At 53.2% G+C, this 57,671-nt stretch carries 53 protein-coding genes and 2 pseudogenes (1 of these 55 cut by a window edge); 40 read left to right on the top strand and 15 right to left on the bottom strand.

From position 1 onward, the window contains the following. Together CZ345_RS10435 and CZ345_RS10430 are read left to right on the top strand one after the other, a co-directional pair. Positions 1-2,701, top strand: partial view of a hypothetical protein gene (locus CZ345_RS10435; protein ID WP_077073095.1) — the 3' portion only. It extends 278 nt beyond the left edge of the window; 2,701 of the gene's 2,979 nt are visible here — the last part of the coding sequence; the start codon falls outside the window, past its left edge; it ends in the stop codon at positions 2,699-2,701. After that, positions 2,698-3,798 (top strand): hypothetical protein, encoded by a 1,101-nt coding sequence (locus tag CZ345_RS10430; protein ID WP_077073094.1) that lies wholly within the window; start codon positions 2,698-2,700, stop codon positions 3,796-3,798. Before CZ345_RS10435 ends, CZ345_RS10430 begins: the two co-directional genes overlap by 4 nt. An 18-nt stretch (positions 3,799-3,816) precedes the next feature. Here the strand turns inward: CZ345_RS10430 and CZ345_RS10425 are convergent, their stop codons facing one another. Together CZ345_RS10425 and CZ345_RS10420 are read right to left on the bottom strand one after the other, a co-directional pair. Then, on the bottom strand, positions 3,817-4,089 hold the full coding sequence (locus tag CZ345_RS10425; protein WP_072337211.1) for a type II toxin-antitoxin system YafQ family toxin: 273 nt from the start codon (positions 4,087-4,089) through the stop codon (positions 3,817-3,819). Continuing rightward, a complete protein-coding gene (locus CZ345_RS10420) occupies positions 4,090-4,350 on the bottom strand; it encodes a type II toxin-antitoxin system RelB/DinJ family antitoxin (RefSeq protein WP_077073093.1) in 261 nt (86 codons plus the stop codon). An 82-nt stretch (positions 4,351-4,432) separates the two neighbouring features. Between CZ345_RS10420 and CZ345_RS10415 the strand changes: the two genes are divergently transcribed. The 15 genes from CZ345_RS10415 (at position 4,433) to CZ345_RS10335 (ending at position 19,168) form a co-directional block, all read left to right on the top strand. Next, on the top strand, positions 4,433-6,532 hold the full coding sequence (locus CZ345_RS10415) for a DotA/TraY family protein (RefSeq protein WP_077073092.1): 2,100 nt from the start codon (positions 4,433-4,435) through the stop codon (positions 6,530-6,532). 5 nt (positions 6,533-6,537) lie between these two features. Continuing rightward, positions 6,538-6,981, top strand: a complete 444-nt coding sequence (locus CZ345_RS10410) for a hypothetical protein (RefSeq protein WP_077073091.1) — start codon at positions 6,538-6,540, stop codon at positions 6,979-6,981. Positions 6,982-7,023: 42 nt separating this feature from the next. Next, positions 7,024-7,494, top strand: a complete 471-nt coding sequence (locus CZ345_RS10405; RefSeq protein WP_077073090.1) for a DotD/TraH family lipoprotein — start codon at positions 7,024-7,026, stop codon at positions 7,492-7,494. Then, positions 7,491-8,537 (top strand): type IV secretory system conjugative DNA transfer family protein, encoded by a 1,047-nt coding sequence (locus CZ345_RS10400; protein ID WP_077073089.1) that lies wholly within the window; start codon positions 7,491-7,493, stop codon positions 8,535-8,537. The genes CZ345_RS10405 and CZ345_RS10400 overlap by 4 nt, the downstream gene beginning before the upstream one ends. Continuing rightward, positions 8,534-9,709, top strand: a complete 1,176-nt coding sequence (locus tag CZ345_RS10395) for a type IV pilus twitching motility protein PilT (protein ID WP_077073088.1) — start codon at positions 8,534-8,536, stop codon at positions 9,707-9,709. Before CZ345_RS10400 ends, CZ345_RS10395 begins: the two co-directional genes overlap by 4 nt. Continuing rightward, complete coding sequence (gene icmT, locus CZ345_RS10390; protein WP_077073087.1) at positions 9,706-9,978, top strand: IcmT/TraK family protein; 273 nt, start codon at positions 9,706-9,708, stop codon at positions 9,976-9,978. The genes CZ345_RS10395 and icmT overlap by 4 nt, the downstream gene beginning before the upstream one ends. Positions 9,979-10,003: 25 nt before the next feature. Beyond that, positions 10,004-10,219, top strand: a complete 216-nt coding sequence (locus tag CZ345_RS10385; RefSeq protein ID WP_077073086.1) for a hypothetical protein — start codon at positions 10,004-10,006, stop codon at positions 10,217-10,219. Beyond that, entirely contained in the window at positions 10,216-11,640 is a 1,425-nt protein-coding gene (locus CZ345_RS10380; RefSeq protein ID WP_077073085.1) for a zincin-like metallopeptidase domain-containing protein, read from the top strand. The genes CZ345_RS10385 and CZ345_RS10380 overlap by 4 nt, the downstream gene beginning before the upstream one ends. Before the next feature lie 3 nt (positions 11,641-11,643). Then, positions 11,644-13,254: a DNA topoisomerase III gene (topB, locus tag CZ345_RS10375; RefSeq protein ID WP_077073084.1), complete on the top strand. Its 1,611-nt coding sequence runs from the start codon at positions 11,644-11,646 to the stop codon at positions 13,252-13,254. Positions 13,255-13,264: 10 nt separating this feature from the next. Further along, a protein-coding gene (locus CZ345_RS16280) for an IS5 family transposase (protein ID WP_239446673.1) occupies positions 13,265-14,019 on the top strand; the annotation gives its coding sequence in 2 pieces (ribosomal slippage) (positions 13,265-13,598 and positions 13,598-14,019; 756 coding nt in all). Between the two features lie 6 nt (positions 14,020-14,025). Beyond that, positions 14,026-15,147 carry a DNA topoisomerase gene (locus CZ345_RS10355; protein ID WP_338039513.1) on the top strand — a complete coding sequence of 374 codons (1,122 nt, stop codon included), beginning with the start codon at positions 14,026-14,028 and terminating at the stop codon, positions 15,145-15,147. Further along, the gene (locus tag CZ345_RS10350) at positions 15,144-15,560 is read left to right on the top strand and encodes a hypothetical protein (protein WP_072337191.1); all 417 of its coding nucleotides are present in this window, start codon (positions 15,144-15,146) and stop codon (positions 15,558-15,560) included. The genes CZ345_RS10355 and CZ345_RS10350 overlap by 4 nt, the downstream gene beginning before the upstream one ends. After that, positions 15,557-16,069, top strand: a complete 513-nt coding sequence (locus CZ345_RS10345; RefSeq protein WP_083717354.1) for a lytic transglycosylase domain-containing protein — start codon at positions 15,557-15,559, stop codon at positions 16,067-16,069. The genes CZ345_RS10350 and CZ345_RS10345 overlap by 4 nt, the downstream gene beginning before the upstream one ends. Further along, a complete protein-coding gene (locus CZ345_RS10340) occupies positions 16,066-17,385 on the top strand; it encodes a secretion/conjugation apparatus DotM-related subunit (protein ID WP_077073080.1) in 1,320 nt (439 codons plus the stop codon). The genes CZ345_RS10345 and CZ345_RS10340 overlap by 4 nt, the downstream gene beginning before the upstream one ends. Positions 17,386-17,392: 7 nt before the next feature. Next, on the top strand, positions 17,393-19,168 hold the full coding sequence (locus CZ345_RS10335; protein WP_077073079.1) for a type IV secretory system conjugative DNA transfer family protein: 1,776 nt from the start codon (positions 17,393-17,395) through the stop codon (positions 19,166-19,168). Between the two features lie 16 nt (positions 19,169-19,184). Here CZ345_RS10335 and CZ345_RS10330 read toward each other — a convergent pair whose 3' ends face one another. Further along, positions 19,185-19,517, bottom strand: coding sequence for a type II toxin-antitoxin system PemK/MazF family toxin (locus CZ345_RS10330; protein WP_077073078.1), 333 nt, complete (start codon positions 19,515-19,517; stop codon positions 19,185-19,187). Continuing rightward, positions 19,517-19,774 carry an AbrB/MazE/SpoVT family DNA-binding domain-containing protein gene (locus tag CZ345_RS10325; protein ID WP_077073077.1) on the bottom strand — a complete coding sequence of 86 codons (258 nt, stop codon included), beginning with the start codon at positions 19,772-19,774 and terminating at the stop codon, positions 19,517-19,519. The genes CZ345_RS10330 and CZ345_RS10325 overlap by 1 nt, the downstream gene beginning before the upstream one ends. 88 nt (positions 19,775-19,862) lie before the next feature. On the opposite strand from CZ345_RS10325, the gene CZ345_RS10320 reads away from it, so the two are divergent. From CZ345_RS10320 to CZ345_RS10260, 12 genes are all read left to right on the top strand, one after another. Then, positions 19,863-20,618: a DsbA family protein gene (locus CZ345_RS10320; RefSeq protein ID WP_144277326.1), complete on the top strand. Its 756-nt coding sequence runs from the start codon at positions 19,863-19,865 to the stop codon at positions 20,616-20,618. A gap of 95 nt (positions 20,619-20,713) precedes the next feature. Continuing rightward, a complete protein-coding gene (locus CZ345_RS16275; RefSeq protein ID WP_083575400.1) occupies positions 20,714-20,887 on the top strand; it encodes an AbrB/MazE/SpoVT family DNA-binding domain-containing protein in 174 nt (57 codons plus the stop codon). A 544-nt stretch (positions 20,888-21,431) separates the two neighbouring features. After that, positions 21,432-21,752, top strand: coding sequence for an alpha/beta hydrolase family protein (locus tag CZ345_RS17425; RefSeq protein WP_072337178.1), 321 nt, complete (start codon positions 21,432-21,434; stop codon positions 21,750-21,752). Further along, positions 21,653-25,207: an SNF2-related protein gene (locus CZ345_RS10300; RefSeq protein ID WP_239446671.1), complete on the top strand. Its 3,555-nt coding sequence runs from the start codon at positions 21,653-21,655 to the stop codon at positions 25,205-25,207. Before CZ345_RS17425 ends, CZ345_RS10300 begins: the two co-directional genes overlap by 100 nt. 93 nt (positions 25,208-25,300) lie before the next feature. Beyond that, positions 25,301-26,500 (top strand): tyrosine-type recombinase/integrase, encoded by a 1,200-nt coding sequence (locus tag CZ345_RS10295; protein WP_083717350.1) that lies wholly within the window; start codon positions 25,301-25,303, stop codon positions 26,498-26,500. Continuing rightward, positions 26,494-27,699 (top strand): tyrosine-type recombinase/integrase, encoded by a 1,206-nt coding sequence (locus tag CZ345_RS10290; RefSeq protein ID WP_077073073.1) that lies wholly within the window; start codon positions 26,494-26,496, stop codon positions 27,697-27,699. Before CZ345_RS10295 ends, CZ345_RS10290 begins: the two co-directional genes overlap by 7 nt. 276 nt (positions 27,700-27,975) lie before the next feature. Continuing rightward, positions 27,976-28,179 (top strand): helix-turn-helix transcriptional regulator, encoded by a 204-nt coding sequence (locus CZ345_RS10285; protein ID WP_029434615.1) that lies wholly within the window; start codon positions 27,976-27,978, stop codon positions 28,177-28,179. A 718-nt stretch (positions 28,180-28,897) separates the two neighbouring features. Further along, the gene (locus tag CZ345_RS10280) at positions 28,898-29,248 is read left to right on the top strand and encodes a plasmid mobilization protein (RefSeq protein WP_077073072.1); all 351 of its coding nucleotides are present in this window, start codon (positions 28,898-28,900) and stop codon (positions 29,246-29,248) included. Then, a complete protein-coding gene (locus CZ345_RS10275) occupies positions 29,242-30,456 on the top strand; it encodes a relaxase/mobilization nuclease domain-containing protein (protein ID WP_077073071.1) in 1,215 nt (404 codons plus the stop codon). Before CZ345_RS10280 ends, CZ345_RS10275 begins: the two co-directional genes overlap by 7 nt. Before the next feature lie 15 nt (positions 30,457-30,471). Beyond that, positions 30,472-30,843 (top strand): hypothetical protein, encoded by a 372-nt coding sequence (locus CZ345_RS10270; protein ID WP_077073070.1) that lies wholly within the window; start codon positions 30,472-30,474, stop codon positions 30,841-30,843. A 2-nt stretch (positions 30,844-30,845) separates the two neighbouring features. Then, positions 30,846-31,550, top strand: coding sequence for a nucleotide-binding protein (locus CZ345_RS10265; protein ID WP_077073069.1), 705 nt, complete (start codon positions 30,846-30,848; stop codon positions 31,548-31,550). After that, positions 31,547-32,155 (top strand): hypothetical protein, encoded by a 609-nt coding sequence (locus CZ345_RS10260; protein WP_077073068.1) that lies wholly within the window; start codon positions 31,547-31,549, stop codon positions 32,153-32,155. The genes CZ345_RS10265 and CZ345_RS10260 overlap by 4 nt, the downstream gene beginning before the upstream one ends. Positions 32,156-32,228: 73 nt before the next feature. Here CZ345_RS10260 and CZ345_RS10255 read toward each other — a convergent pair whose 3' ends face one another. The 3 genes from CZ345_RS10255 to CZ345_RS10240 all read right to left on the bottom strand — a co-directional run bounded on the left by CZ345_RS10255 (position 32,229) and on the right by CZ345_RS10240 (position 35,127). Beyond that, a complete protein-coding gene (locus CZ345_RS10255; RefSeq protein WP_077073067.1) occupies positions 32,229-33,158 on the bottom strand; it encodes a site-specific integrase in 930 nt (309 codons plus the stop codon). A gap of 11 nt (positions 33,159-33,169) precedes the next feature. Then, a complete protein-coding gene (locus tag CZ345_RS17200) occupies positions 33,170-34,285 on the bottom strand; it encodes a restriction endonuclease subunit S (RefSeq protein WP_204224283.1) in 1,116 nt (371 codons plus the stop codon). 131 nt (positions 34,286-34,416) lie between these two features. Continuing rightward, the gene (locus CZ345_RS10240) at positions 34,417-35,127 is read right to left on the bottom strand and encodes a type I restriction endonuclease subunit R, EcoR124 family (protein WP_144277325.1); all 711 of its coding nucleotides are present in this window, start codon (positions 35,125-35,127) and stop codon (positions 34,417-34,419) included. Positions 35,128-35,504: 377 nt separating this feature from the next. On the opposite strand from CZ345_RS10240, the gene tet reads away from it, so the two are divergent. From tet to CZ345_RS10205, 6 genes are all read left to right on the top strand, one after another. Beyond that, a complete protein-coding gene (gene tet, locus CZ345_RS10235; protein WP_070087585.1) occupies positions 35,505-37,424 on the top strand; it encodes a TetM/TetW/TetO/TetS family tetracycline resistance ribosomal protection protein in 1,920 nt (639 codons plus the stop codon). A 190-nt stretch (positions 37,425-37,614) separates the two neighbouring features. After that, positions 37,615-38,481 (top strand): AraC family transcriptional regulator, encoded by an 867-nt coding sequence (locus CZ345_RS10230; RefSeq protein ID WP_070087584.1) that lies wholly within the window; start codon positions 37,615-37,617, stop codon positions 38,479-38,481. A gap of 178 nt (positions 38,482-38,659) precedes the next feature. Beyond that, complete coding sequence (locus CZ345_RS10220) at positions 38,660-39,064, top strand: hypothetical protein (RefSeq protein WP_204224281.1); 405 nt, start codon at positions 38,660-38,662, stop codon at positions 39,062-39,064. After that, a complete protein-coding gene (locus CZ345_RS10215; protein ID WP_070087583.1) occupies positions 39,061-39,879 on the top strand; it encodes a TrmH family RNA methyltransferase in 819 nt (272 codons plus the stop codon). The genes CZ345_RS10220 and CZ345_RS10215 overlap by 4 nt, the downstream gene beginning before the upstream one ends. Before the next feature lie 252 nt (positions 39,880-40,131). Continuing rightward, the gene (locus CZ345_RS10210) at positions 40,132-40,554 is read left to right on the top strand and encodes an RNA polymerase sigma factor (protein WP_070087582.1); all 423 of its coding nucleotides are present in this window, start codon (positions 40,132-40,134) and stop codon (positions 40,552-40,554) included. Continuing rightward, on the top strand, positions 40,547-40,744 hold the full coding sequence (locus tag CZ345_RS10205; RefSeq protein WP_070087581.1) for a helix-turn-helix domain-containing protein: 198 nt from the start codon (positions 40,547-40,549) through the stop codon (positions 40,742-40,744). The genes CZ345_RS10210 and CZ345_RS10205 overlap by 8 nt, the downstream gene beginning before the upstream one ends. Positions 40,745-40,903: 159 nt before the next feature. Here CZ345_RS10205 and CZ345_RS10200 read toward each other — a convergent pair whose 3' ends face one another. Beyond that, complete coding sequence (locus CZ345_RS10200; protein WP_204224278.1) at positions 40,904-41,932, bottom strand: N-6 DNA methylase; 1,029 nt, start codon at positions 41,930-41,932, stop codon at positions 40,904-40,906. A gap of 377 nt (positions 41,933-42,309) precedes the next feature. Here CZ345_RS10200 and CZ345_RS10195 point away from each other — a divergent pair, with 377 nt between their 5' ends. After that, positions 42,310-44,841, top strand: a complete 2,532-nt coding sequence (locus CZ345_RS10195) for a helicase-related protein (RefSeq protein WP_077073065.1) — start codon at positions 42,310-42,312, stop codon at positions 44,839-44,841. A 626-nt stretch (positions 44,842-45,467) separates the two neighbouring features. Next, complete coding sequence (locus CZ345_RS10190) at positions 45,468-46,817, top strand: hypothetical protein (protein ID WP_144277324.1); 1,350 nt, start codon at positions 45,468-45,470, stop codon at positions 46,815-46,817. Positions 46,818-47,005: 188 nt separating this feature from the next. Here the strand turns inward: CZ345_RS10190 and cmk are convergent, their stop codons facing one another. The 7 genes and pseudogenes from cmk to CZ345_RS10150 all read right to left on the bottom strand — a co-directional run bounded on the left by cmk (position 47,006) and on the right by CZ345_RS10150 (position 55,167). After that, positions 47,006-48,013, bottom strand: a complete 1,008-nt coding sequence (gene cmk, locus CZ345_RS17570; RefSeq protein ID WP_077073063.1) for a (d)CMP kinase — start codon at positions 48,011-48,013, stop codon at positions 47,006-47,008. Positions 48,014-48,191: 178 nt separating this feature from the next. Next, on the bottom strand, positions 48,192-48,506 hold the full coding sequence (locus tag CZ345_RS10180; RefSeq protein ID WP_476738455.1) for a DUF4368 domain-containing protein: 315 nt from the start codon (positions 48,504-48,506) through the stop codon (positions 48,192-48,194). A gap of 148 nt (positions 48,507-48,654) precedes the next feature. Then, positions 48,655-50,274: pseudogene (locus tag CZ345_RS10175) on the bottom strand (GTP-binding protein); the annotation flags it as partial. Between the two features lie 7 nt (positions 50,275-50,281). Continuing rightward, positions 50,282-50,902 (bottom strand): annotated as a pseudogene (locus CZ345_RS10170) (GTP-binding protein); the annotation flags it as partial. Between the two features lie 767 nt (positions 50,903-51,669). After that, complete coding sequence (locus CZ345_RS17195; RefSeq protein WP_204224275.1) at positions 51,670-52,515, bottom strand: DUF1016 N-terminal domain-containing protein; 846 nt, start codon at positions 52,513-52,515, stop codon at positions 51,670-51,672. Positions 52,516-52,574: 59 nt separating this feature from the next. Then, the gene (locus CZ345_RS10155) at positions 52,575-54,827 is read right to left on the bottom strand and encodes a DNA-primase RepB domain-containing protein (RefSeq protein ID WP_077073060.1); all 2,253 of its coding nucleotides are present in this window, start codon (positions 54,825-54,827) and stop codon (positions 52,575-52,577) included. After that, positions 54,790-55,167, bottom strand: coding sequence for a plasmid mobilization protein (locus CZ345_RS10150; protein WP_077073059.1), 378 nt, complete (start codon positions 55,165-55,167; stop codon positions 54,790-54,792). The genes CZ345_RS10155 and CZ345_RS10150 overlap by 38 nt, the downstream gene beginning before the upstream one ends. Before the next feature lie 199 nt (positions 55,168-55,366). Between CZ345_RS10150 and CZ345_RS10145 the strand changes: the two genes are divergently transcribed. The 3 genes from CZ345_RS10145 to CZ345_RS10130 all read left to right on the top strand — a co-directional run. Beyond that, on the top strand, positions 55,367-55,684 hold the full coding sequence (locus tag CZ345_RS10145) for a hypothetical protein (RefSeq protein ID WP_077073058.1): 318 nt from the start codon (positions 55,367-55,369) through the stop codon (positions 55,682-55,684). 579 nt (positions 55,685-56,263) lie between these two features. After that, positions 56,264-56,590 carry a helix-turn-helix transcriptional regulator gene (locus tag CZ345_RS17725; RefSeq protein WP_083717548.1) on the top strand — a complete coding sequence of 109 codons (327 nt, stop codon included), beginning with the start codon at positions 56,264-56,266 and terminating at the stop codon, positions 56,588-56,590. Between the two features lie 218 nt (positions 56,591-56,808). Further along, positions 56,809-57,671, top strand: an 863-nt coding sequence (locus tag CZ345_RS10130) for a tyrosine-type recombinase/integrase (protein WP_077073057.1), incomplete at its 3' end; no start/stop codon positions are given.

The raw sequence follows: 57,671 nt of genomic DNA, 5'->3' as shown, positions 1-57,671 counted from the left end.
GGAAAGCAGCGCTTCCCGAATTACCGAACTTCTGCGTCCTTCCCGGCTGACGGCACAGAATCTGGGCCTTCATATCGGCCCGCTGCTGGATGACTGGGGAGCCACGCTGCAACGCTACTGCGCTCTGGAAACCTGCTGGCTCGTTCTTTGGACAAGGCCCGCCGTTCTGCCGGATTCCCTGCGGAAAACAGCCCTGAAGGAACGCCATGCCGCCATGTCCAAGGTGCCGACGATTCCGGGCTGTCAGCAGGTATCCCGCGCCGTAGCTGCGCTGCATGACGCCCATAACGGTTTTCTGACCGGCGTGATGGACGCTTTCCGTCAGGTTGACCTGCTGGTGCATCCCCTTTCGGCCCATGAGGCTCTGCGTGACATCCGCTTGTGCATTTCCCCGGAAATGACCGGTCGGGACTGGCGGCCTCTCATACCCGGCGATCCCTTGCCGTTGCGTCTGCCTGACCCCGACACAAGCAGGGCGGACAGGCTGCATAACATGCTGTACCCGGATTTCAAGACACAGCTCTGGCCCCGTGAGGGAGAACTGATTTCCCGTAACGCCATACGCATCGGCGACAGAATATTCGGGCCGCTCATCATGACGCTCATGCCCCAGACGCCGAAACCGTTTCAAGAACTTTTCAGGGTACTTGCCAAGCGTGATGAACGACTGCCGTACCGCATTTCCTTTCTGCTGGAAGACGGAGGCCTGAACATGGGTCTCCGGCCCCTGCTCGCGGCCATCCTGGCCTTCAGCTCTTCGGACAACAAAAAGTTCAATAAGGCCGTCGATGCCCTGAAAGAGCTGGACCTTGAAGGTATATGCTGCATCCGGTTCCGCATCTGCTTCTGCACCTGGGCCAGCGTAACGGATTCCGAGCAGGAAGCCCATCTGCTGCTCCGACGGCGCGTCGCGGAACTTTCCAAAACCGTTCAGGGATGGGGAACGGCGGATATTTCCGAAGCCACAGGCGACCCGCTTCTCGGTTTTACCGCGACGCTTCCCGCCATGATGCCCGCAAGTCCGGCTCCCGTCACCGCCGCGCCCTTGCAGGACGCTCTTGGCATGTTGCCGCTGCGTCCGGCGTCGCCGTGGCGGGAAGGAAGCCTGCTGTTCCGAACCCAGGACGGTAAAATCATGCCGTATGCGGCCAACTCTTCGGAACAGGCCGCCTGGATAGACCTCGGCGTTGCCCCGATGGGCGGCGGCAAGTCCGTTTTTCTCAATGCCTTCAACTTTGCATTCGTCACTCAGAGCGGGCTGTCCCGGCTGCCGTGGCTATCCATCGTGGATGTCGGTCCGTCCAGCTCCGGGCTGATAACGTTGCTGAAGGAAAATCTGCCTGAAGGCCGCAAACATCTCGCGGCCTATCACAGGCTCAGAATGACGCCGGACTATGCCATTAATCCCTTTGATACGCCGCTCGGCAACAGAAAACCTCTGCCGTCTCACAAGGCATTTCTGGTCAATCTGCTGTCTTTGCTGGCCACCCCTCTGGATGTCACGGCTCCGGCCGACGGTGTTCCCGGACTCATAGGCAGAGCGGTTGATCTCGCCTATGAGGAACTCTCCGACAACCATCACCCCCGGCTTTACCAGCCGAACGTGCTTCCGAAGCTGCACGCCCTCATCACGGAAGAAGGCATACGTCGGGACGCTTCCACGTCCTGGTGGGAAGTGGTCGATGCCCTTTTTGAACGGGGCTATGTCCATGAGGCGTTGCAGGCCCAGCGCTACGCCGTGCCTCTGCTGGCGGATGTCGGCTCGCAAATCAGGCAGAACAAAGGCATCCAGAACACCTATGACGAAAATCTCATCCTCAATGTCTGGCGTTCCCTTCTGGATGCCATCGACGCCTATGTCATCCTGAAGGAACCCACGCAATTCGACCTCGGCGACGCTCAGATCGTCAGCCTTGACCTTGATGAAGTGGCTCCGCGCGGCGGTTCCACGGCGGATCGTCAGTCCGCCGTCATGTATATGCTGGCCCGGCACGTCCTCGGTTCACGCTTCTTCCTGATGCCTGCGGATGTGCAGCTCATGCCCGAAGCCTACCGGGACTATCATGCCGGGCGAATCGAGGCGATTCGGGAGGACCCTAAAAGGCTTTGCTACGACGAAGCGCATCGCGTCACCAAAAACACCTCGGTTTCCGGCCAGTTGCAGGCGGATATGACCACCATGGCCCGTGAAAGCCGCAAATGGAACCTTTCCATCGGTCTCTATACGCAATCCATCGACGATATTCCCAAAATCATCACAGACGAACTGGCCACCACGGTCGTCATTCTGGGGTCCGGCACGGAAAAGAGCATTGAGAATCTAAGTCTCCGCTTCGGTCTGAACGGGGCCTGCCGTCATGCCCTTTCCCGTCTGGGAAAGCCCGGCAAGTCAGGCTCCAATCTCGTAGCCCTGTTCCGCACAGGTTCGGGCATGTCGCAGCTTGTCCTCAGCCTGACCATAGGCGGCCAGTCTCTCTGGGCCTTCAGCACCACCACGGAAGACGTGACTATCCGCAATCACCTTTATCAAAGGCTGGGACCATCCGAGGCCTTGCGCAGACTGGCTCGACGTTTTCCCGGAGGTTCGGCCAAGGCCGAAGTGGAACGACGCAGACGGCAGGTGGAGGACAGGAGCGATTCCGACGATGAAGTCGTCAACGTCATTTTGGAAATTGCCAATGAACTGGCGGAGGAACAATGAAAAAGCTCTTTTTTACCCTGGCGCTTGTTCTGTTTCCGGTCCAGGTCTGGGCCGCTGGCTGCGGCTGCGGTTCCATCAACGCCATGATTTCAGCGGCCAAATCTGAAACGATTCAGGCCGTCAACGCCTATACCGCTGCGGAAGCCCAGGCCATCCGTTCGGAAATTCTGCTGGCCGCACAGAATATCATCGGTACCATCAAAAGCGAAACGGCAACGGTCGTCCGGGCGCTGGTCGCGCTCAAGGAAAGCAATGTCGCCGCCATCAAGGGGCAGGCCGTCGCAGGCGAAGCCATGAAAACCGAAGATCTGTACGGCACTGCGGCCCAGCCTTCAGGGCTTTGCGGCGCAACCTCGCTGGGCGCGGGAATACAGCTCGGCGCACAGGCAGGGCAGGAAATTCATGCGACCATGAGGGAAAAACAGTTCGCCTATGCCAACACACCCGGCGCAAAGCCGGTGGAATTTCTGCACCGTATTCTGGCCGACGACCAGCCTTCCGAACCCGAAAGTCTGGATGCGCTCTTTCCGCTCCAAAGCACGCTTACGGAAGACCAGGTGGCGCAGGCGCATGAATCCATCAAGACACTGGCCAATCCCCGTCCGCTTCCCATGGTCACGGACGCACAGAAAGAAACTCCGGCGGGGCAGACCTACGCAGCGGCAAGGAAGGTTCATGAAGAACGTCTGGCCGCCGTTACCGAAGCGCTCAACCACCATGTCGTGCTGCACGCTCCCACATTGCCGGAAGACGTGACCGAATGGGCACAGAATCAGTGGTCGGAAGCGGGAGGAAGCGGCACTCCTCCCGGCATTGTGGACGGAAAACTTTCGGAAGCCGGGCTTTACAAACTGCTCTCACAGATGCGCGTGGGCAACCCCAACTGGTTTGCCCAGATAGCCACGGCCACGGATGCCGGACTGTTGCGGGAAATGGCGGTCATGCAGGCTTTTCAGATGGAGCTTGCCCGAAAAAACATGGAGCTTATGGACCGCCTGACCGTCATTGCGGCGCTGGACTTCCTTTCCCGCATGGAAGGAACCACCGGCAGGGACATGGACGACCTTTATGCCCGCATGGTCGGCGCACAGCAATAGGAGACCGCCATGCGCCTGTTACAGCGAAAAAAGATCGGCATGGGTGCCGGTACGATAAAAAACGCACTCATTCTCGCTTACTTTATACACAAGAAGCCAATCCGGTTCTATATGCAACTCCCGGTATGGTTTCCACTCTCCTTTGAGGGCATGGTCACGACAATGCTTAGGCAGTGGTTCCTCATTAAGCAAAAGCATGATTATCGTTTTCAGCTTTTGCATATCGTAGCCGCGATGTTCCACCTTTCTCAGATCACGGCGAAACTGAGCGGTAAAAGTGGAGTTACGCACTTATATCCCCAACTGTCTGAAAAGATCTTCCGCATCCTTGGCGTGAAATATTTCCTCTCCCCGTTCCGCCTTCTCTATAGTTTCACGGGTCAGTGCATTGGGAATATCGTCGCTGAAAGGCAGACGCTTTTCATGAGCCACTCTGGCCAGCGCCATGCGGCAGAGATCGGATACCGTCAGCCCCATGGTTGCCAGTACGGCGGCGGCCTCATGCTTGATGGCAGGGTCAATGCGGGCGCGAACATAATCGTTGGCAGGCATGATTGTCCTCCTGTTTTTAGAAAGTGTAGCTCAATTGGACACAAAGTCAACAACATCCTCAATGAAGAAAAGGGGAGATGCCATGGCCTCTGAACTCCCTGCCACCTCGGAAATTCTTCTGCCCACGGATGCCAGCAAGCAGATTCTCGACACCTTCCTCGGACAGGGATGGGATACCTGGGGAGCCGGTCTTGGAGGCTCGCAGGCTTCGGAGCTGATGCTCCAGATTTTCAGCGCCTTCAATCTGGTGGCGCTGGCCGTCATTTCCGCGCTGTTCCTGTGGGTCATGGCTCTGGCCGTGGCCGGAACGGCGCATGAAGGCGTACCCTTCGGCAAGCGTTTCAGCTCCCTGTGGATGCCCCTGCGTTTTGTGGGGGCCATGGGCGCTCTGGCTCCGATCTTCAAGGGGCTGAGTCTCTTCCAGGTGGCCATTCTGGCCTGCATCGGTTTTTCCATCAACCTCGGCAATTTCGTCTGGGAACTGGGGACCGACTACTTTGTGGAACACGCCGGTCAGATCACCGTACAGGCACCGGACCAGAACGTCACGCACTATGCGGCCATTACCAACGGCGCTCTGGAATCTTTGACGCTCCAGTATTACCTGAACGAGCGTCGAGGCATGAACATCTCGCCGGGCGGAGAATGGAATTACAAAAGCAACTGGTTCCGCTCCGGGGGAGAATACCAGTTCCTTTTCAACGGCAATGCGGGTTCCATTCAGGTTTCCTGTGTGGATGAAAGCGATGCCCTGTGCAGGGGTAAGGTCAATGCCGTAGGAACGGCCATCTCCGCTCTTTCTTCTGTGGCGCAGCAGCTTGCCGACCCGGAAACGCCGTCTTCCTCCATTGACCCCCGTGCGCTGCACAGTGCCGCCAATCAGGTCAATGCGGCCATTCTTTCCGAACTGCAAAGCTATGCCGGACAGGGACAGCTTCAAAGCAAGCTCGCAGACTTCCAGGAAAACTCCGCCCAGTACGGCTGGCTCATCGCCGGTTCTTCCTACTGGTCCATAGCATGGATCAATCAGGAAGTCCGCGAGGCCATGTACTCCGGCATCACCTACAGCCCGCACCAATATACCGTCTCCGAACTGTATGCCTGGACGCACGGCTTACAGGACTATGAAGCCGCGAAGGAACGTGTGGCAAACTATATCAAGACCGCCTATTCCAGCCGAAGGGGAATCACGGACATCACGGCCACGCCGTCCGTGACGGATGAAGGCCGGGCCTTTGACGAGCTGACCAACTGGCTGCGGGCCACGTTGAATCAACTGGTCGCCGCAAACATTCTGCCCATTGCCGTTGAAAAGCTCTCCAGCCAGGACCCCATCATGGCGATTTCCAATGTGGGGGACTACTTCATCGGTACGGCATGGGGGCTGGCCTCGGCGCTCGGCGTCGTGGATGTGGCGCACTCCATGGGCAAGGAGCTGCCTCTCATAGGCAAGGCCATTCCGAATCTGGACAAGTATATCTCCTTTGCCCTGTTCGCCGTTTTTCTTCCCCTTCTGCTGTACGGGCTGGCGCTGGCCTACTACCTGCCCGCCATTCCCTTCATCCGCTGGATTTCGGCCATGGTGGGCTGGATCATCCTCATTGTGGAAGCCCTGGTCGCGGCCCCGCTCTGGCTGTGCGCCCATGCGCTGCCCGACGGAGACGGCGCTGCCGGTCAGCACGGCAAAAGAGGCTATTTTCTTCTCCTTGCCATCATCATCCGTCCTCCTCTGATGGTGGCGGGATTCTTTGCCGCCGTCATTCTCATGAACGTCCTCGGCAGACTTCTCGGAGCCAGCTTTGAGATGTTCGTCGCCGGAACCGCACAAACCAAAATTCTCGGCATTACCGGCACGTTCTCCATGCTGGTCATCCTCGGCATCGTCGTCATCATGGCGGCCAACAAGTTCTTCTCTCTCATCCATTACCTGCCGGAGCATGTGACCAGCTGGATAGGTCAGCAAATCCACGGGCTGGGAGAAAAGGAAGACCAGGCCGGAGTCAAAAGCATCTTTATCGCCTCCACCAATACCGTCAGCTCCGGGGCGCAGGGCGCAAGGGAACTTCGCGGCGACATTTCGAGGCAATGGAACAGCCCCGGCTCCGGGCACGCGATGCCGACGCAATCACCGTCAGGAGTTTCCCAGACTTCACGAATATCACAGGATAACTTCAGAAGCTGACGCCTATGAAAAAGTATCTCTCGACCACGGCTTTTGTTACCGCTCTTTGCGAGTCCATGCGGCAATGTTCCCTTCTTCGGAACAGACTTTGTGCCCGTGTCGCTTTTTTCCGCAGTCATCGCTCTTCCCAGGAACAACACGCGGTTGCTCAGGACTTTTCTCTGCTGCTTGCCGCCTGGGGCATCGCCGACGACGCGGATATTCCCGGCGTCATCAGGGTGCTGCGTCTGCGCGTTCCGCTTTTTATCGCTCCCGTCGTCCTCTGCGCTCTGGCGGCGATATGGCAGCGAACCGTGCTGTCCGTCATCGCCCTCTGTCTCATCTCTCTGCCATGTCTTTTTGGAATCCTCACGACGCTCTGGCGCATTTCCCTTTTGCGTAACCGCCGTTTTCTGCCGTTCGGTCGCTGGCTGCTGCAAGGAGTCGGCGTCGTTTCCCATCGCCCGTAATTCGGGCGGGGTATGTCTTTTCATCCATAAAGGAGGTCCATCATGTTCCGCAACCTTGTGCTGTGTTTATGCTGTCTTTTTCTCGCCGCCTGCGTGGGAAGGGAGCAGTCTTCCGCTCCTCCGCCCGCCGATTTCGTATCAACCACCCTGGGACACGCGGCAGAACAGGCTCATGGGGAACTCGCCATGATCGCCAGACTACGCGGACAGGGGTTGCAGCCTCTGCTGCTGCCTTCCGCCCCTTCGCTGAATCTGCCTGTCTCCATTACCTGGACGGGACCCGTAGAAGGAGCGCTCAAGGAAATCTGCCTGCAACTCGGCTTTCGCTACAGGGAAGCGGGAACTCCCTCCGCACAGGTCATGACCGTGGTGGTGCATGGGCTGAACCGTCCCGCCCATGAACTTCTGGAAGACATCGCATGGCAGATACAGCCCCAGGCCGCCGTGCGTTTCGACCCCATCAACCGCGTTCTCACGCTGGCAAGAACCACCGGTAAGGAGCTTCATTCATGACGATGTTCGCCCGTCTCATCCCTGCGCTTCGGTTTCGTCTTTTCGGTCCCCGGAAGGCGGCTTCTCTTCTGCTGGCCTTCATCGCAGCCGTCTCTCTGACCGGGTGCGCGGGAATGAGCCCGCAAAATGCCCCCACGACTCCCGTGCCCGTTCCCCCCGGCACGGTCAATGCGCCGAAAGCAGCGGACAAAACAAACGACGACCAGGCCTTCACCCCCTACGACGCCTCCTATGCTGAAGACGGCAACGGGCAATACCTGGCCGTGCATGTTCCCGCCGACCCTGCTTCGGGGCCGCGCAAAGGCGATCCCGACGAGCTGGCGGAACTTCTGGAAATGAAAGGCGGCAGTGAAAAGGAGCATACCGCCGTCAAGCTCATGCGCCCCAGAGCCATCAAGGAGGCGGCCCGGCTTGTTACGTTTCAGACGGCCATAACCTGGCGCTACCGACAGCTTGCCGCCAGAACCGAAGAGTTCAGTACCATCATGGATGCCGCCTTCAACTTCACGCCGCTTGTTCTGACGCAGGGGGAAGCCCTCATCATGCCGCCGCTTCTGGCACGGGCCGGAGCCTCCATGCGGATTGAAGAGCCGGGAACCGCGACAGCAGCAAAAGCGACTTATGAAATGCTTGAACCGGCACAGTACATCGCGGTTGTTCCTCACTGGCGAACCTTTCTGATGATGGACGATTTTCCCGAACCGGAAAAGCCTAACCCCGCCGTTCTGCCCCAAAGCAGCGAAGAGCGGGCCATCTGGCGACGCGCCGTGCGCGATGCCTGGACGCAGGGGCTGAAAGAGGCGGATCAGCTTTACGCAGACAACGTGGCGCGGATGGTGCGGAGCTATCGCGGAGCCATGCTGTATCATCTGCTCACGGCCCAGCATCTTCTGAGCCGCATCAGCACCGCCTCTTCCGACCTGGGAATGCACACCACGGACAACGGAAACAAGCTGAACATCGGCCAGCGCGTTTATCGGATTACCGCGCCGTCATCCTTCACGGTCGCCCCGTCTCCTTCCGTAAAAAAGGGGAGAAAATGACCATGACGAATCCCGGCTGGTATCCTCGTGAACCGCGTATCCGCTGGGACTATGCGGGCATCAACGACCTGCTGCTCTGGGGAACCCGTTGCGGCATGTCCGACCTGTGCCTGCGTTCCGCGCTTCCGGCATGGATGCGCCTCAACGGAACATGGCGGATGGTCACGCAGCGGGCCATTACGACCGATGAACTTCTGTCCGCACTGGAACGCCTGACCCGGAACAATTCCGTGGCCGCGCTCATCAAGTCCGGCCAGTCGGACTATGACTTTGCCCATGAAATCGAGGAAAGCCGAGGTGTGCGCCGCCGCTATCGCGGCAATGCCACCCCGGTGGCCGACGGCTATTCCACCGGCGTCAAAATCGTGTTCCGTGCCATTCCTTCCATGCCCCCGGCCCTGGAAGACCTGCATGTGGAACAGAAAATTCTGGACCATGCCATGCCGTCAAACGGTCTGGTTCTGGTCACTGGCGTCATGGGAAGCGGAAAAAGTACGCTGCTCGCCGCCATTCTTCGACGCATCATTGAAAAGGGCGGGCGCAACGTCAGCACCTATGAATCCCCCATAGAATTCGACTTTGACGCCATACCGAACCCCGGAGGCCCGGTATCGCAAAGCACCATTCCCGAACATCTGAGGTCGTTTCTTACGGCCACGCGCAACTCAACGCGCACGGCGCCGGACGTGGTGCTCATCGGGGAAAGCCGTGATCCCGATACGCTCCGGGGCATGATCGAAAGCGCGGAAATAGGCGTTGCCGCCTATTCCACGGTGCATACGCGCTCCGTGCCGGAAACTCTTTCCCGCATCATCAACGTCTTTCCCATTGCGGAAAGGCTGCAAATCACGGCGACGCTCATTTCCAGTCTCAGGCTCATCATTTCCCAGCGTCTCGTTCCGTTGCCGGACAACAGCGGACGCACGGCGCTGCGCGAATATCTGGCCTTCACACCCGAAATCCGGGAAACCCTGCTGAACACGCCCCTGGAACGTCTGATTCCGCAGGCCGAAGAACTGCTTTTCTCCTCCGGCCAGCGCATACAGGATGCCGCCGAACGCGCCTATGCCGGAGGCCACATAGGCAGGGACATCTATCAGGCCATTCTGGCGGAGCGCAAGGCAAGGCAAAACAGTCCGTCCCACGCTCTCGCTCTGGAGGAAACCTCATGAACGGTGAAGTTCTCTGGCGGGATACCGGTCTCACGCCGAAAATTTTCATTCTGGATGCCCGTGCCATCTTTCCCCTGGCGCTGTGGCTGTTCCACTGGTCCTGGTGGACGGCAGCCATTGCCTGCCTGGGCATTGTGGCCCTGTTCTTTGTTCAACGCTCCGGCATGTCGCCTCTTGCCTGTCTCAGAGCGATACGCACGGCGTTCATGGGCAGACGCCGGGAGACCAGATACACCGAAACCCTCTGGCGCAAACGATGCCGCTGGTAATTCAACAACCCGAAAGGAGTTCGACATGAAAGACGTTCCGCGCAACAGTTTCGGCCTCTTTGATTCCCCTGTCCGTTGCCGGGAAAAGGAGCGCGTATCCCTTACGCCCCGGCATATTGAACGACAGCTCGACGCCGGGGCCTTCCTGATGAGCAGGGAGGACGCCGTTCTGGCGGGCTTTCTCAATCCGCACGACGAGCAGGATTCCGTCATCGTGGAACTAAGGGAGGAAAACGCATGAGTGAGCAGCCGCGCGAAAGAAAAAACCGCTTTCAGATAAGCCGCGAAGTCCAGGAAGAGTTCGTCAACGGCATCGCTGAAACCATGCTTTCCCTGGCGGAAAAAGCCGGGGACTGGCAACGGGGCTGGACCTCCGACACGCCTGTGGGAATGCCGTTCTGTCCCGTGACCGGCAGAGAGTACAGCGGGGCGAACCTGGTTCGGCTGCTGCTGACAACCATTGTCAGGGGATACGCCGATGACCGGTGGATGACCTTCAACCAGCTTCAGAGCTTTCAGAACGCCCACCCCGAACTGCAAATGAACATCCGCAAGGGCGAACGAGGCGTCAAGGTGCTGCGACCGGAGGAAGTCGCCTACATTGTGGAAGAAAACGGAGCCTGGAAATTCCTGACCAGGGAAGAACTCCGGCGCATCGAAGAAATGAAGGACCGGGGGCAGGACGTTCCCGACGTTCAGCGTAAAACGCTTTTCTATCCTTTCACGGTCTTCAATGCCGCCCAGATTGAAGGATTCCCCGCCAAGGAACGTCCCGCCCATGCCATGACGCAGATTGAACGGCATGAGATGGTGGAACGCTTCATCGCCAGCTCCGGCGTTCACGTCAGGCACTACGGCGGCGATCCCTGCTTCAACATGGAAAAAAACGAGGTAGCCCTGCCGTATCCCGAACGGTTCAGCGGTACGGATGAATATTACGCCGCCAAACTGCACGAGTTCTTCCATGCCACCGGGCACGAAACGCGGGAAAACCGTCAGCTGAAAAATACGCAGACCATAAAGAGCTACGCCTTTGAAGAAATGCGCGCGGAAATGTTTTCCATGCTGGCCGGCGCGCATCTTGCGCTGCCCATGCCGGAAACGAATTCCGCCGCCTATATCGCCAACTGGAATCAGAAATTTTCCGGCGGCGATGTCAAAGCCGTGTTTCAGGCGGCTTCGGAAGCGGCAAAGATACTGACGGTGCTGCATCAGTTTGAATCCGATGAACAGCCTGCGGCAAGGTGGTTTCCCAGACGGGAAGCATGGCCGGAACTGGTGGAACTTCAGAAGCAGCGCGACGCGGCCTGCGGCGTTTCCTTCCATGCCGAAGAAACTTCCGGCTCGCAGGTCTTCGAGCGCCTTTCCCGAAACAGCGCCTTCTCCGAACCGCTGTCTTTCACCGAGGCAGCCGTTGCCTTCAAGAACACGGACAACCCGGTCACAAAAACACGCCTCATCCTTCAGAACCCGGACTTCCTCAATCTGGCCCTCAAGCAGGACCCTGACTCCGTGATGGAGCTTGCCGTGCTTTTCGACAAGATGGCCCACGTTCTCCACATGGAAATGGACGACAAACTCCGCCCGGCTCCGGGCGCTCTGGAACATAACGCACCCTTACTGGAACAGCAGGCTGCCTCGGCGCAGCGCATGAGGATATAACGCATGAGACTTTTCATCGCTGAAAAACCGAATCTTGGAAAAGCCATTGCCAGAGGACTTGGCGGGGGACGCACGGAACAGGGCTGTATCCGGTGCGGAGACAACATCGTCACCTGGTGCTTCGGCCACCTTCTTGAACCCGCCTATCCTGAAGCCTACTGCCCTGAATATGCCCAATGGCGGCGCGAACATCTGCCCATCATCCCTTCCTCATGGAAATATGTGGTCAAGCGCACGTCGAAAGCACAGCTCGACACCATCGGCAAACTGCTGCGCGACGCCGCCTCCGTCGTCCATGCGGGCGACCCTGACCGGGAAGGCCAGCTTCTTGTTGATGAAGTGCTGGAACATTTCCGCTATCGCGGACCTGTCTTCCGTATCTGGTTGCCTTCCCTGGATGACCGCTCCGTCAGCATCGCCCTCGGCAACATCACGGACAACGCCGCCAATGCTCCTTTGCGGGACGCCGCCCGCGCCAGAATGATGGCCGACTGGCTGGTCGGCATAAACGCCACCCGCGCCCTGACCATCACAGGCAGAGAAAACGGACGCACGGAAGTGCTTTCCCTCGGCAGAGTCCAGACGCCCACGCTGGCGCTGGTTGTGGCCCGCGACAGGGAGATCGCCCATTTCAAGCCCTCGGATTATTTTGTGCTGCGGGCAAGCATCATCCACCCCCACGGAGAATGTTCCGTCACCTTCGTGCCTTCCGACTCGCAGGACGGACTGGACAGCTCCGGGCGTCTTGTGGACCTTGCTCAGGTTGCCGCTGTTCTGGAATCGGTCAACGGCAAGGAAGGAACGGTTCTGGAAGCGCTGCGGGAAAAGAAAACCAGACCCGCCCCCTTGCCTCATTGCCTCTCTTCCCTGCAAAAATCCGCTTCCGCCAGACTCGGCATGTCGGCCAAGCGCGTCCTGGATGTCGCCCAGAGCCTTTATGAAAAGAAACTCACCACCTACCCCAGGACAGACTGCCGCTATCTGCCGGAAGAGCAGCATGGCGAAGCCGCATCCATTCTAAGCCGCCTTGCCGGAGTCTCCGGCCTGGAGCAGCTTGCGGGCAAGGCGGATTCCCGCCTGAAAAGCACGGTCTGGAACACGAAAAAGATTACCGCCCACCACGCCATCATTCCCACCGGGGAACCTGCGGAAAGCCTTGCCGGGGAAGAACGCGCCCTTTTTCTGCTGATCGCCACGGCCTACTGTCTGCAATTTCATCCGCCCATGCGCTATGAAGCCCAGAAAATCGCCGTTGCTCTCGGAGATACCCGATGGGAAGCCTCAGGGCGGCGACTGCTGGAGGCCGGATGGACGGCGCTTTCCAGGGATGACGATGATTCCGATGAACAGGAGCAGGAACTTCTGCCGCTCATGGAACAGGGCGACGCCGTGCGCTGCCGTAACGCGGAAAGCGTGCGGAAAAAGACTTCTCCTCCCTCACGATTCAGCGAGGGGAGCCTGATTGACGCCATGGCCCACGTCCATCTTCTGGTCAAGGACGGTCAGGCGAAAGCCACGCTCAAGGAAAGCAAGGGCCTCGGAACCGAAGCCACCCGNCTAGGCTCAGGACTCATTAATTGCCAAAAGGGTAAAAAGTTCTTATTGTCGGCATAGGGAGGATGCCATGAAGGAACTTTTTTATCTTTCTCATGAACAGATTGCTCGTATCAAACGCTACTTTCCTCGTTCCCATGGCATTCCGAGAGTCGATGACAGGCGTGTCGTCAGCGGCATTATCTATGTCATCAAGCACGGCCTGCAATGGAAAGATGCTCCGCGCGAGTATGGACCATACAAAACTCTCTACAATCGTTTTATCCGCTGGAGCCGATTGGGTGTCTTTAACAGGATTTTTGCGGAGCTTGTTGAGCAAAACGGCTCCACAACACGCTTGATGATTGATGCCACACATCTCAAGGCACACAGGACAGCAGCAAGTTTGCTGAAAAAAGGGGCCTTTCCCGATGTATCGGACGCACAAAAGGCGGCCTGAATTCAAAACTCCACGCTGTCTGTAATGCCTTCGGTCAACCGTTGGCCTTCCATCTGTCCGGCGGTCAGGTGAGCGACTACAAAGGCGCTGCTGCCCTGCTTGATACTCTGCCGCAGGCCAGGGAGCTTCTGGCGGATAGAGGCTATGATGCCGACTGGTTTCGTCATGCCTTGTCCCGTAAAGGAATCACGCCGTGCATTCCCGGCAGACACAGCCGGAAAACTCCGGTGGTCTATGACAAGGAGGTTTACAAGCAGCGGCACAAGATAGAAATCATGTTCGGCCGACTCAAGGATTGGCGCAGAATAGCCATGCGTTATGACCGTTGTGCCCACACGTTCTTTTCGGCCATTTGTCTTGCTGCCATTGTCATCTTTTATATTTAATGAGTCCTGAACCTAAGCAGCCTTGCCGGAGTCTCCGGCCTGGAGCAGCTTGCGGGCAAGGCGGATTCCAGCCTGAAAAGCACGGTCTGGAACACGAAAAAGATTACCGCCCACCACGCCATCATTCCTACCGGGGAACCTGCGGAAAGCCTTGCCGGGGAAGAACGCGCCCTTTTTCTGCTGATCGCCACGGCCTACTGTCTGCAATTTCATCCGCCCATGCGCTATGAAGCCCAGAAAGTCGCAGTTGCTCTCGGAGATACCCGCTGGGAAGCCTCAGGGCGGCGATTGCTGGAAGCCGGATGGACGGCGCTTTCCAGGGATGACGATGATTCCGATGAACAGGAGCAGGAACTTCTGCCGCTCATGGAACAGGGCGACGCCGTGCGCTGCCGTAACGCGGAAAGCGTGCGGAAAAAGACTTCTCCTCCCTCACGATTCAGCGAGGGGAGCCTGATTGACGCCATGGCCCACGTCCATCTTCTGGTCAAGGACGGTCAGGCGAAAGCCACGCTCAAGGAAAGCAAGGGCCTCGGAACCGAAGCCACCCGCGCCAATATCATTGAGACGCTGAAAGAACGCGGCTATCTCGTCGCCGAGAAAAAATCCATCGTATCCACGCCGCTGGGGCAGGAAATCATCGACCTGACGCCGCCCGCTCTGAAAGACCCCATCACCACCGCCGCATGGGAAGACCAGCTTGAAGCCATCGCCCAGGGCAAGGGCAGTCTGGACGCTTTTCTCTCGGAACAAAAACGTCTTCTGCCGACGCTGCTGTCTCCGATTCTGGAACGCAAAGCCAGCCCCGCCCATGTCTGCCCCGACTGCGGGGCCGCTCTTCAGCGCCGTAAAAGAAAAAAGGACGGCTCATGGTTCTGGAGCTGCTCCGCCTATCCCGACTGCAAGACCATACTTCCCGATGACAACGGCAAACCGGGAAGTCCCAGACCGAAACCCACGCTTTCGGAACACGCCTGCAAAGTCTGCGGCAAGCCTCTCGTCCTGCGCAGCAGCGCCAAAGGGAAGTTCTACGGCTGTTCCGATTATCCCCGCTGCAAGCAGATATATCCGGTCGGAGAAAACGGGGCCCCCGTTTTTGAAGGCCGGAAAGGGAGGAAGGAACAATGAGGACTGCGCTTCTCCTTATCCTTTGTCTGGCACAGGCTTTTCCCTGTTTTGCGGCTTCCTGTCAGGATATGCGGGATGCCGTCGGCTCAGCCATGCAGCAGCGCAACGGACGGGTATCCGATACTCACAACACCATGATTCCCGACCCTGAATCCGAACGGGATGCGCTGTCCGGCTGTCTCGGCTCCATCAATGCTCTCGGCGACGCTTTCAGCCTTGGCGTGACGTTGCCGGGCATGGACCAGATCGTCGCGGGAATGTGCCATCAGGTTGACTCCCTCATTCAGCAGAAAATCAACGATGCTCACAATCAGGTCCTCAACTCCATAAACGGCATCGGCGGCAACAATCCGTTCAAGGTGTACGGCACGGGCGGAGACTATGTGGTGAAGCTCAAGGAGAAATTGAAATGAGAGCGCTCTGCCTGTTTCTGAGCATCCTTTGTCTGTCTCCCGGCATGGCCTTCTCCGCCGAACGGGCCAAAGTCGTCGTTTCGATGACACGACCTCTGACCACGGGCTGTGTTCTGAATGCCGCCCGTGCGAGCGGAATGCCTCCGGCTGCGCTTTTCGGTCTGCTCGCCACGGAGGGGGGAAGCATGGGCGAAGCTCTGAGCAACACCAACGGCACCTGGGACCTGGGCTGTTTTCAAATCAACACCGTTCACGTCAATGAACTGTCCGCCATGGGCATAGCCCCGGAAACCCTGCTTCGGGACGGCTGCGTCAACGCCTATGCCGCGGCATGGCTGCTTCGCAAGGAGTATGAACGGACCGGCGATCTCTGGCTGGCCATAGGCGCGTATCATTCCAGAACGCCCCATCGCAGGGATGCCTATATCAGAAAGGTCAGAACGAACCTGGAAGAACTGCGTCGCCGGGGTATCTCCAGCCTCTCTTCCCTTCAGGAGGCGCAGCCGTGAGTCAGCTCCGCGACGAAAGAGACGACATGCTTTTTCTGTGGTTTGCGCTTCTGGTGCTGATTTTTGTCGTCATCCCGGCTCTGTACGCAGCGCATAAGGGAAGCGTCAACGCGCCTCTGGTCTGGCTGGCAAGTATCCAGCTCAGAGTCTTTGCGCCTTTTTCAGAAGAAGTACGGACCATCCTTGAGCGTCTCACCGAGGTGGAACCCGCCGCGCTGACCTGGGAACAGGTGCGGGGATTGCTGCGCTATGCCGGGTCATGGATGCGATGGCCGCTCGCGCTGCTTCTGCTTTTGTGCGGCTGCACCGCCATTTTCATAGGACGGGTGGGAAGGCTCGTCCGCCATTTCAGCATGAAAAGCCTGCTGAAAAACAACGCGGAATCCTTCCCCTGTCTCAGACCGGTCGTTGGTCGCGGCAAGTACCTGCTTTCGCCCAAATCCTACGATTCCGGCTTATGGCGCATTGCCCGAACTCCCGTTCAATTCGCCCTGGAACAGGAACTTCTGCTCAATGAAAACGGTGAAGCCTTCACTCCGGAACAGGCTCTGCATAACGGGCTGGCGGATACGGAACTTCCCGCATGGGGCAATGCCAGGCTGGATGAAGACAAAGCTCTCGCCGCCTTTCAGGCCCAGCTCGGCAAACCATTCGAGAACTATACGGCCATGACTGCCTGCCGTCGTGCGCTGGCCGCCGCATTCCTGGCCTATGCGGACGGCGACAAAAAAGGCTGCGTTGCCGTACTGGATGCCGTCTCATCCTCCTATCGGGAAAAACGCGATCGGGCGACATGCCCCGTTCTGGAACAAAAAAACTTCCATCTGAATCTGAACCGCATCTGGGAAAGGCATCAGTCCGTTCTTTCCGAAAAATCCCTCCGTATCCACGCGGCATTCGAGCTTCCGTGGTTCATGGCTCTGCTGTGCCGGGCAAGGAAAAAAGGCGTTCTGGCCAGTTCCCAGTTCCTGTGGCTTCGCCCGTTGGACAGGCCGCTCTGGTACGCGCTCAACCAATGCGGGGGAAGAACCGCGTGGGTGGAAAGCCTGGCTCCCTGGGCGCACTACAAGGCAGAAGAACAGGCGGGGCAGGCCCTGACCGAGCCTCACGTTGCTCTCGCCGTCACGAGTCTCAAGGATTCCTTGTCCGCCCAGGGCTGGCTGACGGACATTTTCATTCCGCCCATGTTCGAGCAGTCCTTTACGCCTGCCGTGGAGCAGGCGGAACCTGTGTCGGATATGGTGTACGCTGCGGCAGAAAACGACCCGGAATACGATGCCAACGACGACCCTTCCCTGGCGGAAGAACACTATTGAGGTGCGTATGGAACGAAAAATCAGAGGTCTTGAAGACCACGAAACGCAGGAACGGAAACGGCTCTTCCGGGATGTGCGCTCCCCGCTGCAACGCCTGGGAGACACGCTCAGGCTCGGCCATGTGCAAACCGGCGGCATCTTTGCGGCGGGGGTGTGTCTTTTTCTTTTTCCCTCGCTCTCCATGCCGTTCTTTATCGCCGGGCTTGCTCTGTTTGCCGCCCGCTGCGTCTATGTCGAAGACGAAAGGCTGCCTTTCCGAATGCCGCTCGGTCTCTCCGGCACGGATAAAGGCGATCCTCTGCCCGGCAGACGCGGCTACGCCAGACCGGAGGGCATCTTCTTCCTGGGAAACAGGGTACAGGACCAGAAAGAACTCTGGCTGAAGGCCAAGGACATTCTTACCCACTGCCTGCTTTTCGGCACCACCGGTTCCGGCAAGACGGAAACACTCGTTTCCCTTTCATACAATGCTCTGGCTACGGGAAGCGGGCTGTTCTACATCGACCCGAAAGCAAGTCCGAAACTCGCCGTACAGATATGGCAGATGGCCCGCTTTCTGGGACGGGACGACGACTTCCGCGTGCTGAACTACGGCACTTCCGGCAAAGTCAAAGGAAAAACTCCGCGCCGTCTTTCCAACACCAACAATCCCTTCACCTTCGGCAGTGCGGAAGCCCTGACGCAGCTTCTTGTTTCCCTCATGCCCGCGTCCGACGGGGCGAACAGCATCTTTGCCGACAAGGCGCAGGCGTTGATTTCCGGCGTCATGTACGCCCTGGTGGACCTGCGCGACAAAGGGCTGCTCAAGCTCTCCACCAGCGTCATCCGTGAATCGCTGGCGCTTGAAAAATGTGTCGCCCTCGCGCTGCGGGCGGAGCTTGATGAAGAGTCCCGCGCCTCCATCCATGCGGCTCTCGGCACCTGCGGCTGGATTGCCGGACGGGAAATGAAAGACCAGCCCCAGTCCTTTGCGGAGCAGTTCGGCTATGCCCAGAGCTACTTCGGAAAGGCCCTTTCCAGCCTGACGGACACCTATTCCCACATCTACGGGGCTGAAGACGGAGAAGTCGATTTTGCAGACGCCATCATGCAGCGCCGCGTGCTGGTCGTTCTTCTGCCTTCGCTGGAAAAAGCCCCCGCAGAACTGGCCAGCCTCGGAAAAATCAGCCTCTCCGCCATACGCAACGCCTGTGCCGTTGGCCTCGGCGCACATATCGAAGGCGACGCCGCCGACGTGCTGGAAGCCCTGCCCACGGACACTGTGGGCATCGGCCCGTATCTGTGCATCGTGGATGAATATGCGGCCATCGTCACCCCCGGCTTTGAGGTCGTGCTGACACAGGGGCGCGGTCTCGGCATAGCCGCCATCGTCGCCTCCCAGGATTACGCCGGTATTCTGGAAGCGGACAAAAAAGGCGCGCAGCAGATGGTGGCCAACACCTCCATAAAAATCTTCATGAAAATGCAGGACGCGGAAAAAACCTGGGAACTCATACGGGGACAGGCCGGCCAAGGCACCGTCCTCCGCACCACCGGCTTCAACGTCAACGAAAAAATAAGCGCAGGTTACCGCGACGCCATGAACACCACCGTGGAACAGGAAGACCGCGTCGTCCTGCGCGACTTGCAGGAACAGATCGAAGGCGAAGCCCATTTCATCTTCAGCGGGCAAATCGTCCGGGGCACCATGTTCTTTGCCAACCCTTCCCTGAAAAAAGCGCAGCTGCGCGTCCCCCAGCTTGTGCAGCTCTCCCAGGAGAAACACTATGACCATGCGGCATAAAAGAGAAAAAGCCCGGCTAGCTGAAAATGGTCGCCAACCTTGCAAGAACTTCATCCATAATGACGGGCGGTACTTGTTCCAGCCGTCTGCCGGATCTCGCCCGCAAGTCCAGCGCCCTGGGCTGGTCACAACGAACTACTCCTGTAGTACGCGTGCCGCATCCGCTGAGCGACACGGCGAATCCTGCAGTACGGGCAAAATTCCCCCCGCTGGTAATCGGCAACACTACGGGAACCTGCGTCACTCTGTTGAACTCGTCGGGAGAAATCACCAACACCGGTCGCGTTCCCTGTTGCTCATGCCCTTCTGTAGGATCAAGCGTCACCAGATAAATATCACCACGCCGCATCAGATCAGCTCCCCGCCCGTGGCTCCAGCCCCGGTCCACACTCCATCCTCAGGGGAAAGCGGCGCGGAAGCATCACACTGGGCCAACAGTTCCTGCAGGCTGTACTTCTTCCTGACGTTCGGCTCAATAATCAGACGCCCGGATTCCACGGCCATGCTTACCGATGACCCCGATTCCATTCGCAGCATTTCCAAAATGGCGGGAGGAACGGCCAGCATCACTGAACCGCCGACTTTTCTCAAATTAGCTGTGTACATCGTCATCCTCCATAAGTTATATTTTTATATAACTCGCAATCGCCAATATGGCAAGTCCCCTTCGACAATACCGCACCGGAGAACAGTCATGACGCGACTCGTACAACTTATTACTCTTTTCATCTGTCTTTTGTCGGGATCGGTTCCTTCTGCCCATGCCGGAACGCCCGTGTCCGACCGGATAGCCGTGGAAGCTGGCGTAAAGGCGGAACTTTCAAAAGACCTGGCGCTGCCTTACGCGCCCGATGCGGCCCTTTCCGGCAGAACCTGTCTGGACGGCAGGCCGACAAAAGAATTTCAGGGCGACCTCGTGGAATACTGGGTCAACCTGGAATGTCCTTACTGCGGCATTGAGGAACCGCTCCGGGCACAGCGGGAAAATCCCGGCATGTGCATTGTCGTGCGTCACAGCCCTTCGGACAACTACGGAGAGTCGTTGAAAAAAGCCCTGAGCTTTGAAGCACTCCTGCGCTTTTCTCCGAACGCCGCGCACAGCTTCTGGAATGCCGTGGTGCCCCGGACACCTCTCGGCGTTCCGAAACCCTATGAGGCTGCGCTGCAAACGGCGCTTCAGGATGCGGCCATTGTGCCGGAAGACTTTGCCGACTCTCTGCAACAGGTCGCTCCTGTCGTAGGCGCGGATATTATCGCCTCGCAATCCAGAATCACCTCAACTCCCACCTGGATTCTGGACGGCATTCGTTTTCCCGCCTGTGATTTCACGGCCTCACAAGTGCCGCTGGCTCTCGAACTCGCCCATAAGGCCCGCGCCGACGACGCCGATGCCAAAGAGCGCATCGTCCAGATGATTACGCGCGGCCTTTTGAATGAGTCCGTTTTATGACGCCTTCTTTCCCTGACCCGTCTTGACGAACGCTTCCCTTCTCACTAATCTTATAAGTAAGATTTATCTTGTAAGTAAGATTTCAGGGAGAACTCATGGAACTTGCCAAGGTCACTTCGCGCGGTCAGATCACGCTGCCCCTCGCCATTCGCAGAAAGCTCGACGTGAAGGAAGGGGATAAGGTTGTTTTTTATGAAGAAAACGGGCGCATTGTCGTTGAAAACGCCGCAAAGCTGACAATCGCCCAGGAAAAAAAGCCCGGCGAGTAGGAACAGGCTGTCTTCATTTCGACGCGCCGCCTTTCCTCCGCCCAGCGGCAAGGAAAGGACAGTATGGCCAGACGGCGCAAGCAGACCAGTGATTCCCGTCAGTTGTCGCTGTTCGACATCATGGTCAGCCATATCGAACAGATCAGGAAAGAAAACATTCAGGATGACATAAGGGAAGAATCCGGAACACGGACACTCCGGGAGCCGACGCACGAACAGCCCCCGTCCGCTACGCCTCCGGTCAGCCCCGCCTCACACGAAGAACTTCCGAAAGAACCGGAACATCCCGGACAAACGGAACCGCTGCTTCCGCCCGATGACAGCATCCCCCCGAAAAGGCTCGGCGTGAACGGACGCGGTTTCTCTGTTTATGAAACGTCGGATGGGGGACGCATGTACAGTCCTTCCCTGGACATCGTGCGCTTCATCGACGGCGACAGGGACACGCCGGAAGAGCTGTTCCGGAAAGGAAACGAAGACTACCTGACCGTGCAGGAAGTCGCGGCCTTCAGACAACAACATTCCTCAACTCAGGAGGTTTCCCATGCTGGACAGACAGACAAACCCGCTGGACATCGCCAGAACCGTTCTCAAGCCAGAAACCATTCACGACCTCAAGGTCAGAGGGTTCACCAATTCAGCCTACTTGATTCTCGACCGCTGGGCACTGAACAGTCCCGACGAACTGAAGCGCCTGGAAGAGGAAGGGAATCTGGCCTTGCAGATACGACTGGATCAGCAGCAGGCCATAGAGAAGAGGACGCTGTGCAGCGAATCCGCCCGGCAGGCGAGCCTGCGGGGGATGTCGGACTGGGAGATTTTGGAAAGCTGCGGGGTGGAGATGAACCTGAAAATTACCGGATAAGCCCGGAAGATCAGCTTGGCGTCGGCGGCGCAAAGAAAAAATATGCGGATAACCTCGCCGCCATACGTCTGCTGAAGCAGCTTCAGGCCAACGGCGCAAAACTGGCCACCCCGGAAGAAAAAAGCACGCTGGTGCGTTTTGTCGGATGGGGTGGTCTTCCGCAGGTCTTTGACCCCCAAAACGACAAATGGGCGGCGGAATACCGGGAACTTCAAGGCGTACTCTCCCCCGATGAATACGCGGCCGCCCGGCGCTCCACACAGGACGCTCACTATACCTCGGAAACCGTCATCAGGGGCATCTATCAGGGGCTTTCCAGACTCGGCGTTGAAACGGGAAAGGAACTCCACATTCTCGAACCTTCGGCGGGTATCGGCAATTTTATCGGACTTTGCCCGGAAAGTTTCCAGGCCCGGTTCCTGGCCGTGGAACTGGAACCGACAACAGCGGCCATTGCCGCATACCTGTACCCCAAAGCCCGCCACATCAATAACGGCTTTCAGAACATCCCCCTCAACACGCCGAGTTTCGACCTTGCAGTGGGCAATCCTCCTTTCGGGAATCAGTCTCTCTACGACCCCGAATTTCCCGAACTGAAAAAATTTTCCATCCACAACTATTTTCTCGCCAAGTCCATGCGCCTGCTGCGCGAGGGCGGCATAGCCGCCTTTGTGGTCAGCCGCTACTTCATGGACGCCGTCGATTCCTCCGCCCGCGAACATATCGCGGAATATGCCGACTTCCTGGGCGCGGTGCGCCTGCCTGAAACCGCTTTCCGGCAAAATGCCCTGACGGATGTCACCACCGACATCGTTTTCTTTCAAAAGCACAACGGCGAAAACAAGCGGAGTCTGGAGTGGCTCCACACGTCCAGCATGGAAGTGGACGACCTCAAGCACGGCGGCAGGCGCTCCGCCGTGGTCAACAGCTACTTTGCTTCCCGGCCGGAACAGATCATCGGAAGGATGGCGTATTCCGGGGGCATGTTCGAGGACAGCCTGAACTGCGTGTCCGATGCGTCTCAGACAGACCTCGGCGAAGAAATAGCCAGGCGTCTGGACGCGCTGCCCGCCGTACAGTTCAGCCCCTTACCCTCTGCCGAAGTCCGTGGAGCCGAATCCGGCCTCAATCATGACTTCCTGGCTTCCGACTACTTCCAGTCCCTGAAAATGGGCGCACTCTGCGTTGAACCTCAAAGCAGAAAAATCGTCTTCAAGACTTCCGGGGAGTTCGGCGACGGAGGTTATGAACCCGTCACCGTAAAAAATGAAACCGCCCGACTGCGCCTGTCTTCCATGATTCAGCTCAGGGATACCCTGCGTGAGCTGCTCAATGAGGAAAAAGGCGAAGGAAGTGAAAGTCGTATGGCGAACCTGCGCCAGCGGCTCAACACGCAGTACGACGCCTTTGTCAAAAAATACGGGCACCTCAACTCACAAACCAACCGCAGTCTCATGCGGGAAGACCCTGAACACGCCCTGCTGGAATCCCTGGAAGCGGACTACGACAAGGGTATTTCGCCGGATGTGGCCCGCAAGACCGGCAGACAGGCCAGACCCGCTTCCGCCAGAAAAGCTGCCGTATTCCGACAGCGCGTGCTTAAACCGGCAACGCTCGCGCAACAGGCGGAAAGCCCCAAGGATGCCCTTGTCATAGCGCTTCGGGAAAGCGGCAAGGTGGACTTCGCCCGCATGGAGCAGCTTCTCGGACGCTCCACCGATGTCATTCAGCGGGACTTGCAGGAACAGGGTCTTATTTTTCTCAACCCCGCCACGGAACTCTGGGAAATCAGGGATAAGTATCTCACGGGCAATGTCCGGGCAAAACTGCGTCAGGCACGGGACGCCGCAAGCTCCGACCCTCGCTTTCTGCCCAATGTGGAAGCGCTTACGGAGGCTCTGCCGCCCGACATAGAAGCCGTGGACATCGGCGTCAAGTTCGGCTCCGCCTGGCTTCCTCCTTCCGTCATATCGGACTTCATTGAACATCTGCATGGCGGAAAAGGCTCTCAGCAGGTGGATTACCTGCCCACGCTCGGTCGATGGAGCGTCCGTGTCTATCTGTACGATGCCGCGCTGAACACCACCGTCTGGGGCATCCCGGAATACCCTGCGGAAAAAATCATTGAAGCCCTTCTGATGAACAAGCCCATCAAGGTGGAAAAGGAAACCGGCCAGCGCGACGAACAGGGCAGACCCATCACGGTTCTGGACCAGGAGCTGACCGCCGCAGCCATGCAGAAGGCCGACGAAATAAAACAGGCCTTCACGGACTGGATATGGACGGATGACGACAGAAGAGCCAGCCTGTCCAGGCTCTACAACGACCGCTTCAACACGAACGTGCCTCCCAGGTATGACGGCTCCCATCTTGAGCTGGTCGGCGCTTCTTCAGAAGTAAAACTTCGGCCTCACCAGAAGGATGCCGTCTGGCGGGCCATTCAGGAAGGCACGGCCCTGTTCGATCACGTCGTCGGCGCGGGAAAGACCATGGCCTGCATAGCGACCATCATGGAATCCAAGCGCATGGGCTTTGTTTCCAAACCGATGGTGGTCGTCCCCAACCACCTTCTCCACCAGTGGCGGGATGAGTTCTACAAGCTCTATCCCAATGCCCATATTCTGGTGGCGGACAAGACCGACTTCACCAAACAGAACCGGGAACGGCTTTTTTCCCGTATTGCGACCGGAGACTGGGATGCCGTTATCGTCGCGCACAGCTCCTTCCGTAAAATCGACATGCCTCACGACATTCAGCGGGAGATTCTGAAGGAGCAGATTGATGCGGTGCTGGAAGCCATTGAGGCCGTGAAGGAGGCGGAAGGCGGCCGGGCCACGGTCAAGCAGCTTGAAAAGCAGCGGGAAAACATGGAAGCTCGCTATGAACTTCTGCTCGCGGGCACGGGGAAAAAGGATACCTCCGTTGATTTCGCCGACCTGGGCGTGGATGCGCTCTTTGTGGACGAAAGCCACGAGTTCAAGAACCTTGCCTATCAGACCACCATGAACGTCTCAGGTCTGGGCAATATCACAGGTTCGGCCAAAGCGCTCGATCTCTTCATCAAGTGCCGCTACCTGCAACGGAAAAACGAAGGCCGGGGCGTGTACTTTCTGACCGGCACCCCCATATCGAATACCATTGCCGAAGTGTACACGCTCCAGCGCTACATGCAGTATGAGGAATTGCAGGCCAAGGGCATCGACCATTTTGACTCCTGGGCCTCCACCTTCGGCCAGGTCACAAGCGGCTGGGAACTTGACGCCACAGGGGTGAACTACAAACTCTCATTTCATGTCCAAATAGACTTATTTAAGTTTATAATATTTTATATTTCAATATGTTATCTTAAATCTGTCATCCAAAGAAGTCCCAAAAACGCTCCTTGCATCCCACTGTTTTCCGGGTATTATTCAGGGTATCCATACAAACTGGCATTTCAAGATGTTATCATATAATCATTTGAAAATGCTACAAATATTTTTATTTGTGGGTATTAGATGCCATTGGATTCATGAGGATTTACGGGCACCCCTGACACGGAAAAAATTATGCTGGATGACCACATTATTCAAGGCTTGAAAGCCGCCGACAAACCGAAAAAGTATGCGGACGGCGGCGGGCTGTTCCTGTTCATTCCGACCAGCGGCAAGAAACTCTGGCGGCTGGCGTACCGTTTTGAGCGAAAGGCCAAGCTCCTTTCCTTCGGTGAATATCCTCAGGTGTCACTCCGCGCCGCACGGCAAAGCCGGGATGAAGCCAAGGCTCTGCTCAAGGACGGCATTGACCCGGCGGAACACAGGAAGGCCGCGCGGACATCTACCTCCAATGCTACGTTCCAATCCGTGGCTATGGAATGGTACGAGCGGGAAACCCTTCACTGTAAAAACCGCTATCGCTTCTTCATGATGCGGGGGATGACGGAATATTTCTTTCCCGTCTTCGGCGGCAAGGCCATGACAGACGTTACCGCCGAGGACATTATGAGTGCCATCGAACCGTTGCGGCAATCCGGGAAATTGCGCGGAGGCCGCAGGCTGACGGATGTGTGCGGCCAGATATGCCGCTATGCCGTCGCCACCGGCAAGGCCGCGCGGGACGCCACGGAAGAACTGCCCGCGTCGTTACGTTCCAGACAGACAGGGCACAGAGCCGCCGCGCTTGACGCCGGGAAACTCGGCCAGATTATGCTGAACCTTGAGCGGCATGACGGCTATTTCCCTGTGCGGTGCGCCCTGCGACTGGTTCCCCTGCTGTTCGTCCGTTCCGGTGAATTGCGCTGTGCCGAATGGAACGAATTTGATTTCTCCCGCAGACTCTGGGTTATCCCCGCGCAACGCATGGCGACGAAATATGAGCATATTGTACCTCTCGCGCCGCAGGCAGTAAAAATTCTTAGGGAACTGAAGGAATACTCTGGTCATGGAACCCTGCTGTTCCCCGGCGTCCGTTCTCCTGAACGCCCCATCGACATATCCACCATCACCGTTTCCCTGCGCAGGCGCGGATATGACGGCGTAAAACTGTCCTTTGACGGAATCCGTTCTCTTGTCGCCAAATTGCTGCTCGTCCTTGGGTACGAACAGAACATCATCGACATGCAGTTGGCGCGCTCCGGGCGCACACGTTTTGACCCGTGGCAACATCTGCCGGAAAGAAAAATCATGATGCGGGAATGGGCCAGGTATCTTTTTCTCCTGCGGGACAAGGCGTTGCGGGATACATCCAGCCAGAGAGGTACGTCATGCTGACCGACACACAAATCAGAAATCTGAAGCCCGCTGAAAAAGCGAAAAAATACGCGGACGGCGGCGGCCTGTACCTTTATGTCGCCAAGACAGGCTCAAAACTCTGGCGCATGGCATACCGCTTCAACGACAAAGAAAAGCTGCTCAGTTTCGGGGAATATCCGATTGTCTCCCTGAAGGATGCCCGGACAAAACGGAATGAGGCAAAAAAGCTGCTTGCCGACGGCATTGATCCGGGCAAACGCAAGAAGGAGATGAAAAACGCCGCCCTCCTCGCGGAAGCCAATACCTTCGAGCATGTTGTCCGTGAATGGCATGAAACGCAGACAATCCACAATTCCCCAAAAGACAGAAAGCGGAAACTGTCCACGTTCGAACTCCATCTTTTCCCCACTTTGAAACGGAAGCCCATTTCCGAGGTCACGGCGCAAGACCTGCTGCTGATACTCAAGCCGCTTGAAAGAAAGGGAAAGGAGCTTATCGCCCACAGAATCATCCAGTATTGCGGCATGGTTTTCCGCTACGCCGTTGCCACAGGCAGAGTGACGCGCAACATTGCCGCCGATCTTCGCGGAGCCATACGTCCGCATCAGGGAAGGCACAGGGCCACCATCGTTTCCGCTGAAAAAATCGGTGTGCTTCTGAACAGGCTGGACAACTATCACGGACACTTTCAGGTCAGGTGCGCGCTGCGCCTTTTTCCTCTGCTCTTTGTCCGTTCCGCCGAACTTGTCCGCGCCGAATGGAGCGAGTTCAATCTGGACACGCGGGAATGGCACATACCGGCCGAACGCATGAAAATGCGAAAGCCGCACATCGTCCCGCTGTCATCGCAGGCTGTTGCCATTCTCAAGGAGCTTCATGCCGTCACCGGGGGTGGAACATACCTTTTTCCCTCAAGAAACAGTGTGAGGAAGCCTATCCACTACTCCACTCCCCTACAGGCATTACGCGCTATGGGGTACGGCAAGGAGGAAATGTGCATTCATGGCTTTCGGTCTATGGCCTCAACCCTGCTCAATGAACAGGGCTTTGACCCCGACTGGATAGAACGCCAACTGGCCCACAAGGAAAAGGACACTTCCCGTATCGCCTACAACCATGCCCAATATCTTCCCCACCGACACCGCATGATGCAGGCATGGGCCGACTATCTGGACAGCTTACGCAAAGAGACACAGAAGGACAGTGAAATGCGGTAGTGGTTTCTTGGCCTGCAAAAGACAAATACGTCTAATATAGCCCAGTGAAAACATTAATTTTATATGCTATTAGAGTTATGCAATTTCAACAAGTTACAGGAATACATCTTTAAACACAAAAACATGTCAAGTGGTATTTTGAATTTTTTTTGAACACAAGCGGCATCTCACAGGACAATATTGGATTTATCCTGTTGTATGCGGGAACCTCAAAATAAAAAGAGCAGGAAAAGCCATGATATACTGTGCCGAACATAACCAGACAGGAGGAACTCCATGCAAAATATATCCAGTAACGCTCTGCTTCGTCTGCCCCAGGTACTCGCGCTCATTCCCGTCAGCCGCAGCGCATGGTGGGCGGGCTGCAAAAGCGGCCGCTATCCGAAACCCGTCAAACTCGGCCCGCGTACAACGGCGTGGCGAGCGGCAGATATTGCCGCGCTTCTGGAAAAGCTCACCGCCGAACCGGAGGAAAAATGAACCTCGTTTCTTCCCCGGCTCTTCGTCCGTCACACCTGCACGGGTGCCGGAAGCGGTCATTCGGTCAAGGCCATGCCCTGTCGGGCCGCTTCGCGGGCCTTGACCGGATGACCTTGCTTTCCGGCTATGGATGCTTGCGGGCGACGGACGAGGAAGCCTCCGGCGGGGGCTCGGTCAAAGGAAGTCCGCAGTTCAAAAACACAAAGGCAACAACACAAAAAAGCGTTTTTCGCCTCCCGCAGTTTTCCCACATACCGACATGCGGCGAATACGATACATGCAAATCTGCCCCGGCGTACGCTCCGCAGAGTTTTACCGATACATGTGGCGTTGCCTTCCGCCCGGCCTTCAGATGTCCGCGCCGTCATGTGTGTTATGCCGATCTTGCCTTGCGTCGGATACTGCCTACACGGCTTGCGCATAGCGTTCAGGCATTCGCCGCATACCGTTTTCCCATGAGCCGGATACTTACCCGGCACCGTCGTCATACCCACCAGCGACACGCCGGATACAGCTCCGCTCCACGCCCGATACGCATCCGCCATATTCTTGATGCCCGCATCATGCGTCCTCGTTTTTGCGCGGATGCCTGTTCATTCGTCCGGCATTGTCTCCGAGGGCCAGCCTACGTTTCGTCTATACGCTGCGCGTATAGCCTCACGGCTGGCAAGGGGCACTGCCCCTTTGAACCCCGGAAAGGCAAAAGGCAGGAAAGGCAATGAAGCGCGTCAAGCCTGTTCGCACCGCAGCCGTGGTCGTGCGCGTGTTCCCGGAGGAACGCGACATCCTCCGCTTCAACGCGGGACTGCACGGCATGAGCATGTCGGACTACATCCGCCAGACCTGCCTTGGCATCCGTCTGCGGAAAACGCCGGAAGAGAAACGGCGGTTGCGGGAACTGGCACGCATCGGCGCGAACATCAATCAACTTGCGAGATGGGCCAACACCTATAAACGCGCGGCGGAAGCCGTGGAGGTATTGACGGCGCTGGCGGGCATCGAACAGCGCATTATCGAGTTCGCATCATGCGCCTCAACGGAAGATGAACCGGAGGCGGAACCATGCTGATGAAGGTCTTTCCGCACGGCACCGGAGAAGGCGACAAGCCCAGCCGCTATCTTATACGCCCGGATTATCCGGGGAGAGACACAGCCCCGCCCCAGGTGCTGCGCGGCGATCCAGTCATGACCCGCGCGCTTATCGACAGCATAGAGCGGCGATGGAAATTCACTTCCGGCGTTCTGTCATGGCACCCGGATGAGAAGATCAGCGAGGCACAGGAAGAGGAAGTCATGGACGCATTTGAGCGCGTGGCCTTCGCCGGATTGGAACCTGACCAGAGAAATATTTTGTGGGTACGGCATACCCATGCCGGGCATCATGAGCTGCATTTCCTCATTCCACGACTGGAGCTTTCCAGCGGCAAGGATTTCAACGCCTGTCCTCCCGGCTGGCAAAAAGACTTTGACGTGTTCCGCGACCTGTTCAACTGGCGCGAAGGCTGGGCGCGGCCCGACGATCCGGCACGGGCACGAGATGAGCTTCCGAAAAAGGCCGACCTGTTCAAGGCGCGGATGGCGAGATGGGGCAGGGAAATCAGGGAAAGCGACCGCGATCGGGCCAAAGAGGTCATTCACGCCTTTCTCAAGGAAAAAGTGACGCGGGGACTTGTCCGGAACCGGGAAGATGTTCTGAGCACCCTGAAGGAACAGGGGCTGAGCATCAACCGCGAAGGCAGGGACTATATCAGCGTCATTGCCCCGAACAGCGGCATGAAGATGCGCTTCCGGGGAGGCTTTTACGCCAGAGGCTGGACGCCCAAAGTCGCTCAGGACGAAGAATCCGAAGAAAAGAAAAAGGAAACGGCGCGGCGCATGGTCGCCCGCCTGCAACCGGCTTTTGAGCGCGTCATTGAAAAACGCGCCGCCTGCAACATCAAACGCTATCCAGCAAAATGGAAACAGCTCCCTGACGAGGAAGCCCTCCTTTTGCCCCGGATTCTGGAGGATACCCTTCATGACCGAAACAGAACGGATGCTGATGCAAAGCCTGAAACGGATGGAGGAGAACTGCAACGCCCGGCTGACGGCCCTCAGTACGAGACTGGATATACAGGAAGACAAGCAGATGCTGATGCAGACGGAACTTCGCACCTTGAAGCGATTGTTCAACGATGTCAGCGAAGTGTACAGCAGCTTGCAGACCTTGTTGACGACCTTGAAAAACGGCGCATAGAGCGGGAGCGCCAGAGCCGACCGCGTATGCGGATGCGATAGGCGGGAGTAGCACATATGGGAAAGTTCAAACGCATTCCGGTGAAAGACATCACTGCCATGCGGAAAATCCTCGATGATTTGCCGGACAAAAATCTCGGCAAGACACGGGAGGAAGCCGTCGAACTGCTCAACGCCAATATCCTGAAAGCGATAGAGAAAGGGTACACGGTGAAGGAACTGGCGGACATCATGGCCCAAGGCAATGTGGTCATTCCCGCGCCCGTCATCCGGGCAAAGGTGCTTCCCCAAAAGGCGGTTCCGCGAAAACGTGAGCCGAAGCCCCGGCCTGAAGCAGTGAAACCCGTCGCGGCTCCTCCCGCAGCGCCTCAATCGCAGGAGGAAATCCCGGACTTCTACACGCCGGACAAACCCGATTCGGAGCTTTGATCATGAACATTCAGAACAGCGTTTTCTATGTCGGCGGCAGCAAGGGCGGCGTCGGCAAGAGCCTCTTTTCCTTCGCCCTTGTGGACTATCTTCTCAACAGAAACGCAAACGTCTTGCTTGTGGATACCGATACCGACAACCCGGACATGTTCAAGGCGCATAAAGACCTTGCCCTGCCAAATCTGCTCTGCCGTCTGAACAGTCTGGACGACGCCGACGGCTGGGCGGATTTGCTGGACACTGTACAGAACTACCCGGATTATGCCGTTGTCATCAATGCCGCCGCCCGCACCAAGACCAGCACGGCCAGCTACGGCGACATCATGAAGGAAGCCCTGCGGGAGATGCGGCGGGAACTGGTTGTTTTCTGGATAATCAACCGGCACCGCGATTCCATCGAGCTTCTGCACTCCTTTCAGGAAGTGTTCACAGACGTGCCCATCCACGTTTGTCGGAACCTGTATTTCGGTGAAGCGCGGCGTTTTGATTTGTATAACACTTCCAAAGCGCGGGAAGCGGTGGAGAAGAACAGCAGGACGCTGGATTTTCCGGCTGTCGGCAACCGCGTGGCCGACTGGCTGTATTCCAGACGCATGTCCATCCGTGCAGCCCATCCTGAAATGCCCTTCGGCACACGGGCGGAACTGCAACGCTGGCGGGGAGTGTGCGCGAAAATGTTTGATTCCGTCATGGGAGAAGCGTCATGAGCATGGATACTGTGATTGATCTCGGCAAGGCGTGTGGCAGGGAATTATCCGAAGCGGAAGCGGCCCGTTTGCGGGAGGCCGGCAGCAGGTTGAATCTTCGGGAGGATGACGCGCTCTGGCCGTTGCTGGCCGCGATGGAATATCAACGCATCTACTATGAGGCTTTGCCGGAAAAAATCGCCGAAGCGTCCAGAGCCATCATGGACGGCATGGCCGCTGCCGCAGAAAAGGAAACTGCCGCCGCACAAGCCAGGCTCACCGTCAGCGTGGTACAGGAGGCCCAGAGCCTTGCTTCAAAGATTCAATACGGCAAGTTGGTGCCGATGTGGCTGCTGGCCCTGATTTGCCTGCTGGCCTATGGGAGCCTGATGCTCTGGGCGGGCTTCCGTATCGACACCGGCAGGGACATTCCTCTTGCGGCGCTCCTGCACATGCCCTCCGGCTGGCTTATCAGCGGGCTGTGTCTCGCGACGGGTGTGTTTTGTGGTACTTTGAGCGCAATGAGCTTTGCCGAAGCGGAGAAAGTGTGGCACAAAAAAGGATTGATAGCGCTCTTTTTTCTAATGTTAGGGGGAATCATATTTAATCACATGATAACATACTGAATTAACTATATGCTCCGCTTCGGCAAAGCTTAACTCCCTTCATCCGCATCACCGTACAATATCTATAAACTTTTCAACTAAGACTTGATATGGAACGCATCACCAAATCAATATCTTGATTTTCAAGTTCATGGATAATATGAAGATAAGTTTTTTGTGTTGTTGTCATGCTGGAATGCCCAAGCCTGCGTGCCACGCTGGCAATTGATACTCCAGCAAACAATAATAATGAGGCATGAGTATGTCGTAACCCATGAATAGAAATTACAGGAATTCCAGCATTTTTACAATGCCTTGCCAGTATTGCATTTGCTGTTGAGTTGTACATCTGTTCTTTTACAACAAAGATGGGATCTGCTGGCGGCATATTTTTGACAAGTTCTGAAAATTGAATAACTGTCTGCCAGTCAATCTGAATTTTTCGTACAGATGATATATTTTTTGTTGGGAGAAAACCTCCTTTTCCTTTGTAGTCCCATGTTTTGCTGATGGATAAAGTTTGATGCGCAAAATCAAAATCTTTGGGTGTGATAGCTAACGCTTCTGAAAAACGTATTCCAGTTTTTGCTACAAGAAGAATCAGCCAGTCCCAGCATATTCCCCTATGAAGATTCAAATTAGATAAAAGTTTATGCAGTTCAAATTGATTTAAGTATTTTATTTTCTTTTCACGAGGACTTTTCCCTTTTATAATTGCCTTGCGTGTTGGATCTTTTGCGATTAATCCTTCATCAACAGCATCAAGAATAGCTCCTTTTAACTGATGATGAAAATCCATAGTCGTCTGGCGCTCATGAAAAACTGCATAATCATTGAGAAGCTGTTGGTATGCTACTCGTGTAACATCACACACACGAAGCTCAGGAGCCAATTTTGTTATCCATGACTGTGTCATAAGATATTTTTTCATCGTGACATTTCTGACAGCTCCATCTTTATATACCCTTATCCAGTGCGCATAATATTGGCAAAAAAGATCTGTCGCTTTTACCTTGCTCAACATAATTCTACCTCCTAGGTCAATAAAATATGCTTACGCTGATGAAGGGTGATAAGGCGGTCGAGGTGACGGAAGAAGGTGCCGATGCGGGCTTGTTCTTTCTTTGTCCGAGGGAAGGTAATTAGTGTATCTTGCAAAGATGATTTTGATAAAGATAACACTTTGATGCCTTGCATTAATGGGACAAGCTGGCTATGGTATGAATTTGAGTTCATATAATAACCGAGAAATCCTTGTGCAAAATCAATATTTGGCCTACATGGAATTGTATGTAAGCCACTAATAATTTGTTCGTTTTGCGATATATTGAAAATTTCAGTACATTTACCTACAGCTTCATCTTCAGCGGCATCAGCAATTACTACATCTCCATTTTTCAAAATAGCATTTTTTATTTTTTCAAAGTTCATCTCCCTACTGATAAAGGGTATTTTTTTATCACAACTATCTAATATTTCATTAAATTTTATTAAAATATCACCATAGTGAAGATTTTTGACAATCCCCTTCTCAAAACTCAACTCTGCTCTCGATAGAGTATTATTGGGTAAAATTTTAAACAGATTCTTAAATTCACGCTGTTCCCAAGCGATTGCTCTAAGCCCAGAACTCCATTCGTATGGCCTTGTAGCCATATTACAATTACACTGATGAAGGGTGATAAGGCGGTCGAGGTGACGGAAGAAGGTGCCGATGCGGGCTTGTTCTTTCTTTGTCCGAGGGAAGGTAATTAGTGTATCTTGCAAAGATGATTTTGATAAAGATAACACTTTGATGCCTTGCATTAATGGGACAAGCTGGCTATGGTATGAATTTGAGTTCATATAATAACCGAGAAATCCTTGTGCAAAATCAATATTTGGCCTACATGGAATTGTATGTAAGCCACTAATAATTTGTTCGTTTTGCGATATATTGAAAATTTCAGTACATTTACCTACAGCTTCATCTTCAGCGGCATCAGCAATTACTACATCTCCATTTTTCAAAATAGCATTTTTTATTTTTTCAAAGTTCATCTCCCTACTGATAAAGGGTATTTTTTTATCACAACTATCTAATATTTCATTAAATTTTATTAAAATATCACCATAGTGAAGATTTTTGACAATCCCCTTCTCAAAACTCAACTCTGCTCTCGATAGAGTATTATTGGGTAAAATTTTAAACAGATTCTTAAATTCACGCTGTTCCCAAACATGCGAAAGGGCCGGAGCAGAAGCTCCGGCCCTTTGGATGCAAAATTAGCATTCCACTTTGGTTAATCGTAAGTTTCCGGCTTTTGAATATCAAAACCTCCGCTGATGATAAACTCTCGAAGAAGATTATCAGCTTTTACCGACACTTTGGGAGGGATAAGTCTCTTTCCTTCCAGTGATTCAAAATATAATTTGGCTTTTTGTTTGTCTATGGTGTTTTTCAATGCGTCATATCGACCGAATTCATTGATATTTTGTGTAGTCAGATGCAAGTTCATCATACTGTGCAGCATTTTTTCATCAAGGCCAAAAACGGAGGCGAGGATGTGAATGCGTGCATCATGCTTTCTGAACAGATAATCTGAAATATACTCTCGAAAGGTCTTGCCCTCTTCATACACAAAATCTTCTCGCTGCATCTCGTGAAGCAAAATATTTGCTACCTTCTGCTCTTCCTGAGAAAGATTTGCAAATGTTTTATGCAGCTCATTCCGGGCTTGCTGTTTTTCTTCTTCACTTATATTTTCTTGGCGCGATGTTTTGATATACTTTACAAAACGACTGTTCATATAATCTGAGTCAATTTTATCCGTATCAATCGTTGTAATATATCCATCAAGATCATACGGGGCATCGTCTTCATTATTACCAGCGCCTGTATCAGAATGTAACTCCTGATACCGCTTTACAAGAGTATTATATGTATATTCATCAATTATAACTTTTACACTGCATGGTCTGTTTGTTTCCCTATCTATATGCTCATGTGTCATAAAGAAACACACAAGAGATTGATAGACAGCAGCCTACTATTCCGTAAATTTTGTTTCAGGACTTTCTTTTTCAATGCCGATATGCTATAATATTTCTATTCCAAGTAAGGAGTTAAAAATATGCGGCAAGGTATTCTTAATTAACTATAATCAAATAGTGGGAACAAAGAATTGTAACCGTCCCTTGCAAGGGGCTTAGTTTTTTGTACCCTTTTTAAGAATACTTTTGCCTTATATATTTGACATATCAAAAGAGCGACCGCTGCTTGCAGTGCGTTGTATGTATGTGTATGTCTATTCGCTATATCCCCAGCGGTAAAAGTATTTTGCTGCTGGGGATTTTTATGCCCTTTGGGGGCTGAATGGAGGACAAACACATGAAAATAATCAATATCGGCATTCTTGCTCATGTAGACGCAGGAAAAACGACTTTGACAGAAAGCCTGCTCTATACCAGCGGAGCCGTTCCGGAATTAGGGAGTGTAGATAAGGGAACAACGCGGACAGACACCATGCTGTTGGAACGCCAGCGTGGGATTACCATTCAAACGGCCGTCACTTCTTTCGGCTGGAAGAATTATAAGATCAATATTGTCGATACCCCCGGCCATATGGACTTTTTGGCGGAAGTATATCGCTCACTTGCTGTTCTTGACGGAGCAATTTTAGTAGTTTCCGCAAAGGACGGCGTGCAGGCACAAACACGGGTACTGTTCCATGCGCTCCAGAAAATGAAAATCCCAACGATTATTTTTGTAAATAAGATAGACCAGGAGGGCATTGACTTACAGAGCGTTTATCAAAATATCAGAGAAAAACTTTCTGATGATGTCATGGTTATGCAAGATGTTTCGCTCACTCCGGAAGTGTCTCTGACAGACATTGAGGATATAGAAAAATGGGATTCTATTATTGCTGGAAATGATGAACTTTTGGAAAAATATATTGCGGGGGAACCTTTGAAAATACAAGATTTACAGAGGGAGAAATGCAGAAGAATGCAAAACGGTTCCCTGTTTCCTATTTATCATGGGAGTGCAAAGAACAATATCGGAACTGAAAAGCTGATTGAAGTGATTGCAGAAACATTTACTTCTGGTGCGGACAACGATCAATCCGAGCTATGCGGAAGCGTTTTTAAAATCGAGTACACAGACCAGAAAAAGCGGCTCGTTTATTTGCGGTTATACAGCGGGACACTTCATTTACGGGATACGATTCTCCTGCCCCAAAATCAAAAACTAAAAATCACAGAAATGAGGATTCCGTCAAACGGAGAGATTATACCGGCGGACACAGCCTGTTGCGGAGAAATTGTTATTTTGACCAATGACACTCTGAAGCTGAATGATACTCTCGGAAATGTAGAACTTTTGCCGCGCAAGGCATGGGAAAAAAATCCGATTCCTTTGCTTCGGACGACGGTGGAGCCGCAAAATCAGGAACAAAGAGACCTCCTGCTGAATGCCCTGACGGAAATTGCAGATACAGATCCGCTGTTGCATTACTATGTGGATACGATAACGCATGAAATCATCATTTCTTTTTTAGGAAAAGTCCAGTTAGAGGTTGTATGCTCTCTGTTAGTAGAGCGATACCATGTGAACATAAATGTGAAAGAACCTACGGTCATTTATCTGGAAAGGCCATTAAAAACAGCCAGTTACACGATTCATATTGAAGTGCCGCCGAATCCGTTTTGGGCATCCATTGGCTTAACTGTAACGCCACTTCCTGCCGGAAGTGGAACCCGGTTTAAAAGCAAAGTATCTCTCGGCTATTTAAACCAAAGTTTTCAAAATGCCGTTATGGAAGGGGTGCGTTATGGAATGGAGCAAGGCTTATACGGTTGGGAAGTGACAGATTGTGAAATTTGTTTTGACTATGGAGTTTATTACAGTCCAGTTAGTACCCCCGCAGATTTTCGTTCCCTTGCTCCTATCGTGTTAGAACAGGCATTGAAAAGAGCAGGAACACAATTATTGGAACCATACCTTTCCTTTACCCTTTTTGCACCGCAGGAATATATTTCACGGGCTTATAATGACGCACCGAAGTATTGTGCAGTGATTGAATCAACCTTGCTTAAAAATGATGAAGTTATTTTTACGGGAGAAATCCCCGCCCGCTGCATCGGCGAATATAGGAATGATTTAAATTTTTATACAAATGGGAGAAGCGTCTGCCTTACCGAATTAAAAGGGTACCAAGAAATTTCCGGGGAGCCTGTATTGCAGCCACGCCGTCCTAACAGCCGTTTAGATAAGGTTCGGCATATGTTTCAGAAAATAACGTAATATTTTGTGCGTTATCACGGATAAAAATCTTTGAATATAAGGAGAGTCTATGTTAGTTTTGTTTTCAAGTCGGTTTTGTGTAAACTTATATTGAGCAAACGGCCTTTATTTATAACCCGACTAATTTTGTATGCTAATGTCGAGCATATCTTTCTAAATTGTGATATTCGTATTCGGAAGGAGGGGCAATGTGTTAAAGAAATTGAATGACGCGATGGACTATATTGAAGCGCACCTGGAGGACGAGTTTTTACTTGAGAAGATTTCTGAGCATATAAATGTTTCAGATTATCATTTTAGAAAAATATTTTTTGCGCTTACCAATATGACGCTGAATGAGTATGTAAAAAACAGACGACTTTCAGAAGCTAACAAAGAATTGTTGCAGGGGGCGCAGGTAACAGATGTCGCTTATCAATATGGGTATCAATCCGTAGACGGATTTACACGTGCCTTTAAAAAATGGAGCGGTATCTTACCGTCACAAGTCGCAAAGTTGAAACAATGTAAATCATGCCAAAAGTTACAATTTGTTGTAACTATGAAGGGAGGAACTTTAATGGAATATAAAATTGTTGAAAAACCTGCTTTTACGTTTGCAGGTGTAAGTAAACGAGTGCCGTTACAATATGAGGGAGTAAACAACGCTATTTTGGAACTGGCACAAAGCATAACACAGGAACAGAAAGAAGAAATGCACCGGTTGCAAAACATTGAGCCATATGAAACTGTAAATGTTTCCTATGAATCAGATACGAACTTTCTTGAAGAAGCTGGTGAATTAACGCATTTAATTGGAGTTTTAACAACTAAAAATGACATTAGCAGTAATCTGGACACATTTCCTGTTAAAGCTCATACGTGGGCAGTTTTTCCAAATGAAGGAATCTTCCCGTTTACTTTGCAGGATACAATGGCAAGAATCTACTCCGAATGGTTTATGACGGCAGATTATGAACTGGCAGAGCCGTTTTCTTTCTCTTTTACAAAAATGGACGACAAAAAGCCCAACTACGCATACAGTGAAATTTGGATTCCAGTAACAAAAAAAGAATAAGCAATTACACTCAAATAGGAAAGCCAGCCGAGCCAGCGGGCAGTCAAGATAAACGGCGCATATGCGCCGCTGTTGACAGCCCCGCCCGCCTTTGCTGGTAGGCAATCAAGGGGCGACAGCAAGGGGTGCTGCCGCCCTCTGATATTATAAATGAAACCCGTCAACCATACAACGCCCTATGTGGGAGAAAGGGGGAATCATCTATGCCTTGCACAGAAGCATACAAAGAACACATCATGTACACGTTCAATGGCTTTGCAAGACCGTCATACACTATGCGGCTATCAACGCATGGCGTGACAGGAGCAGACGGCGGCAAAAAGAAATATCCCTTGAATACCTCACAGAAGAAAAGTTTTACCCTTTAGGCACAACAGACGAATATTTTGAAGCACCCCATGAAGAACACCCTATAACGATATGCGGTCAGGCAGTTATCCTCACCAATGGAAAACTTGCCGCCGTCCTGTTATCCCTGCCACAGAAAAACCGGGAAATCATTTTCCCTTATTTTTTCAAAAATGGGCTTACAATGGGTGAAAAATTCGAAAACCAAAGTATGATGAGGCAGGTATTGAAATGAAAGTTGTTTCTATATTAAATAAAAATAATGATTACCAGAGATTTGAAGTATTGAAGCATAATCGAAATAAAAGATATAAATATAATCAATTTATTGTTGAAGGCGTAAGAAGTTTAAATGAAGCGGTTAAAAATAACTGGAAGATTATTTCTTTTATTTATGACAAGAATAATCTGTCAGGCTGGGCAAAACATATGATAGAAACAGTAAAAACAGAAGTCAATTATACTCTTACGGCACAGTTGCTAAAGGAATTAAGTGGAAAAGAAGAAACTTCTGAATTATTGGCTATTATTGAAATGAGGGAAGACAGGTTAGAAAATGTTGCGTTATCTTCCAATCCATTTATTGTGTTATTTGACAGGCCCTCTAATAAAGGAAATTTAGGTACGATGATACGTTCATGTGATGCGTTGGGAGTAGATATGTTGATAATTACTGGACATGCGGTTGATTTGTATGAGCCTGATGTAATTGTTTCGGCGATGGGTTCTTTTTTCAATCTTCCGGTGATTCGAATCATTCACAATGAGGATTTATATAAATTCGTTGAAAGCCTTAGAATAAAATACCCTGGCTTTAAGATCATAGGCACAACAGCCCACCACGAAAAGCCTATCTATCATGAGGACTTGAAAACCCCGGTTATGTTAATGATGGGAAATGAAACCATGGGATTAAATAAGGCATTTAAGGAATATTGTGATGTTTTATGTACGATTCCTATGGCTGAAGATTCCTATGCCAGTTCTTTCAATGTCAGTTGTGCTGCATCTATAATGATGTATGAAATAGTAAGACAACGAATGAATTAGACAGCATAACCCTTTTGAGAGTGAGCCAGAGAAAAGGGAGGAGCAGGCGTTCTACCTCAAAAGTCTGCAAATAAAAAAAGAATAAGCAATTACACTCAAATGGCAAAGCCAGCCGAGCCAGTCAACAGTCAAGATGAACGGCGCATATGCGCCGCCGTTGACAGCCCCGCCCGCCTTTGCAGATAGGCAATCAAGGGGCGACAGCAAGGAGTGCTGCCGCCCCGCACTATTATTCAGAGAGGGGGAATTTCCATGACCGAAGATGAAGCCTACAAAGTGCATATCCAGTACACATTCAATGCCTTTTGCAAGATTGTCATTCGTCACGCAGCCATAGATATAATCTTAAAGCTGCGCCGGAGGTGGGAACGGGAAGTTTCTCTTGACTATCTGATGAATGAGAAGTTTGTCCAGCTTGCCGAACCGGAGCAGCTTGAAGAATATCTTTTTACCGCCTGCGGCCAGACCGCCGTTCTGTACCATGCGGAACTTGCCGCCGCCCTTGCCCTCTTGCCGGAGCAGACACAGGAAGAGATTTTCCGTTACTATTTCCTGCGCCAGCCGCAGCGAGTGATCGGCGTACATATTGGCCGGACACGCAGCACAGCGGGGCGGCATATCCAGCTTGCCTTGCAGCGGCTACGGCGGCTCATGGAGGGAAAAGACCATGAGTAAACTTCTCCCCTATGAAACAATCGTCAAAGCCCATGAGGGCGACCCGGACGCAATCGACACCGTCCTTTCCCACTATGCCGGATATATCCGCTACTTTTCCAAAGTACACGGTCAGGTTAACGCCGAGGTTGAGGAATATGTGAAGCAGCAGCTAATCTCCGCACTATTCAAGTTTCGCTTTGACCGATAAGCCCCAAAACTGAATACCAGCCGCCCACCAGCGGCCAGTGAAAGCAGTAAGTCTGAAAAAGATTTGCTGCTTTTTTTGTTGTCCATTTGGCAAAATCGCAAAGTCACCCGTAGTAGGTAGGTGAAGCCAGAAAAAGCTGCCTGCTCCGTTTGGCAAATTTCAAAACGCAGTGTTGTAGGGAGTGAAAGGAAAAATTCTCTGCCCCGTAGGTTGCCAAAATCCTGTTTCCCGGATTACTAAGGCAAAAGAAAATTTGAAAAATCCCCGGACAGCGGGTAGCTGGCGGCCTTTTGAATGTATCTTTGGCGAAAGAAAAAAAAGACCGCGCACAGCGGGCTGAAAGCCCCGCCCCGTTCGCTCTATGTACGGAAAAGCCCGGACAGGGGCAGTCTGCGGCTTACTAAGAGCAAGATTCATGCGTGTCAGGTTGTAGGTGTTTTCTTTCAACTCCTGTGCATAGTATTGAATGTGATCTTCACTCCCCACATAGCGGGCCGTGCTTTTTCCGATATTGATCAGCAGAGAGCCGGAACCGCTTGTCGGATCGTAAATTTTTATCGCACTTCTTCCCTTCAGATGATACGCCACAATTTCTGACATGAGCAGCGAGACTTCATGCGGCGTGTAGAACTCCCCCGCTTTTTTGCCCGCATTGGCCGCAAAATTGCTGATCAGATATTCATAGATGAAGCCGAGAACATCATAATCCTGTCGGCCATCCATGGGAATGTCTTTTATCAGATAAATCAGATCGCGGATGGCTTTGGTTCGCGCGCCGGAAGTTTCCCCCAGTTTGGACAGACCGGTTTCCAACGTTTTGAAAATACCCTCAAATACTTTTTTATGATGAGGATTGATGTTCCGGTTAAAAGCGGAAATGGCATCCGTTACGTCCGAAGCGGCAAAATCCATACCCTTGGCTATCCATGTGGAAAAAAGGCCGTCATAAGATATGAAGTAGCCAATATTTTGTCGAACCATCTGCACGGATTCAGTATCATCCTCATTCAGCTCAACAAGATACTCATCCGTCCAATCGTTTTTTTTCAAAAACCGCACTTCTTTATCAGAAAGGAATTTATAAAATATAAAACCAAGAATATAGTCCTTATATTCATTAGCCTCAATTTTGGAACGCATCTTATTCGCTGATTCCCAAATCTTGGCCGCAAGCTGCTGTTTGTTCATACAGTCGTTTCCTAAAATTTCAGTTCGGACAAATTCAGAAGTACAGGATTGCAACATTTGTCACAGACGGGACATCCTCATCTCATCGGATGCCCTCTGTTTGCCACTATAGTCCAAAATGTCCAAAAGATAAACAGGCCGAACAACAGGAAAACTGCTGGGTATCCAGTGGATAATATCTGAGTAGAACAGCTTATCCCATACAATCCGGGAAGACCCATTTTTATCCCCTTTTTTGTCGGGTAATTTTCAGGGTATCAAAAATATTTTTAAAAATTTTATTCTATTATTTCACATAAATATATTACAAAACAAACGTCAACTACAAGCTCAAAAGCCGCTTCGCCAAATTCCAGAACATCCCGGAACTGCTTGCCATGTACCGGACCTTTGCCGATGTCGTCACCAAAAACGATCTGGATGAACAGGCAAAGCAGGCAGGGCTGCGCCCCCTGACGCCTCCCGTCACTGATGGAAAGCCGTATAACGATGTGGCCGAACGCTCCGGGGAACAGGCGGCCTACATGGAAAAAATCATCCACCGCATGGAAAACCTTCCTCCCGACCCGCGTCGGGACAATCCGCTCAAAATCACCAACGACGCCCGCAAGGCCGGTCTGGACTATCGCCTGATAGAACCGCACGCGGATGATTTCGCAGGTTCCAAGGTCAACGCCGCCGTTGAACGCATCTATCAAATTTGGAGCACCACGGCGGCGGACAGAGGCACGCAGCTTGTCTTCTGCGATCTATCCACCCCCAAGGGCGGCAGCACTCCGACTTCCGCACCGGCCAACCGTAACGACCTGGAATTGGAAACGCTGCTGGACGTGGGCGGCACGCTTCTACCTGAACAGAAAGATGAGGAATCTCGCGGGACAACACAGGCGGAAACGGATGACAGCGGTGAAGACACCTCCGTAGCTTCCGACATGGATGCCGTCATTGCGCTGTCGTCAAAGTTTTCCGTCTATGACGACATACGAAGCAAACTTGTCGCGCGGGGGATTCCGCCGGAAGAAATCGCCTTCATCCATGAGGCCAACACCGACATCCGCAAGGCAAAACTCTTTTCCGACATGAATGCCGGCCATGTTCGTATCCTGCTCGGCTCCACCAGCAAGATGGGCGCTGGCATGAATGTCCAGAAACGTCTGGTGGCCGCACATCATCTTGATGCCCCCTGGCGGCCTTCCGACCTGGAACAGCGCAACGGGCGCATTATCCGCCAGGGCAACCTGTTCTATGAGCGCGACCCGGAACACTTCTCCGTGGGCATTTACAACTATGCCACCAAACAGACGTATGACGCCCGGATGTGGCAGACCATAGAGTACAAGGCGGCTGCCATCGAGCAGTTCCGCAAGGGCGATCTGCTCCAGCGCGTTATCGACGACGTGCAAAGCGAGGCCGCCAACGCCGCCGAAATGAAGGCCGCAGCTTCAGGCAATCCGCTGATTCTCATGCAGGTTCAGCTTGCCGCAGACCTTCGCAAGCTGGAAGCCCTGTATTCCCAGCATCAGCGGGGACAGCATCGTCTGCGCGACAGGCTGAAGTGGCTCAACGGAACCGATGAGCGTCTTGCCAAGGCGGAAAGCGCCTACGCCGCCAACATCCGGCACCGGGACAGCCACACCCATATCATCAAGGAAAAAGACAAGGAAAAAATCCGTATAGAACTCTTTGCGGGAGACAAGATGCTGACGGACAGAGACGGCGAAAAAATAAAGGATATTCTGCTCGGCTGCGTGAAGGAGATCACGCGCAATGCCGGAGCCAGGGTACTGTTCGGCTCCTATCGGGGCTTCGCCATGCACCTTGAACGCCATGCCCAGTCCTTCGGCGGCAAGGAGGGGTTCAGAATCGTTGTGACAGGTACGGATGGACAGGAGTTCAAGCCGGACAATCTCGTCTATCTCTTTGACGACAAACTCAGTCTTTCCGGTCTGTTCCAGCGCATGGACAACTTCCTGGCCAAAGGTTTCGATGAAGCCATAGAAAAATTCCGGGAAACCTGCCGTCATGAAAAGGCGGAACTGGAAACAACCAGAGAAGCGCTCGGCAGGGAGTTTCCCCAGAAGGAGGAACTGACCCTGGCGCGAGAAAATCATAGTGCCATCATCCGAGAGTTGCAGCGTATGCAGGATGACGCGAGCTATGTTTCCCACTGGACACCAAAGACTTCCGACACCGGGGCCGACACGACTCCGGCAGAAGAGACCAGGCAGGAAACTCCCGACACCCCCTTCTCCATGGCAGACGCGGCCCCGAAAGACCACCGTGTCTGTACGCTTACCTTTGGTGAGCAGGGGAACCAGACGGAATACGCCGTTACGCACAGTCCGGTCGGGTATCTTCTGAACCGTTCCCAGGTGCGTGAAACTACGAGGTGGCCCATCCATTGCCTGTACGACGACAATCTCTGGCACTCCCTTGTGAAAGGCCCGCCCGGTGTCCGCTTCAAGCAGTTTGAGAGCAGAGAAGACGCCCTGAATTTCGCCCGTCAGGATGCCGCCCTGCTCGGTTTTGCCGATGCCATGACGCATCCTGAAAAGGATCTCTCCGCAGCTTCGGCAACGGAGAGTGACTCCTATCGTCAAGCCATGGAAAAAGCCGGATTCCGGCCTTCCAGCATGGATTTTTATGGCAAACAGGAACACGAGTTGAAGGTTGAAACGGGTGACGGCGGAACATTTGAACTGAGAATATTCCAGACGAAAGAGGGGAAAGTCGGCCTGCGTGTTCAGTATGAAAAAGACCATATCATCAACGGTGCGCGAACCGTCCACGCATCTTTTGATACGCTCAAGGAAACTCTGGACTATGTCAGTTCCTATAAGAATATGGCGGAGACGCAAAACATCACCGCCACTCCTGTGCAGGAGACTTTCTCCATGCGAATGAGATAAAGCATCAACATGACAGAAGCGCCTTTTGAACTACCAATTCAAAAGGCGCTTCTTACTGCGAATGTTTTGCTCAAGCCACGGGTCCCCGTCCTGCCGGTCGGAAAAATAACCTGTACAAAAAATTTTTTCCGTTATACGGTTCTCCCAAAAGGGGATGCCCGACGGAAAACCGGACGGCATCCCCTGCCCGGCACAAGGTGGGAATATCATAGCATGGAGGAGAATGTCTTATGCCAAGAGAGAGAGAGAGAGAGAGAGAGAGAGAGAGAGAATCCAGGCTGACGCCGTTGGCGGGCAGTGCGCGAAAAGCCCTGCCGTTCCTGCTTGCTGCCGCGCTGCTGGCCGCACCCGGTGTGGCGGGGGCCACCAATTCGGGCGGGAAGTGGGATAATCTGGACGGCGATCCTTGGTATGTTGGAAACGGGGGCGGCAGTAACGGCAATATTACCATCGATGAAGCGATGACCTCGTATGCCTCCGGAGGGCTTATCTACGAGACTTCCGCAACAGATGTAACCCTGGACAAAAACGCCGTCACCGTGAAGGACGGAGCCGACGGGGATGGTGTCTATGGCGCAACCATAACCTGCGACGTACCAGGAACTGTGACCATGAAAGGCAACCAGGTGACCGTCTATGGCGGCCACTACTACTCGGTGTTTGGAGCCCACATAAACTCATTCGACTTCTACAATACTTCCAAAAATACTGTCACCATGACCAATAACCACGTGGTCATCAATGGCGGCAGACTCGCTCTTAAGGATAATACGATAGCCGGGGCAGGCGGCGCGACAGATGCCCAGTCGGATACACCATCGATGGTCACGGGGAACAGCCTGACCATCAACGACGGTACGTTTGGAAGAAAGAGTAAATTTTACGGAGCCTGGCTGACAAATTCAAGGGGCACTTCTGTCAACGACAATTCCGTGTTCATCAAGGGCGGTACCTTTAATGACCACAGTGCCTATTTCAACACTATCGCAGGCGGCAGAGCCGTCCGATCAGGTAGCGGAGGTGAAACCGATACGTTTACGGCCAGCAACAACGTGGTGGATTTGGACAACGTTACCCTGGTCAGCCCCCGTATCTATGGCGGGTACATCGGCAACCTAACCTCCACCAACTCGGGCAGCGCCACGAACAACACGGTTATCCTGCGGGAAAACCTTAAGCTGACAGACTATGGTTATCTGTACGGCGGCTACAGTGATAGTACAGGCAACCCCAACCTGGATGTACGCACGGGCAACACGCTGGAAGTGCGGACCTTCGGCCTCACCGCAACCAATGTGTATAATTTTGAGAAGTATCACTTCATTCTGCCCGGCAGCATCAAGGCCGGCAATACCGTACTGACCCTGACGGATACGGACGGCACAGACATTTCCGGCGCCAAGGTGGGCGTGGCCGTGGCCGGCGGAAGCGCGCCTCTTGCGGTGGGCGACAGCGTCACCCTGCTCAAAAACGACAACGGCCTGATAAGTGAAGGCTACACGCAGACCACCCTCACCGGCACGCAGGGTGTGTCGCTGGCATACGACTTTACGCTTACCGACACGCCCACAGAGCTCATCGCCACCGTAGGGACCATATCTGAAGAGCCCGGCGGCGGCGATGAACCCGGCGGCGGCGACGAGCCCGGCGGGGACAGCCCGGTGCACGTTCTGCCCCAGACCAAGGCCCTTGCGGAAGGCTACCTTGCCGGCTCTCTGCTTGTCCGGCAGGGCGGCGACCTCATTGCCGACCGCGGCATGGCGCACGCCCTGCGCGCCGCCCGCGGGACGGGCGAGTACACCTTTGCTCCCTTCGGCACGGTTTCCGGCGGCTGGTCCCGCTACGACACCGGCTCCCACATCGACGTAAGCAGCCTCAACCTGCTCGTCGGCCTTGCCCGGGGCGCGGATCTGGCGCCCGGCCGCTTTACTGCCGGTCGTTGTTGGGCATCATATTTAACGGATTTTGCTTCATAAATTTGATACCTCATTTTTTTGATTATTTGATGTGTCCATATTATCCAGCCCTATACGATGGGCTGTTATCAAATTGTTATCGGTGGTGATAACGGGGGGTAGCAGGGTTGTTGTTTTCTCTGGTGGTTTACAACTACATTTTACCACGAAAGGCAGGGAAATGCAATAACCATCCTTGCTGTGGCGTATCAAGGAATCTTACTGAACATATGGCGCACCTTATCCAAACGGCTGTTTGGACGACGGGGCTGGATGATTGGCTCGCCGACAGTGGCCTGATACCCTTTCAGTTCCGTCAGGCACACACTCCGCCCGTTGGTGTAAAAGGCCAAATCAGTACGGTATGCCTGTATGCAACGGGCGGGAATCTCGCCAGTAAAGACAACTTCATCCTTTTTTATCTGGGCCGTTTCGATGGTGGCACAGTATTTCGGCGCATCATGATAAGCCCTGGAAAGGTATTCCTGGGGCGCATAGAGGGTGAAGGAGAGATAAGGTTCCAGCAACTGCGTCCCAGATTTCTTCAATGCCTGTTCCAATACAATCGGGGCCAATGAGCGGAAGTCCGCCGGCGTGCTGACTGGACTGTAATAAAGCCCGTATTCAAAGCAAATCTTACAGTCCGTTACGTTCCAGCCGAACAAGCCCTGCTCCAGCCCGTAACGGATACCATCCCTGACAGCGTTTTGAAAACTCTGGTTCAAGTATCCNTCGCCTTCATGGCGCTGGGCCACGCGGCGCCGGGCTCGTTCACGGGGGTCCGCGGTGAGAAACACCTTGATCTGGGCTTCGGGGAACACCACCGTGCCGATGTCTCGACCTTCGGCGACGACATCATGGTCGTCGGCAGCGGCGCGCTGATGGGAAAGGAGCGCCTTGCGCACGCCCGGGTAGGCCGAGACCTTGGATACCGTCGCATCGACAGCCGGCGTGCGGATCTCGCGGGTGACATCCTCTCCGTCGACGGCGATGCGCTGGCCATCCTCGGGAGCGGCGGAGACCGTGATGACGATATGGCGCGCGAGATCGGTCACCGCCGGCTCGTCGTCGAGGTCGATATGGCGCGCTGCCGCCGTATACGCAACCGCGCGGTACATGGCGCCCGTGTCGAGCTTCTGGAACCCGAAGCGTCGGGCGACCTCGCGAGCGATGGTCGATTTACCGGACCCCGCAGGGCCGTCGATGGCTATGATCATGAGCGCGTTCCTTCCTTGGTTGCGCGGGCATCTTGATGATCCGGGCCGCCCTGTCGGGCGTGCTCGTTGATTGGATCCCCTATCGCTTTACTAATGTGTGATAAAGAAGTAATAGAAGTGTAAAAAATTTTGCCGTTCCTATCCGGCACTTGGCCATTGTGTCGGATAGGTCGGGCGGTTATTCCGGCAAATCAATCTTGCCGACAAAGCTGTAATAAATCTCAATGTCCTGCCTGCGGGTGCCGTTCTCGTCATAGCTGCACTCATGCACAACGTTTTTTTCAATCATTTCCCGCAAGAGGGTGGGGGTAAGTTCCTCAAAGGCAAGGTGCTTTCGGACAATCCCCATAAACTTTTCCGCGTTGACGGTGGCGGCCTGCGACTTGTCCAGTTCGGCCTGCAAAGCGGCGGCGCGGTCTTTCAGTTCCCGCTGCTCCTGCTCGTAGTCTGCCGACAATTCCATGAAACGCTCGTCGCTGATTTTGCCGTTCACATTGTCCTCATGTTCGCAGATGACGTATTTGCTTTCCTGTTGTAATATTCGTCTGTTCCTGGTTCAAAATAGTTTCTCCTCTCTGATACTGATTTTATCAATGATATTTCGCAATAGCCAGCAATGAACGCTTGCATTGCGCAAGACGTTACATTATCTTCTGAAACATATAGCGCACCTTGTCCAGGCGGCTGTTTGGACGGCGGGGCTGGATGACTGGCTTGCCGACAGCGGCCTGATACCCTTTCAGTTCTGTAAGGCATACGCTCTGCCCGTTGGTGTAAAAGGCCAGATCAGTACGGTATGCCTGTATACAGCGGGCGGGAATCTCGCCAGTAAAGACAACTTCATCCTTTTTTACCTGGACCGTTTCGATGGTGGCACAGTATTTCGGTGCATCATGATAAGCCCTGGAAAGATATTCCCGGGGCGCATAGAGGGTGAAGGAGAGATAAGGTTCCAGCAACTGCGTCCCAGATTTCTTCAATGCCTGTTCCAATACAATCGGGGCCAATGAGCGGAAGTCCGCCGGCGTGCTGACTGGACTGTAATAAAGCCCGTATTCAAAGCAAATCTTACAGTCCGTTACGTTCCAGCCGAACAAGCCCTGCTCCAGCCCGTAACGGATACCATCCCTGACAGCGTTTTGAAAACTCTGGTTCAAGTATCCCAGCGAAACCCGGCTCTCGTATTGTACGCCGGAGCCAAGCGGGAGTGGTGTAACAGACAGTCCGATAGATGCCCAAAACGGGTTGGGCGGCACCTCGATATGGATGGTGTGGCTGGCTGCTTTGAGCGGCCGCTCCATATAAATGACGGTGGGTTCCTTTACCACTGTTTCAATCTTGTATTTTTCCGACAGCAAAGCGGAAACGACCTCCAACTGCACCCGGCCCAAAAAAGAAAGAATGATCTCATGGGTGATGGAATCCACTTCGCAGCGCAAAAGCGGGTCAGTATCCGCAAGTTGCGTAAGAGCGTCCAGCAGCCGTTCTCTTTGCGCTGCCGTTTTCGGCGCAATCGTCGTCCGCAGCATGGGGAGGGGGGCCTCGCGCCACCTTTTACGAGGGAGCCGGGTTTGATCCCCTAATACATCGTTTAACCTCACGCTGTCGCTGGGAAGGATAACAATTTCGCCCGGATAAGCGGTGTCTGTCCGAACAATTTCCCCTTTGGATGGAATACGCATCTCTGTGATTTTCAGCTTTTCTCTCCCGGCCAGGGCCACCGTATCCCGCAGGCGCAGCGTTCCGCTGTATAGCCGCAGATAGACACGCCGCTGGCCGCAATCGGTGTACTCAACCTTGAAAACGCTGCCGCATAGGGTGGCGCTCCCCTGTTCCCCAATCGGTTGGAACAGTCCTGTCACCGCATCCATCAACGGTTGAATGCCAAGGCCCTTTTTGGCGCTGCCATGATAGACCGGAAACAGGGAGGCTTCTTGAACCCGCCGCTGTTCCTCCCGCGCAAGTTTTTCCTGGCTGATTGGTTCTCCTGCGATATACTTTTCCAATAATGCATCGTTATTTTCGATGACCGCATCCCATGCTTCTATGTCGGTATTTTCCTCCAGGACTATTTCCGGGGACAGCGACACCGTCTGCTTGATGATAATATCGGCGGAGAGCTTATCCCGAACAGACTGAACCACGCTCTGCAAATCAACGCCAGCCTGGTCGATCTTGTTGATAAAGATAACGGTGGGAATGTTCATTTTCCGCAGGGCATGGAACAGAATACGGGTCTGGGCCTGCACGCCATCTTTAGCNTTGAACCCGCCGCTGTTCCTCCCGCGCAAGTTTTTCCTGGCTGATTGGTTCTCCTGCGATATACTTTTCCAATAATGCATCGTTATTTTCGATGACCGCATCCCATGCTTCTATGTCGGTATTTTCCTCCAGGACTATTTCCGGGGACAGCGACACCGTCTGCTTGATGATAATATCGGCGGAGAGCTTATCCCGAACAGACTGAACCACGCTCTGCAAATCAACGCCAGCCTGGTCGATCTTGTTGATAAAGATAACGGTGGGAATGTTCATTTTCCGCAGGGCATGGAACAGAATACGGGTCTGGGCCTGCACGCCATCTTTCGCGGAGATCACCAAGATGGCCCCATCTAAAACAGCCAAAGAGCGGTACACCTCCGCCAAAAAATCCATGTGGCCGGGCGTATCCACAATGTTAACTTTACATCTGTGCCACTGGAAGGAAGTGACTGCCGCTTGAATGGTAATCCCACGCTGCCGCTCCAAAAACAAGGTGTCCGTCCTCGTTGTCCCTTTTTCGACGCTCCCTGGTTCTGAAATGGCTCCACTGGCATATAGCAGACTCTCCGTCAAGGTCGTCTTTCCAGCGTCTACATGGGCAAGAATCCCGATATTGATAATGTTCATGTCTATCCTCCATACAAGGCCCGAATGGGCGCAAAAATCCCCAGCGGCTAATACTTTTACCGCTGGGGATCATGACTTCGGACACACAGAAACATACACGACTTACATAAGCCGCGGTCCGTCACGATATTTACTAAAAAGGCAAAAGTATTCTTAAAATTGGGTACAAAAACCAAGCCCCTGCAAGGGGCAATTATTTTTGTGCCCATTATCAAATTTTATTTAAGAATACCTTGCCGCATGTTGAATAGACTCCTCAAATCAGGATGACAGCAGTATAGCATAGCACACTCTAAAATGCAAGAAGTTTTTACCCGCTGTCCCAAATAAATCAGGAGGGCATTCACCGGGACACCCTCCGATTTGGGGCCTCATGCGCAAATAATTTCTGTGTCCACGATTTCCGCCGCACACGCCCGAATATTGTTAGTCCCTCTGCAACTCATACCACAGACCGTTGCCCTCGTCAAAGATGTACTTTTCCATGAAATTACCTCCATTTTTTGTGATTATCGTGCGCCTACCCTTATTTTTGACCTTGCACCCCATTTCTGCTCCTTTTCGACCTGTTCCTGCTGGTAAGCTGCCTCCAGTATCCTGTCCGCCTGTTCCGGGCCAATGGCCCGTCTGACCCGCTCATAGTCCCTGACTTGCCCTTTCAAGCCGTCCCTCTCGGCACAAACCTCATAAATCCTGGCTGACAGGGAGCCGTTCTTACTGACCTCACGATCATAGGCGCTCAGTGGAAGTTCTAGGTTCAGAACCCGTTAACGGACGGCCATTTTCAAAAGGGCAGACATGGAGAGTGTTCCATGCCTGCCCTTTGCATCTGCCGGACGGATGCCGTTTTTCCTGTTCCTCTCCATCGCTTTTCCCAAGTCGATATCCTCTTCCTGTGAAGTCAAACAGAAACACACATTGAAAATGAAACGGGAGACGGAGGAACATTTGAACTGAGAATATTCCAGCCGGAAGAAGGCAACGCCGACCTGTTCGTTCAGTTTGAAAAAGACCATAACATCAACGACGCGCAAACCGTCCAGACATCTTTTGATACGCTCAGGGAGACTCTGGACTATGCCGCTACCTATAAGAAAATGATGGATCACGAATGAGATCTTCTGGTTGTTCTGCTGGTGCCGTTCTCTGAATCTCCGCCGAAACTTCGCACTTATTCTGACTGGATAGCAATCGTTCATAGAAAAACTATGAATCTGCCGTTCAAGCTGACGTACACTCCATCCGGCTTTTGCACATTCCTCCAGATAACATTGACGGGCTTGCCTGCTGTCCACGTGCATAAGCAGCCGGTAATGGCTCCATCTCAATTTGCCACACATTGTGTAGAAATTTGGAAAAGTCAAATAAAACAGTCGAATATTCTGCAAATTGGCGACTGTGAAGTCTTTTCCGAAATCAAGGGTCATCTTCGCAGAAAGCTCGGCTATAAGCCTCGTGCCGTACTCGGCACGGACTTCTCCTCCCTGTTTTTCCACAATGCTTTTCCAATATGCCTCAACCATGGCAAAATCGGCCGCAGCATAGACCTTATTCCGGGCTGAAAGCAGAATTTCCTTAATCTGGCTATAAAAGGAAGGATCCAGCTTAGTCACAAGAATCTCCTTCGGAAAACGTATCATTACAGTAGCGAAATCCTCTGCTGACCGCCATATCACTCCATGCGCGTATGGATTGCATACTGTTGCTGCATACCGACACGTCTCTCCACTCGTCTCCACAGCTCCCGATATTTTTCATACTTCGCCAGCGCCACATCTCCTGCCATGCCGAAAGCGTAATCCGCCGTGCGTTCGACGTATCGCTGCCAGTCTCTGCGTGCGGGCGTCTCTCGGATAGAGGGAGCGCATTGCCGGACAGCCTCCATCACCGCCTCCCGACCATGGCCGGTGGCGCGAAGTCGCAGGGCGATCATGGCATCCACGCGGGAGTAGTCTTCAATGGTCAGGTGACGGCGAATATCCTCCAGGTGAGCATGATAGGCGGTAACGGCATCGCCTGAAAGTCCGCCTCCCGGAGGCAGTACCGGCCATCGTTTTCTGCTCTCAGCGACGGCCTCATATTCCCCGGCTATCTGCCGTGCCAGCTCCAGAGCCTTGCGGCACTCACGTTTTTCGGCAACCAGAAGTTTCACCTCCGGGAAAGAACCGTCTTCCCGACGATGCTTCGGCTTTCGATTCTCAAAACCCGGCGCTCTGTGCGGGTGGATGCAACCGCACAATTTTTTATCTCCATACTCCCGATTCAGCCGTTCCGTAAGCCGGTTGCCCACGTCCCGGTCAAAACGACTCCCCAGTTTTGCGATGGTCAGAAGGCATTGAAAATTCCCGGGAGAACTCTCCAGAATGACCGCAGGACGGTATCCGTCCCTTTGCAGCCGGACCAGACTTTCCGCCGTCATGTCGTCGATAAGCACATGATGTTTTTCCTCGGATAACGGCGTGTAATATATATTCTCTCCGCGCCGCTGGAGCCTGAGCATCTCAGGCATACGCAAGACCAGTTCCTCAGGGGTAAATCCCCTGGTAACGCCGCCTTCCTTGTCGAGAATGAAGGTCTTTTTATTCCAGTTTGTCTCCATGGCGATGCAGGTCACTCGATACCTGTCCGCTCCGACGGCTGCGGCATAACGCCTGAAATTCTCCATTTCCCGCATGGATTCTCTTCCTCTGTCCGGCACCGGCGGCGGGGTGTGTCTTGTCTTTTCCCAGGCGGAACGATACCTCCAGAGTCCTGCCTGACGATGCAGTCCTTTTGCCCGCAGCCATGCCTCAAACCGGGGTTTATGCCGCCTGACCTTTTTCCCCGTGCCCCGCAGGAAACGTCGCTCTTCCCTCTGCTGTATTTTCAGACAATGACGGGCAATATTCAGTACCGGCACGCCGTATTGCGCCAGCAGGGCAAGACTCTTCCGACGCTGTTCTCTCTGCCGCTTTCGCAGGGAATCGACCGGCGTTATTGCCTCGTCGTTTCGTGCCTCTTTTTCTTCTTCCTCAAATTCCTGCTGATAGAGTTTCCATTCTTCCAGGTTTACCGAACTCACCGGCTCCGGCGGCAATGCTTCTTTCTTCTCCATATAGTTTCCTTCCGTGAACTCCCCCCATTTCCTGCAAAGTTTTTTCATGCTGAAAGCCCGGTCCACGGAAGAAGCCTTCACGGCAATATCTCCCACAAAAATGACCGCACCGGACCCTTTTTTCTCAAAACGGAGACCAACTTCTGCCAGCTTCCGGTGCATATCTTCCCATGAGTCTGCATCCCGTATGATGTCATGCCCCCGCTCCTGTGCGATACGCTGGGCAGACTTCTCTCCTGTGGCGTGTTCAACGTCCAAGGCGGCCTGTCGAGGTTTTATTTCCCTGCCGCTCTTTCTCCGGGCCAGTTCACCGTTTTCCAGCACGACATACCGGGCTTTTTCCTGCGGTTTCCATCCCTGTCCGTGTTCAATGAGCGCAAGAATCCTGTGCGCCGCATCAATATCAAATCCTTTGTGCGGCTGAACGACTTTTCCCGTTTCCTCATTCATGCGGTTCACCGCAATGTGAAGATGGTAGTTATCGGTATCATAATGCAGAGCGTACACGGTCTGATGCCCGGTCAGCCCCATGTGACCCAGAAAAATATCCACAGCCTCATCCACCTGTTCCCTCGTGGGCTGCTCCCCCTCCTGCCATGAAAAAATCCAGTGCTGCACCGGCATCTTGCTGTGAACCGACTCTTCGGCCAGAGCGATCATTTCCATCTTCTGGCCGTTATGCGTGGAAGTCAGGAAATTCCTGCTGCCCGCATGGGCGACCTTTTCCTGCGGATTCTTGTTGTGAGGAAAGCGGATGTAATCCACCAGATCCCCGATCTGCCACGTCTTCGGCTTATCGACGATTTCCCGTCTGACTTTCTTCACTATCATGGCCGGGCACTCCAAGATGCTCAATGGCGGAAACCAGAAGCTCCAACGCCCGTTCCTGCCGCTCAAGCATATCCACACCGGCACCCGACTGCCGAAGCGTTTCAAAGTTGTGCTTGAGCAGGCCCCCGATACGGCGAAGTTCCCGAATCATCATGGCGTCGGTGTGGGCTATGAGCGGGCGTCCTCCGAAAAACCTCCGGCGCAGATAGGCGGAAACGGACAGCCCCGCCATATCCGCCTGCTGCTCAAGACGCGCTTTTTCCTCTGCTGTCACTCGAAAGGTGAGCAACAGATTGGCGGCATACTTACCTTCACCATTCGTTCCTTTTTTGCCTCTCATGCCTCTTTACCTTTGGAATGCGAGAAGCGAAGCGCCGAGCATTCCGGGAGTCCAGAGGGCGTCAGCCTTCTGGCAGGATGGTAGTTGTGTATTACAACTACCATCCTGCCTCGAAGAACCCCTGTCGTGAAGTGGCCAAATTGCCCATTAATAGAATTTTCGTCTATTATAGTTGCCATCTTAAACACGGAGGTAGTTCATGACAAAAAACGCCACATTGCGACCTGAGCAAATCAAAAAAGCCCGGAAACTACTCAATGAACTTCCGGTCAGGGACAACAAAAAAACACGGGAAGAAGCTGCCGGGTTGTTGGAGAAAGATTTTCGTAAGGCTTTCAAGAAAGGATACTCACCGAAGGAACTCAGTCTAATTCTGAAAAACGCAGGTATTATTATTCCCGCATATCTGATGGAGAAATTTCTAAAAGAAAAAAATGTTACTGAACCTCAAAAAAAAGAAACCGTCCAGAATGACATGCTCACCGCACTTTCGACAGAAAAAAACTGTTTCGATTGAGCAAATTCATAGACATGTGTCAACTCCATAAACTGATTAGATTATCTGTGGAAGAACAGAGAACTTCACCAGCACTGGTGACTCCAAAAAGATCCGAAAAATTCCTTTGCTGAACTACTGACATTAAAAAAACTCAAGAACCTTTCGGAATGTTTATATATCCCCATAATATAACTGAATATGTTTTTTCGTTAAATAAAGTGGAAACAATTTTTCTCATTCTTATGCGGATTGCTCGCTAACTATGCTTGGCCTTTACTTATCTTTTTTTGATGTCGCAACTGTCATTCCGGCATATTCCGGTTTCTCCTACGACATGACAAGTTTATACAAAATATGACACTATAAAATAAATAATAAAAAAAACAGATAGTTAAAAACTATAACTCATAATATCTCTTTTTTCGAAAGATATCCTTTTGGGTAATTTGGCCACTGCACGACATGATTTCTCCATGCTAAGAGGAGGTAACCATGACTTTCTGACTTTGCAGGGAGGAGAAACCATGAAAGAGTATTTTACACCAAAACAAAAAGAAATCATTGCCTTTATCAAGCTCGGCCTTTCCATAAAAAGTCATTTCAAAAAAACTCGGAGTCAGTCGTAAGACAATTTATCGACACCTCGAAGATATAAGAAAAAAACTAAACGTAAACAAAACTATAAAAATATTATGTACAGTTCATCCTGTTCAAAATAGGTGTGAAGAAATAAAATTCACACCTCGTGGCAGAGAAGTTTTCCACCTAATTCTCAAAGGAAAAACAAGTACAGAAATTGCAACATTATTAAATATAAGCAGAAGTGGAGTTAGAAGACACCAGGAGAAAATGTTGCTTCAGAACAACTGTAATTCAATGTTGGAGCTTGTTGCAAAATACTATAGTTTCATATCTGAAATGTAAAAACAAAATTAAGGGTATTGCCGTGTATTGTGAACCTGATACAATTTTAACACTACAACAAGTAGCCCGCAGATTGCGCCTTGACCCCAGAACGGTAAAAAAGATAGCCTCTTTGTTAGGCGGCAGGCGCATTGGATACCGCTGGAGGTTTCGCTGGGGCACAGTGTTGGAGTATTTCAGCAATGCCTACGTTGAGACCGGACAAAGGAAATTGTTGGATGGCGAGAGTCATCGTGAACGGCAGGCAGATAGCCTGCAAAATGTTCCCGGCAGGGAAAAAACATGGCCCGGAATGGCGGGCCGCAAAAGAATGGGAGGAAGAGCAAAAAAAGCTCGCACGGGAAGGGATGACGATCCCCACGGCATTAGAACTGCTTATGGCGTGGGGAGATAGTTACCTTACCCATGTTCAGCGAACCATGAGCCGACAGACCTATGTGGAAAAGAAGCTGGTGACGAAGGACTTTTTCGTCTACTGCGGCAAAAAGGGCATCCTTGACATCGCGGAAATCACTTCGGCAAGAGCCTATGAGTTTCTTTCCAGAATCAAGGATGAGCGCGGGGCGAACGTCGCCAACAAGTACCGCAAGAATCTGCTGGCTGCATGGAACTGGGGTTCCGACTTCTTTGAGGGATTCCCACAGGTGGCACCACCATTTCTGAAGGTGAAGCCATTTCCCGTAAAGCACGGCGAGCGCTATGTTCCACCGGAAAGTGATGTCATCAAGGTGTTTCAGCAGGCGGAAGGGCAGGACCTGGTCATGCTGCTGACCCTGTACTTCACGGGAGGACGCAGAAGCGAAATCTTCCGACTGACGTGGAGTGATGTGGACCTTCAGAAGGAAAAAATCAGGCTGACCGACAACAAGTCGGGTAATGGAATGGAACGAGTGCGCTGGCTCCGAATGCACCCGGAACTGGTCAAGGCGCTCAAGTGGTGGCGGGATGCCCGCCCCTGCAAGGTGGACAATGTGTTCATGCAGCTTCAGAACGACACGTTTCTGGGGCAGCCGTTCACCCAGCGCATTCACTTCATGGAGCGTCTCTGTCGGAAGGCCCATGTGAAGCCCTTCGGTTTTCA

The organism is Mailhella massiliensis (assembly GCF_900155525.1).
In the GTDB taxonomy this organism is placed as follows: domain Bacteria; phylum Desulfobacterota; class Desulfovibrionia; order Desulfovibrionales; family Desulfovibrionaceae; genus Mailhella; species Mailhella massiliensis.
The sequence above is the reverse complement of the archived record's forward strand: the minus strand, read 5'-3'. Positions and strand labels throughout refer to the sequence as shown.

What these genes read in the sequence shown, in the direction of transcription:
- CZ345_RS10430 (WP_077073094.1), top strand. Translation starts at nt 2,698, where the DNA reads ATGAAAAAGCTCTTTTTTACCCTGGCGCTTGTTCTGTTTCCGGTCCAG.
- CZ345_RS10420 (WP_077073093.1), bottom strand. Translation starts at nt 4,350, where the DNA reads ATGCCTGCCAACGATTATGTTCGCGCCCGCATTGACCCTGCCATCAAG.
- CZ345_RS10415 (WP_077073092.1), top strand. Translation starts at nt 4,433, where the DNA reads ATGGCCTCTGAACTCCCTGCCACCTCGGAAATTCTTCTGCCCACGGAT.
- CZ345_RS10410 (WP_077073091.1), top strand. Translation starts at nt 6,538, where the DNA reads ATGAAAAAGTATCTCTCGACCACGGCTTTTGTTACCGCTCTTTGCGAG.
- CZ345_RS10405 (WP_077073090.1), top strand. Translation starts at nt 7,024, where the DNA reads ATGTTCCGCAACCTTGTGCTGTGTTTATGCTGTCTTTTTCTCGCCGCC.
- CZ345_RS10400 (WP_077073089.1), top strand. Translation starts at nt 7,491, where the DNA reads ATGACGATGTTCGCCCGTCTCATCCCTGCGCTTCGGTTTCGTCTTTTC.
- CZ345_RS10395 (WP_077073088.1), top strand. Translation starts at nt 8,534, where the DNA reads ATGACCATGACGAATCCCGGCTGGTATCCTCGTGAACCGCGTATCCGC.
- icmT (WP_077073087.1), top strand. Translation starts at nt 9,706, where the DNA reads ATGAACGGTGAAGTTCTCTGGCGGGATACCGGTCTCACGCCGAAAATT.
- CZ345_RS10385 (WP_077073086.1), top strand. Translation starts at nt 10,004, where the DNA reads ATGAAAGACGTTCCGCGCAACAGTTTCGGCCTCTTTGATTCCCCTGTC.
- CZ345_RS10380 (WP_077073085.1), top strand. Translation starts at nt 10,216, where the DNA reads ATGAGTGAGCAGCCGCGCGAAAGAAAAAACCGCTTTCAGATAAGCCGC.
- CZ345_RS10350 (WP_072337191.1), top strand. Translation starts at nt 15,144, where the DNA reads ATGAGGACTGCGCTTCTCCTTATCCTTTGTCTGGCACAGGCTTTTCCC.
- CZ345_RS10345 (WP_083717354.1), top strand. Translation starts at nt 15,557, where the DNA reads ATGAGAGCGCTCTGCCTGTTTCTGAGCATCCTTTGTCTGTCTCCCGGC.
- CZ345_RS10335 (WP_077073079.1), top strand. Translation starts at nt 17,393, where the DNA reads ATGGAACGAAAAATCAGAGGTCTTGAAGACCACGAAACGCAGGAACGG.
- CZ345_RS10330 (WP_077073078.1), bottom strand. Translation starts at nt 19,517, where the DNA reads ATGCGGCGTGGTGATATTTATCTGGTGACGCTTGATCCTACAGAAGGG.
- CZ345_RS10325 (WP_077073077.1), bottom strand. Translation starts at nt 19,774, where the DNA reads ATGTACACAGCTAATTTGAGAAAAGTCGGCGGTTCAGTGATGCTGGCC.
- CZ345_RS10320 (WP_144277326.1), top strand. Translation starts at nt 19,863, where the DNA reads ATGACGCGACTCGTACAACTTATTACTCTTTTCATCTGTCTTTTGTCG.
- CZ345_RS16275 (WP_083575400.1), top strand. Translation starts at nt 20,714, where the DNA reads ATGGAACTTGCCAAGGTCACTTCGCGCGGTCAGATCACGCTGCCCCTC.
- CZ345_RS17425 (WP_072337178.1), top strand. Translation starts at nt 21,432, where the DNA reads ATGCTGGACAGACAGACAAACCCGCTGGACATCGCCAGAACCGTTCTC.
- CZ345_RS10295 (WP_083717350.1), top strand. Translation starts at nt 25,301, where the DNA reads ATGCTGGATGACCACATTATTCAAGGCTTGAAAGCCGCCGACAAACCG.
- CZ345_RS10290 (WP_077073073.1), top strand. Translation starts at nt 26,494, where the DNA reads ATGCTGACCGACACACAAATCAGAAATCTGAAGCCCGCTGAAAAAGCG.
- CZ345_RS10285 (WP_029434615.1), top strand. Translation starts at nt 27,976, where the DNA reads ATGCAAAATATATCCAGTAACGCTCTGCTTCGTCTGCCCCAGGTACTC.
- CZ345_RS10280 (WP_077073072.1), top strand. Translation starts at nt 28,898, where the DNA reads ATGAAGCGCGTCAAGCCTGTTCGCACCGCAGCCGTGGTCGTGCGCGTG.
- CZ345_RS10275 (WP_077073071.1), top strand. Translation starts at nt 29,242, where the DNA reads ATGCTGATGAAGGTCTTTCCGCACGGCACCGGAGAAGGCGACAAGCCC.
- CZ345_RS10270 (WP_077073070.1), top strand. Translation starts at nt 30,472, where the DNA reads ATGGGAAAGTTCAAACGCATTCCGGTGAAAGACATCACTGCCATGCGG.
- CZ345_RS10265 (WP_077073069.1), top strand. Translation starts at nt 30,846, where the DNA reads ATGAACATTCAGAACAGCGTTTTCTATGTCGGCGGCAGCAAGGGCGGC.
- CZ345_RS10260 (WP_077073068.1), top strand. Translation starts at nt 31,547, where the DNA reads ATGAGCATGGATACTGTGATTGATCTCGGCAAGGCGTGTGGCAGGGAA.
- CZ345_RS10255 (WP_077073067.1), bottom strand. Translation starts at nt 33,158, where the DNA reads ATGTTGAGCAAGGTAAAAGCGACAGATCTTTTTTGCCAATATTATGCG.
- CZ345_RS10240 (WP_144277325.1), bottom strand. Translation starts at nt 35,127, where the DNA reads ATGACACATGAGCATATAGATAGGGAAACAAACAGACCATGCAGTGTA.
- tet (WP_070087585.1), top strand. Translation starts at nt 35,505, where the DNA reads ATGAAAATAATCAATATCGGCATTCTTGCTCATGTAGACGCAGGAAAA.
- CZ345_RS10220 (WP_204224281.1), top strand. Translation starts at nt 38,660, where the DNA reads ATGTGGGAGAAAGGGGGAATCATCTATGCCTTGCACAGAAGCATACAA.
- CZ345_RS10215 (WP_070087583.1), top strand. Translation starts at nt 39,061, where the DNA reads ATGAAAGTTGTTTCTATATTAAATAAAAATAATGATTACCAGAGATTT.
- CZ345_RS10210 (WP_070087582.1), top strand. Translation starts at nt 40,132, where the DNA reads ATGACCGAAGATGAAGCCTACAAAGTGCATATCCAGTACACATTCAAT.
- CZ345_RS10205 (WP_070087581.1), top strand. Translation starts at nt 40,547, where the DNA reads ATGAGTAAACTTCTCCCCTATGAAACAATCGTCAAAGCCCATGAGGGC.
- CZ345_RS10200 (WP_204224278.1), bottom strand. Translation starts at nt 41,932, where the DNA reads ATGAACAAACAGCAGCTTGCGGCCAAGATTTGGGAATCAGCGAATAAG.
- CZ345_RS10195 (WP_077073065.1), top strand. Translation starts at nt 42,310, where the DNA reads ATGTACCGGACCTTTGCCGATGTCGTCACCAAAAACGATCTGGATGAA.
- CZ345_RS10155 (WP_077073060.1), bottom strand. Translation starts at nt 54,827, where the DNA reads ATGATAGTGAAGAAAGTCAGACGGGAAATCGTCGATAAGCCGAAGACG.
- CZ345_RS10150 (WP_077073059.1), bottom strand. Translation starts at nt 55,167, where the DNA reads ATGAGAGGCAAAAAAGGAACGAATGGTGAAGGTAAGTATGCCGCCAAT.
- CZ345_RS10145 (WP_077073058.1), top strand. Translation starts at nt 55,367, where the DNA reads ATGACAAAAAACGCCACATTGCGACCTGAGCAAATCAAAAAAGCCCGG.